Annotated in this window: 44 protein-coding genes and 2 tRNA genes (1 of these 46 cut by a window edge); 9 read left to right on the forward strand and 37 right to left on the reverse strand. The window is 70.5% G+C overall.

Annotation, left to right across the window (positions count from 1 at the left end; genetic code table 11):
- Positions 1–742: 742 nt before the first annotated feature.
- The gene (locus tag AB0F04_RS04925) at positions 743–2,776 is read left to right on the forward strand and encodes a hypothetical protein (RefSeq protein ID WP_362037819.1); all 2,034 of its coding nucleotides are present in this window, start codon (positions 743–745) and stop codon (positions 2,774–2,776) included.
- A 22-nt stretch (positions 2,777–2,798) separates the two neighbouring features.
- Here AB0F04_RS04925 and AB0F04_RS04930 read toward each other — a convergent pair whose 3' ends face one another.
- From AB0F04_RS04930 to AB0F04_RS04990, 13 genes are all read right to left on the reverse strand, one after another.
- On the reverse strand, positions 2,799–4,007 hold the full coding sequence (locus tag AB0F04_RS04930; protein ID WP_362037821.1) for a glycosyltransferase: 1,209 nt from the start codon (positions 4,005–4,007) through the stop codon (positions 2,799–2,801).
- Positions 4,008–4,208: 201 nt separating this feature from the next.
- Entirely contained in the window at positions 4,209–6,293 is a 2,085-nt protein-coding gene (locus AB0F04_RS04935; protein WP_362038669.1) for a hypothetical protein, read from the reverse strand.
- Positions 6,294–6,497: 204 nt separating this feature from the next.
- Positions 6,498–7,994 (reverse strand): bifunctional cytidylyltransferase/SDR family oxidoreductase, encoded by a 1,497-nt coding sequence (locus tag AB0F04_RS04940; RefSeq protein ID WP_362037823.1) that lies wholly within the window; start codon positions 7,992–7,994, stop codon positions 6,498–6,500.
- Between the two features lie 570 nt (positions 7,995–8,564).
- Complete coding sequence (locus AB0F04_RS04945) at positions 8,565–10,115, reverse strand: alkaline phosphatase D family protein (protein WP_362037824.1); 1,551 nt, start codon at positions 10,113–10,115, stop codon at positions 8,565–8,567.
- A 179-nt stretch (positions 10,116–10,294) separates the two neighbouring features.
- On the reverse strand, positions 10,295–11,782 hold the full coding sequence (locus AB0F04_RS04950; RefSeq protein WP_362037826.1) for a VCBS repeat-containing protein: 1,488 nt from the start codon (positions 11,780–11,782) through the stop codon (positions 10,295–10,297).
- A gap of 131 nt (positions 11,783–11,913) precedes the next feature.
- A complete protein-coding gene (obgE, locus tag AB0F04_RS04955; protein ID WP_362037828.1) occupies positions 11,914–13,350 on the reverse strand; it encodes a GTPase ObgE in 1,437 nt (478 codons plus the stop codon).
- 124 nt (positions 13,351–13,474) lie between these two features.
- The gene (gene rpmA / locus AB0F04_RS04960) at positions 13,475–13,729 is read right to left on the reverse strand and encodes a 50S ribosomal protein L27 (protein ID WP_003990207.1); all 255 of its coding nucleotides are present in this window, start codon (positions 13,727–13,729) and stop codon (positions 13,475–13,477) included.
- Between the two features lie 14 nt (positions 13,730–13,743).
- Positions 13,744–14,064, reverse strand: a complete 321-nt coding sequence (gene rplU / locus AB0F04_RS04965; protein ID WP_030836278.1) for a 50S ribosomal protein L21 — start codon at positions 14,062–14,064, stop codon at positions 13,744–13,746.
- Between the two features lie 267 nt (positions 14,065–14,331).
- Positions 14,332–18,582 carry an Rne/Rng family ribonuclease gene (locus AB0F04_RS04970; RefSeq protein WP_362037830.1) on the reverse strand — a complete coding sequence of 1,417 codons (4,251 nt, stop codon included), beginning with the start codon at positions 18,580–18,582 and terminating at the stop codon, positions 14,332–14,334.
- 261 nt (positions 18,583–18,843) lie between these two features.
- Positions 18,844–19,626, reverse strand: coding sequence for a TIGR03936 family radical SAM-associated protein (locus tag AB0F04_RS04975; RefSeq protein WP_362037832.1), 783 nt, complete (start codon positions 19,624–19,626; stop codon positions 18,844–18,846).
- 48 nt (positions 19,627–19,674) lie between these two features.
- Positions 19,675–20,871, reverse strand: coding sequence for a hypothetical protein (locus AB0F04_RS04980; RefSeq protein ID WP_362037834.1), 1,197 nt, complete (start codon positions 20,869–20,871; stop codon positions 19,675–19,677).
- A gap of 196 nt (positions 20,872–21,067) precedes the next feature.
- Positions 21,068–21,322: a helix-turn-helix transcriptional regulator gene (locus AB0F04_RS04985; protein WP_362037836.1), complete on the reverse strand. Its 255-nt coding sequence runs from the start codon at positions 21,320–21,322 to the stop codon at positions 21,068–21,070.
- Entirely contained in the window at positions 21,322–21,819 is a 498-nt protein-coding gene (locus AB0F04_RS04990; protein WP_362037839.1) for a DUF2975 domain-containing protein, read from the reverse strand. Before AB0F04_RS04990 ends, AB0F04_RS04985 begins: the two co-directional genes overlap by 1 nt.
- Positions 21,820–21,957: 138 nt before the next feature.
- Here AB0F04_RS04990 and AB0F04_RS04995 point away from each other — a divergent pair, with 138 nt between their 5' ends.
- Together AB0F04_RS04995 and AB0F04_RS05000 are read left to right on the forward strand one after the other, a co-directional pair.
- Complete coding sequence (locus AB0F04_RS04995; RefSeq protein WP_362037841.1) at positions 21,958–22,677, forward strand: GAF and ANTAR domain-containing protein; 720 nt, start codon at positions 21,958–21,960, stop codon at positions 22,675–22,677.
- Between the two features lie 778 nt (positions 22,678–23,455).
- Positions 23,456–23,668, forward strand: coding sequence for a hypothetical protein (locus AB0F04_RS05000; protein ID WP_362037844.1), 213 nt, complete (start codon positions 23,456–23,458; stop codon positions 23,666–23,668).
- A 62-nt stretch (positions 23,669–23,730) separates the two neighbouring features.
- Here AB0F04_RS05000 and AB0F04_RS05005 read toward each other — a convergent pair whose 3' ends face one another.
- The 12 genes from AB0F04_RS05005 to AB0F04_RS05060 form a co-directional block, all read right to left on the reverse strand.
- Positions 23,731–25,695: a TIGR03960 family B12-binding radical SAM protein gene (locus AB0F04_RS05005; protein ID WP_362037846.1), complete on the reverse strand. Its 1,965-nt coding sequence runs from the start codon at positions 25,693–25,695 to the stop codon at positions 23,731–23,733.
- 87 nt (positions 25,696–25,782) lie between these two features.
- Positions 25,783–27,288 carry a CYTH and CHAD domain-containing protein gene (locus AB0F04_RS05010; RefSeq protein WP_362037848.1) on the reverse strand — a complete coding sequence of 502 codons (1,506 nt, stop codon included), beginning with the start codon at positions 27,286–27,288 and terminating at the stop codon, positions 25,783–25,785.
- Positions 27,289–27,355: 67 nt separating this feature from the next.
- Positions 27,356–27,964: a hypothetical protein gene (locus tag AB0F04_RS05015; protein ID WP_362037850.1), complete on the reverse strand. Its 609-nt coding sequence runs from the start codon at positions 27,962–27,964 to the stop codon at positions 27,356–27,358.
- A 21-nt stretch (positions 27,965–27,985) separates the two neighbouring features.
- A complete protein-coding gene (rodA, locus tag AB0F04_RS05020; RefSeq protein WP_362037852.1) occupies positions 27,986–29,188 on the reverse strand; it encodes a rod shape-determining protein RodA in 1,203 nt (400 codons plus the stop codon).
- Positions 29,185–31,431 carry a penicillin-binding protein 2 gene (mrdA, locus tag AB0F04_RS05025; RefSeq protein ID WP_362037855.1) on the reverse strand — a complete coding sequence of 749 codons (2,247 nt, stop codon included), beginning with the start codon at positions 31,429–31,431 and terminating at the stop codon, positions 29,185–29,187. Before mrdA ends, rodA begins: the two co-directional genes overlap by 4 nt.
- A gap of 148 nt (positions 31,432–31,579) precedes the next feature.
- Entirely contained in the window at positions 31,580–32,254 is a 675-nt protein-coding gene (gene mreD / locus AB0F04_RS05030; RefSeq protein ID WP_362037857.1) for a rod shape-determining protein MreD, read from the reverse strand.
- 12 nt (positions 32,255–32,266) lie between these two features.
- Complete coding sequence (mreC, locus tag AB0F04_RS05035; RefSeq protein WP_362037859.1) at positions 32,267–33,214, reverse strand: rod shape-determining protein MreC; 948 nt, start codon at positions 33,212–33,214, stop codon at positions 32,267–32,269.
- A 144-nt stretch (positions 33,215–33,358) separates the two neighbouring features.
- Entirely contained in the window at positions 33,359–34,378 is a 1,020-nt protein-coding gene (locus AB0F04_RS05040) for a rod shape-determining protein (protein WP_004001297.1), read from the reverse strand.
- A 275-nt stretch (positions 34,379–34,653) separates the two neighbouring features.
- Positions 34,654–35,067 (reverse strand): nucleoside-diphosphate kinase, encoded by a 414-nt coding sequence (gene ndk / locus AB0F04_RS05045; protein WP_352095828.1) that lies wholly within the window; start codon positions 35,065–35,067, stop codon positions 34,654–34,656.
- Between the two features lie 65 nt (positions 35,068–35,132).
- Entirely contained in the window at positions 35,133–35,489 is a 357-nt protein-coding gene (locus AB0F04_RS05050) for a DUF4233 domain-containing protein (protein WP_362037862.1), read from the reverse strand.
- A gap of 5 nt (positions 35,490–35,494) precedes the next feature.
- Positions 35,495–37,018, reverse strand: coding sequence for a folylpolyglutamate synthase/dihydrofolate synthase family protein (locus AB0F04_RS05055; protein ID WP_362037864.1), 1,524 nt, complete (start codon positions 37,016–37,018; stop codon positions 35,495–35,497).
- 178 nt (positions 37,019–37,196) lie between these two features.
- Entirely contained in the window at positions 37,197–39,821 is a 2,625-nt protein-coding gene (locus AB0F04_RS05060; RefSeq protein WP_362037867.1) for a valine--tRNA ligase, read from the reverse strand.
- 138 nt (positions 39,822–39,959) lie between these two features.
- On the opposite strand from AB0F04_RS05060, the gene AB0F04_RS05065 reads away from it, so the two are divergent.
- Positions 39,960–40,925 (forward strand): hypothetical protein, encoded by a 966-nt coding sequence (locus AB0F04_RS05065; RefSeq protein ID WP_362037870.1) that lies wholly within the window; start codon positions 39,960–39,962, stop codon positions 40,923–40,925.
- A 67-nt stretch (positions 40,926–40,992) separates the two neighbouring features.
- On the opposite strand, the gene clpX is transcribed toward AB0F04_RS05065, so the two are convergent.
- From clpX to AB0F04_RS05090, 5 genes are all read right to left on the reverse strand, one after another.
- Positions 40,993–42,279 (reverse strand): ATP-dependent Clp protease ATP-binding subunit ClpX, encoded by a 1,287-nt coding sequence (gene clpX / locus AB0F04_RS05070; RefSeq protein WP_031114127.1) that lies wholly within the window; start codon positions 42,277–42,279, stop codon positions 40,993–40,995.
- A 181-nt stretch (positions 42,280–42,460) separates the two neighbouring features.
- A complete protein-coding gene (locus tag AB0F04_RS05075) occupies positions 42,461–43,168 on the reverse strand; it encodes an ATP-dependent Clp protease proteolytic subunit (protein ID WP_362037873.1) in 708 nt (235 codons plus the stop codon).
- Between the two features lie 109 nt (positions 43,169–43,277).
- A complete protein-coding gene (locus AB0F04_RS05080) occupies positions 43,278–43,883 on the reverse strand; it encodes an ATP-dependent Clp protease proteolytic subunit (RefSeq protein WP_030818448.1) in 606 nt (201 codons plus the stop codon).
- 356 nt (positions 43,884–44,239) lie between these two features.
- Complete coding sequence (gene tig, locus AB0F04_RS05085) at positions 44,240–45,592, reverse strand: trigger factor (protein ID WP_362037876.1); 1,353 nt, start codon at positions 45,590–45,592, stop codon at positions 44,240–44,242.
- Positions 45,593–45,787: 195 nt separating this feature from the next.
- Positions 45,788–45,864 (reverse strand) — tRNA-Pro (locus tag AB0F04_RS05090).
- 164 nt (positions 45,865–46,028) lie between these two features.
- Between AB0F04_RS05090 and AB0F04_RS05095 the strand changes: the two genes are divergently transcribed.
- Positions 46,029–46,102, forward strand: a tRNA-Gly gene (locus AB0F04_RS05095).
- A gap of 126 nt (positions 46,103–46,228) precedes the next feature.
- Here AB0F04_RS05095 and AB0F04_RS05100 read toward each other — a convergent pair.
- On the reverse strand, positions 46,229–46,873 hold the full coding sequence (locus AB0F04_RS05100) for a LysE family translocator (protein ID WP_362037878.1): 645 nt from the start codon (positions 46,871–46,873) through the stop codon (positions 46,229–46,231).
- Positions 46,874–47,027: 154 nt separating this feature from the next.
- Between AB0F04_RS05100 and AB0F04_RS05105 the strand changes: the two genes are divergently transcribed.
- Positions 47,028–47,483 carry an ASCH domain-containing protein gene (locus AB0F04_RS05105; protein WP_362037880.1) on the forward strand — a complete coding sequence of 152 codons (456 nt, stop codon included), beginning with the start codon at positions 47,028–47,030 and terminating at the stop codon, positions 47,481–47,483.
- 47 nt (positions 47,484–47,530) lie between these two features.
- Here AB0F04_RS05105 and AB0F04_RS05110 read toward each other — a convergent pair whose 3' ends face one another.
- Together AB0F04_RS05110 and AB0F04_RS05115 are read right to left on the reverse strand one after the other, a co-directional pair.
- Positions 47,531–50,116: a PQQ-binding-like beta-propeller repeat protein gene (locus AB0F04_RS05110; RefSeq protein WP_362037882.1), complete on the reverse strand. Its 2,586-nt coding sequence runs from the start codon at positions 50,114–50,116 to the stop codon at positions 47,531–47,533.
- Positions 50,117–50,220: 104 nt separating this feature from the next.
- Complete coding sequence (locus tag AB0F04_RS05115) at positions 50,221–50,415, reverse strand: hypothetical protein (protein WP_003990237.1); 195 nt, start codon at positions 50,413–50,415, stop codon at positions 50,221–50,223.
- A gap of 693 nt (positions 50,416–51,108) precedes the next feature.
- On the opposite strand from AB0F04_RS05115, the gene AB0F04_RS05120 reads away from it, so the two are divergent.
- Positions 51,109–52,221 (forward strand): acyltransferase family protein, encoded by a 1,113-nt coding sequence (locus tag AB0F04_RS05120; protein ID WP_362037886.1) that lies wholly within the window; start codon positions 51,109–51,111, stop codon positions 52,219–52,221.
- A gap of 33 nt (positions 52,222–52,254) precedes the next feature.
- Here AB0F04_RS05120 and AB0F04_RS05125 read toward each other — a convergent pair whose 3' ends face one another.
- Positions 52,255–52,692: an HD domain-containing protein gene (locus tag AB0F04_RS05125; RefSeq protein WP_362038671.1), complete on the reverse strand. Its 438-nt coding sequence runs from the start codon at positions 52,690–52,692 to the stop codon at positions 52,255–52,257.
- A gap of 30 nt (positions 52,693–52,722) precedes the next feature.
- On the reverse strand, positions 52,723–53,901 hold the full coding sequence (locus AB0F04_RS05130; protein WP_362037888.1) for a PP2C family protein-serine/threonine phosphatase: 1,179 nt from the start codon (positions 53,899–53,901) through the stop codon (positions 52,723–52,725).
- A gap of 162 nt (positions 53,902–54,063) precedes the next feature.
- Between AB0F04_RS05130 and AB0F04_RS05135 the strand changes: the two genes are divergently transcribed.
- Entirely contained in the window at positions 54,064–55,314 is a 1,251-nt protein-coding gene (locus AB0F04_RS05135) for a GNAT family N-acetyltransferase (RefSeq protein WP_362037890.1), read from the forward strand.
- A gap of 16 nt (positions 55,315–55,330) precedes the next feature.
- On the opposite strand, the gene AB0F04_RS05140 is transcribed toward AB0F04_RS05135, so the two are convergent.
- Together AB0F04_RS05140 and AB0F04_RS05145 are read right to left on the reverse strand one after the other, a co-directional pair.
- Positions 55,331–56,140, reverse strand: coding sequence for a DNA-formamidopyrimidine glycosylase family protein (locus AB0F04_RS05140; protein WP_362037892.1), 810 nt, complete (start codon positions 56,138–56,140; stop codon positions 55,331–55,333).
- A 255-nt stretch (positions 56,141–56,395) separates the two neighbouring features.
- Positions 56,396–56,881, reverse strand: a complete 486-nt coding sequence (locus AB0F04_RS05145; protein WP_362037894.1) for a ribose-5-phosphate isomerase — start codon at positions 56,879–56,881, stop codon at positions 56,396–56,398.
- A gap of 279 nt (positions 56,882–57,160) precedes the next feature.
- On the opposite strand from AB0F04_RS05145, the gene AB0F04_RS05150 reads away from it, so the two are divergent.
- On the forward strand, positions 57,161–57,671 hold the 5' end (the start) of the coding sequence (locus AB0F04_RS05150) for an amino acid permease (protein WP_362037897.1). The gene runs 980 nt beyond the window's last position; the window shows 511 of its 1,491 coding nt (coding positions 1–511); its start codon is at positions 57,161–57,163; its stop codon lies off the right edge, out of view.

Below are 57,671 nucleotides of genomic sequence, written 5' to 3' on the forward strand. Positions count from 1 at the left end.
TCCCCCTCGCTGCCGCCCCCGACGGAGAGCCGCTCACCCGTCCCCCTCGCTGCCACCCACGGCGGAGAGCCGATCACCCGTCCCCCTCGCTGCCGCCCCCGACGGAGAGCCGCTCACCCGTCCCCCTCGCTGCCACCCACGGCGGAGAGCCGATCACCCGTCCCCCTCGCTGCCGCCCCCGACGGAGAGCCGCTCACCCGTCCCCCTCGCTGCCACCCACGGCGGAGAGCCGATCACCCGTCCCCCTCGCTGCCGCCCACGACCGAAAGCCCAACGTCCATCCCCTTCGCTGCCACCCACAGCGGAGAGCCGCTCACCCGTCCCTCTCGCTGCCACCCACGGCCAAGAGCCGCTCACCCGTCCCCCTCGCTGCCACCCACGGCCAAGAGCCGATCATCTGTCCCCCTCGCTGCCACCCACGACCGAAAGCCCAACGCCCATCCCCTTCGCTGCCACCCCGCGGCCGCCCACGGCTGAAAATCGATCAGGCATCCCCCTCGGCCTCCACGCCAGGGCGCCCCTCACCGTCCCCCGACCCGGCTCCGTCTCTGGCCGGAAACCGACCTTCTGCCTCTTCCGGGCCCACCCCACGACAGGAATCGGATCTTCCGCTACGGTCCGACGACACGCCGCACGGCCCCCGCCCCCACGCCCCGGCGACACGCGCGTGTCGTCGGGAGGCCGCCGCGCGTTAACCCGGACGGCCGACCTGCGCCGACCCGACGCTCCTGGAGTGACCGCAGTGCCCGTACCTCTCCCCCGCCAGCAGACCCTCCTCAAGGGGCTGGTCACCATCGTCCTGGCCGCCGCGTTCGCCGCCCAGGCGGTCGCGGCGCTGCTGCCCGACGTCCCGCTGCTGCTCGCCGCGACGGTCGTCTCCCTGGCCACCGAAGGCGTCCTGTACCGGTGGCAGCGCGGGGTGCTGTCGCTGTTCGCCAAGTCGCACGCGGACATCACCGTGCGCCAGGTCGTACGGGACCTGCTGCTGGTCGTGGCCCTGCTGCGGCTGGGCGAGCAGGACCAGGAGACGGTGTACGCGCCGCTGGTGGCCGGGCTGCTCCTCTGCTACGTGCTGCACTGCGCGATCCAGGCGGTCTCCGTGCTGGTGCGCCGCACCCGCACCCTGCCGGTGGTGACCCGCAACATCGACGCCTCGGCGCTGCGGCTGTCCCCGGCCCCGTCCGTGCTGCTGCGCCGCCCCGGCCACCGGCTGCTGGTGTTCGGCCTGCCGGCGACGGCCGGGCTGCTGGCCAGTACGCCGGGCGACCGTCCGGTGTACGCGGCGGCGGGCATCGCGCTCTCCCTCGCCCTCGGCCTGACCGGCCTCGGAGCGCTGCTGCTCCGCCTGCTGCCGGGCCGTCGTCCGGCGGACGAGCAGGAGGTGCTCGAGTGGTTCGACGCATGGCTGGCCGCGTACCGGCCGACCGTCGGCCTGTACTTCTCCGGCGGCGCCGCCTCGGCCTACCAGGCGAACATGTGGCTGCAGCCGCTCGCCGGCCTCGAGGGCAGGCCGGTCATCATCCTGCGCGAGCGGTTCATGGTGCAGAAGATCGCCGCGACGGACATCCCGATCGTGTGCCTGCCGAAGGTGTCGACGCTGATGCGCCTGGAGCACTCCACGCTCCAGGTCCTCATCCACCCGTCGAACTCCGGCAAGACCTCCCAGGTGCTGCGCATCCCCACCATCAGGCACACCTTCGTCAACCACGGCGAGAGCGACAAGCTGTCCTCGTGCAACCCGTACGCGAAGGCGTACGACGAGGTGTGGGTGGCCGGGCCCGCCGCCCGCGAGCGGTACGCACTGGCCGAGGTCGGGGTCGAGGACAAGGACGTCGTGGAGACGGGCCGCCCGCAGCTGGACGGCATACTGCCCTACGCGGGGCCGCCGGCCGGTCCCTGGACGACCGTGCTGTACGCGCCGACCTGGGAGGGCTGGGACGGCAACCCCGGCAACACGTCGGTGATCGCGGCCGGGGAGAACCTGGTGCGGGCACTGCTCGCCGACCCGGGCGTGCGGCTGCTGTACAAGCCGCATCCGCTGACGGGCTCGGTGGATCCGCGCGCGGGCGCGGCCGACCTGCGGATCCGGGAGCTCATCCGGGCGGCCAACCGGGAGCGCGCGGCAACGCCCCCCTCCGGCAGCGCGGAACTGGCCCGCCGCACCGCCGAGCTGGAACGGCTCACCACGTCGGTCTTCCGGTCCGGAGCCGACACCGTGGAACGGATGCTGGTGCAGACGGCACCGGAACCGGGCCGCGCACAGGCGGTGGCGCGGGCGACGGCCGCGTGGGAGGAGGCGTACTGGGCCTCGCTGCCGGCGGGTGAGCACCAGATCGTCACGGACGCCCGGCCGACGCTGTACTCCTGCTTCAACGTGTCCGACCTGCTGATCAGCGATGTGTCGAGCGTGATCAGCGACTTCCTGGCGAGCGAGAAGCCGTACGCGGTGGCCAACACCAGCGGGCTGTCCGAGGAGGCCTTCCGTACGGCCTTCCCGACGGTGGTGGCGGCGACGGTGCTGACGCCGGACGCCGCCGGGGTGCCGGGCCTGCTGGAGACGGTCCGGCACCCGGAGCACGACGAGCTGGCCGAGGCGCGAGCCGAGTTGAAGCTGCGTCTGCTGGGCCCGGCGGAGCCGACCTCGCAGGAGCGCTTCAACGAGGCCGTCCGGGCGCTGAGCGCGGAGGCCCGGGAGCACCGGGCACGGGTGACGGAGCGGCTGGCCGCGGTGCCCGGCCAGCGCACCGGGGCCGAGGTCCCGACCGCACAGCGCTGAGCACCGGACACCCCCGCGTCGGTCACGCCGCGTGCCGTACCTCGCGGGACGTCAGCACCCGGCGGGCCTTGCGCACCGCCCGGCGCACGAACGTGTCGACGCCGCCCTCGCGGTACCCCGGGAAGGCGCGGGCCTCCCGGGGCTCGGCGAGGTAGACCGAGTCGGGGACTCCGGCATCACGGTCCCGGAAATGCGGGTAGGCCAGGTACACACGGCGGCCCTTCCTCTCGAGGAGGGCCGCCGCCTGTTTCTTGCCCTTGACGAACTTCACGACGTCCAGCAGCAGTTCGGGACGCTGCTCGGCGACCAGGTGCAGCCGCAACCGCTCGTGGACCTTGAGGCGCTGGGCCACGCCCTCGGTCCAGTAGGTGTCCATCAGCGGCTTGGCGAGCTCGAACTTGTGCCGGCGGATCTCCTCGCTGTCCGTCAGGTACTTGGGCCCGAACTGCGGCAGCAGCGTGACGAGGAAGGGCCGGACCATCAGCTGGTCGCGCCGGCCGCCCGCGGGGACGAGCTCGGCGATGAGCTCCATCAGGGCCCGCGCGGAGTCGAAGCGCAGCGTGTAACTGCCGCTCTTGGTCACGTGCTTGCCGTCGTCACGGCCCACCAGGTAGTAGCAGGTGTGGTCGGCGACCACGGAGACGCCGTCCGCCCGCAGATAAGCCTCCATGGTGAACAGCGCGTCCTCGCCGGTGAACAGCGACTCGTCGAAGCGCATGCCGTGCCGGTCGAGCAGCGCGCGGCGGAACAGCTTCTGCGCGCTGAGGGTGAACTTGATGTTGGAGGAGAAGACGTCCGTCCGCTCCACCGTCCTGCCCCACATGGACTTCGGCGCCGAGCGGTTGACGCCCTCGACCTTGCCCAGCACGACGTCCGTGCCGGCACGGTCGGCCATGGCGACCATCCGCTCCAGGGCCTCGGGGCCCAGCCGGTCGTCGGCGTCGAGGAAGAACACGTAACGCCCGCTCGCCTTCCCCAGGCCCACGTTGCGGGGGCCGCTGGGGCCGCCGGAGTTCTCCTGCCGGATCACCAGCACGTGCATGGGCGCTCGCTCGGCGAACTCCTCGAGGTACTCCCCCGTTCCGTCCGTCGAGCCATCGTCCACCGCGATGACCTCGACGCGCGTCGGATCGATGGTCTGTGCCTCGACGGACGAGAGGCACTCGATCAGATACGGCATCGCTTCGTACGCACCGATGATCACACTCACATCAGGCTGCGTCACGGTCACGTTCCCCCTAGTCAATGGGATATTCCCCCCGTATCGCCTCATTCGCTACTTGATAGACGGGTGATCGAGGCAAGCGGTTGCCTCGCACACGGGTGTTAGTGGGACACGTCACACAGTGGTCCGACAGGTCCGGGAAAGAGAAAGAGTTCGGCCCCGAGGAGCTTCTCCTCGGGGCCGAACTCTTCAGTCAGCGGCGGCAGTTCAGGCCGTGCCGACACCGTCCGCCTCACCGGGGGCGGACACCCGCTGCCCGGGCACGGCGTTGGCCAGCTCGGCCTCGCTCTCCGCGAGAGCGGCCGCGTCCCGTGACTGCTGGCCGACGTTACGCGTCTCGGCCTTGAGGGCGAGGTTCGCGACGGCGGTGTTGAACTGCTCCAGCGAGGTCGGCTCGTCCGGGCCCAGCAGGTACTGCTTGAGCTCCTTGCGGTCCTCGGCCAGCGGGTCGGCGTCCGGGGCACGGACCGCGCCGAGCAGCTCGCCCAGCTCGTCGGCGCTGTTGGAGAGGATCACCGCGGCACGCACCGCCGTGTTGTTCCGCTTGAACTCCTCGACGCCCACCCCGGCGGAGTCCGTGACCGCGTACGGCTTGCCGCTCGCGATGAAGTCGGAGACCACGCTGGAGATGTCGGAGACCATCGCGTCGGAGACGTTGAAGCAGTCGTACAGCCGCGGTTCGGCGCCCGTGATGACCCGGTGCTCCCAGGACGGGAAGGAGCGCCAGTAGGCGTCGTTCCACTGGGCGCGCAGCCGGGCGACCTCCTCGTGCCGGGCGACGTCGACCAGCCCGTCACGGGTGGCCACGGCCTCGTCGCCGCGGTCGCCGCCGGAGCCGGACAGCTGGGCGAGCCGGGCCTGGATCCGGTCCAGCTCGGCCTTGGCCTGTGCCTGGGCGGCCGTGTCGGCGATGAACCGGCTGTTGATGGCGCGCTCGGCGGCGGCCTTCTGCACCAGGGCGGTGATCCGCTTGTGCGCGGCGCCGGCCTCCTTGCTGACGTTGCCGGTGAACGGGTGCGGCTTGTACAGGACACGGACCGGCGGATCGGCCGCGACCAGCTTCTTCACGATGTTCTCGCCGGCCAGCACGACCGAGGTGTTGCCCGGGTTGCCGTCCCAGCCCTCCCAGGTGGGGGCGTACAGCACCGTGGGGATGCGGCCCTCGGGCACGCCCTGCCAGGTCTGGATCGGGGCGAGCTGCGGGCGGCCGACCTCGACGATGTCGTCGTCGCGGACCCCGACGTCGGCGATGGCGTAGCGGTCGCGGCCCGCGCGGCCGGCCGTCCACACCTCGTCGTAGACCTTGCTGTACGGGTTGACGCTGGCGAGCTTGTCGCTGTCGCCGTGGCCGATGAACACGTGCTTGATGGTGGGCACGCGCAGCATGTGGATGTTCTTGCCGACGTTGGCCGCGTAGAGCGCGACGCGCACCGTGGACAGGTCCATGTTCATCAGGTGCACCCCTCCGGGCACGCAGATGACGGGGACCGTGGTGGGCGCCAGGTTGTTCAGGATGGCCCGCTCACGCAGGATGATCAGCGGCTTGGACTCCAGCTTCTCCATGGTGTCGAGCCACATGTTCACCTGGTAGGCGGAGTCCCTGGAACCGGAGAAGTACAGCACCGTCTCCGGCTTGTACTCGGCCAGCCAGTCGTCGACGGCGGCCAGGACGATCTCGGCCTTCGGCGGAATCCTCCGGCCGCGCACGAACGGCACCAGAGCCAGGACGTACAGGGTGGCCAGGGCCACCGTGATGCCGATGCCGATGAAGCCGATCAGGGACGACTTCACCTGGGCGGCGAGCAGGATGCCGACGACGGCCGCGAGGTCGAGGTGGAGCATCTTCTCGGCGGAGCGGTGCAGCAGCTTGCGCGGCGGTGCGTCCGGGATGCGGATGCGGGAGGCCAGGTCGACGTTGCGGGTGGCGACCGGCATGCGGCGGCGGTTGCGGATCAGCTGGACCAGCGCGCCGTGCGGTGCCTGCAGGCCGTAGAAGGCGATGAAGCAGGCGATCGCCCCGTAGTAGATCAGGTTGTCCGCGAGGGACAGCCTGGCCAGGAGCAGGACGAGCAGAAGCTGCCGGATCAGGAAGCGGATCGACAGGCCGGCCCGCACCTTGCCGAGGCGGTTGATCAGGTAGCTGCCCTTGCGGTGCAGATAGTGGTCCGCCAGGTACGTCACGGCGGCCGCTGCCGCGAAGGCGGGAACGCTCGGGACGAGCGCGGCCAGCATGAGGGCGGGGAAGCCCGCCACCATGAGGACCGCCGCGGCCAGCTGGGCCGCGCTGCCCACCCGGGCGACGCGAATAGCGGTGGATATCACGGAGAAACCTGCTCTTGGGAGGGGTGTGCCGGTCTTGGTTCGAGAATGCGGCTGGTCTGTGAATATTCGCGAGACTGTATGGATTCAGGCCCCTGCGAAACCCCCTGTACACGGAAACCCGTTCACAGGAGGGCGCAGAGGCCTGAATTACGGAAGTCTATTTGGCGCCAATTATTACACGCCGTCCTGCCGGTCCAGCACCGTGGCCAGGGCCTGCTCGAAGCCGGAGGCCCGGGCCGCGCCGGCCGTCGGGTCCTGCTGGCGGACGTCGATGACGTGGCCGGTGAGCTCGGAGAGCAGCACGTCGAGGGAGGTGCGGGCGACGGCCTCGGAGGACAGCAGGGACCCGGAGGGCTCCTGACCGAAGGCCTTGGTGCGCATGGGGGTGGCGGTGCGCTCGGGGTTGATGCAGTTGACGCGGACGCCGTCGCCGGCCCACTCGTCGGACAGGGCCTGGGTGAGGTTCACCATGGCGGCCTTGGTGGAGGAGTACAGGCTGTACTCGGCGCGGCCCCGGGTGTAGCTGCTGGAGGTGTAGAGCAGCAACTGGCCCTTGGTCTCGGAGAGGTACTTGTACGACGAGCGGGCGATCTGCACCGGGGCCAGGTAGTTGACCTTCAGCGCCTCCTCGATGGTGGCGTTGTCGGTCTCGGCGAGCTTGCCTATGCGCAGCACGCCGGCGGTGTTGACCACGTAGTCGATGCGGCCGGTCTCGGCGTACGCCTTGGACAGGGCGTCGTCGACCTCCTCCGGGTTCTCCACGTGGGTGCCGGTGGTGGAGCGGCCGAGGGCGTAGACCTTGGCGCCGTAGGACTCGGCGAGTTCGGCGATGTCCTTGCCGATGCCGTAGCTGCCGCCGAAGACGACGACGGTCTTGCCGGTGAGCAGCTCGCGGTAGGCCTCCTCGGAGACCTGCTCGGGCGCGGCCGTGGAGGCGAGCTGGAAGAGCTTGTCGGCGATGAAGACGTCGACGGGCTGGGTGACCTTCATGTTGTACTCGTCACCCGCGACGACGTGGATCGGCACGTCGGGCAGGTACTTGAGCACGACGGAGCAGTCGTCGGTCGCCTGGAAGTTGGGGTCACCGGCGGCGACCTCGTAGGCCCGCTTGATCGTGGACAGCTTGAACGCCTGCGGCGTCTGGCCGCGGCGCAGCCGGGAGCGGTCCGGGATCTCGGTGATGAACTCGCCGTCCTCGCCGTGCGTGCGCGTGACGATGATGGTGTCCGCGGACGGGATGGCCACGTCGACGGCCTGGTAGCGCTCCAGCGCGACGACGCAGTCGTCGATGACGCGCTGCGAGAGCAGGGGGCGCACGGCGTCGTGGAAGAGGACGTTGGCGTCCTCGCCCTCGGCCAGGCCCTCGCCCAGCGCGGCGATGGCGCGCTCGGTGGTCTCGTTCCGTGTGGAGCCGCCCTCGATGACCTTCGAGACCTTCTTGAATCCGGCCTTCGCGACAATCTTCTCGATGTCGGGCACGTAACCCGGCGCCATCAGCACGATGACGTCGTCGATCGAGTCGGTGTTCTCGAAGGTGGTCAGCGTGTGCTCGATGACTGCCTTGCCGGCGATCTTCAGCAGCTGCTTGGGGATCGACAGACCCACGCGCTGACCGGTGCCACCGGCCAGGATCACTGCGGTGGTACGGGGCTTGGCTATGTGCTGGGACACAGGTGACCTACCTTGGGGCGACAGGGAACTCGGAAATGGTCCCACTTGTGGTTACCGCGATGCAAGGTGAGCGCCCTCCACCGCATATGTGCGCGCCACCTCTCATTCACCTGACGGCACTGGTGATTGCGGACGGTTGCGCGAGCCCCGGTGAATTGCGCTGTGAGTAACTGCACAGAAGCTCAGGGGCCGCGGAGCCGCGCGGGACAGCGGTGACCGGGGGCCTTCCCGGGTTCCTCGGACGATGTCCAGTGCACGGTACGCCCTTTGGGGGCGCCCCGCGTACCGCGCCCGCCGCCCGCGGGACCCGGCACGTGGGTCCCGGTGCGCGGATCTCCGCTTCCCGGTGCACACGGCTGCACGCGTTCTTCATGACGGCCGGCCGCGAATACGGCTCCCCCGGCGGCCCATTGCCAGGGAATTCCTGGTTGCGATCGCGCAGCATTTCGGTCTCGGCGAGCGCAATACACCGCAAATCCGGGCCGGACTTCTCACCCGGCCGGCCCGCCCCGTACGGCGAGGAGCCCGGCACTCACGGGGAGTACCGGGCTCACTCGCTCGCAGTCCGGGTCAGACGACCTCGACGCCGGGCCGGCCCGCCTCGACCCTCAGCCGGGCCAGCGTGCTGGGCGTCGCGGTGGGCCGCCGTACCGTGTCGACCACCCTGACCTGGGCGTCGATGCCGTCGCGGCGGACGTCGAAGAGGTGGTAGCCGCGGTGGGCGTCGAGCAGCTTCCAGTGCGGGTTGTCCGGGCGCCTCGGGTCCCACTCCTTGCGGAAGGCCTCCTGGTCCTGGTCACCGTTGCTGGAGATGGAGGTGCCGACGAACTCGGCGCCGACGACCTCCGAGTCCGGGTCGGCGTAGTCCTCCTTGAGGTCGCTGATCATCGTCAGGTGCCGGTCCCCGGAGAGCACCACGGGGTTGCGGACCTGCCGGAACTCCTCCAGGAACGCGTTGCGTTCGGCCTGGTAGCCGTCCCAGGCGTCGTAGAACCAGAGCTTGCCCTCGCCGGCCTTGAGGTCCGTCTCGGCCATCATGATCTGGGAGGCGATGAGGTTCCAGCGGGCGGGCGAGTCCTGCAGCCCGTTCAGCAGCCACTGCTTCTGCCGCGCGCCGAGCATGGTCAGCGAGGGGTCCTGGGCGCCTTCCTGGCTGGTGGCCTGGTCGCTGCGGTACTGACGGGTGTCCAGGACGTTGAGCCGGGCCAGCCGGCCGAACTCCAGGCGGCGGTACATCCGGATGTGCGGTCCGTCCGGGACGGCGGTGGCACGGACCGGCATGTGCTCGTAGAACGCCTGGTACGCCGCCGTCAGCCGGGCCACGAACGCGTCGTGCGGCTGCTTGTCCGGGTCCTGCGGGATCTCGCCGGCGAAGTCGTTGTCCACCTCGTGGTCGTCGAAGGTCACCACGAAGGGCGCGCTCGCGTGCATCGCCGCGAGGTCGGGGTCGGTGCGGTACTGGGCGTACCGGTTGCGGTACTGGACGAGGCTGAAGGGCTCACCGGTGCCCTCGTGCCGCCGCAGGGCCGTCGCCGAGGGCGTGGACTCGTAGATGTAGTCGCCGACGAACACCACGACGTCCGGGTCCTGGTCCAGCATGTCCGCGTAGGGCGTGAAGTAGCCGTGCTGCCAGTTCTGGCAGGAGGCGAGGGCCATCCGCAGGGAGCCGCGGGAGCTGTGGGGGTGGGGCGCGGTACGGGTGCGGCCCACGGGCGAGATCTGACCGTCGGCGCGGAAGCGGTACCAGTACGTACGGCCCGCACGCAGCCCGCGTACGTCCACGTGAACGCTGTGCCCGTACTCGGGCAGGGCCTGGGCGGTGCCGCGCCGTACGGGCTTTCTGAACCGGGGGTCCTCCGCGAGCTGCCACTCCACCGGCACCACCCGGTCGGGCATCCCGCCGCCGTTCAGCGGGTCCGGGGCGAGCCTGGTCCACAGCACGATGCCGTCCGGGAGCGGGTCGCCCGAGGAGACGCCGAGGCTGAACACACCGTCCGGCAGTGGCGTCTCCGCGGCGCGGGCGGCAGCCGGGAGCCACAGCTGGGCGGAGGCCGCCGCGCCGAGCACGGCGGCGCCCGCGGTCAGAAAGCGGCGTCGGTCGGGGGATACTGCTCCGGTCATCGGCTGACTCCCTTACCTCGCTGGCCACATGGACACGGGGAAGCTTCACGCTCGCGGGCGGTCCGCCCGCTGAACGACGGGGTTCGCGTACATGACAACTAAGCAGACAAAGAGAGACTCGCCGCCAGCATCGGAACAAGCCGTTGCCGGGGCGAGTCTGACAGGTGATCAGTGACGGGTCAGCGGGCGAAACCCCTACCGAGGGAGGAGCCGCTCGGGACCGTGCCGAGGGTGCCCGCGCCGAAGCTGACCGAGCCGGTCGCGGTGGGGGTGTTCACCGGGTTGGGGAACGCCCAGACGCCGCCGTCCCGGTTCTCGCCGGTGGCGCCGGCGAACAGTTCGGCCCGGCCGTCGCCGTTGACGTCGAGCAGGTTGGTGTCGCCGCCGAAGAAGTCGTTCCGCTCCGCCGTGCCCGGGACGTTCTCGGTGTTCTGGTTCATGCTGTAGGCGCCCTCCCCGGTGAGCCCCTTCCTGCCACCGCGCAGGACGGTGACCTGGCCGGCCGCGTACACCTCCCCGAGGTCCTCGCTCGCGCTGCCGGTGGAGATGTCCGCGTAGCCGTCGGCGTTGACGTCGCCGACGGAGATGCTCCCGCCGAAGCCGTCGGACCACTCCGAAGTTCCGGGCACACCCGGGGTTTCCTGGGTGATGATCGTCGTACGCGAGGTGTCGGGTCCGGCGGCCGAGCCGTGCACCACGCCGATCTGACCGCCCTTCAGCAGCGGGTCGTCGAGATCGACCTCGCCGAAGCCGTCGTTCGGGCGGCCGATGACGAGGTCGGCGTACCCGTCCTTGTCCACGTCCCCGACGCCGAGGCTCTCGCCGCCGCGCATGCGGGTGCCGTCGGGGTTGTTCACCGGCGCGGGCGCGCTCAGGCCGTCGTGGGTGCCCCGCAGGAAGACCGCGCGCCGGTGCCTGTAGTCGGGGTCGTGCATGTCGTCGTCGCTGACGTCGTGGATGAGCGCGACCAGGTCCGTGATGCCGTCGTGGTCGACATCCCCGGCCGCCACGTCGTCCGTGACGTACGCGGGCTCGATGGCCAGGGTCCGGCTCTTCGCGGCGCCCGTGGTGCGGTCGAACGGGCCGGACAACAGGCGGTTGCCGGTGGCGAGGTCCAGATGGCCGTCGCCGTCGAAGTCACCGAGCGCCGGGGTCTCGGGGTCGACCCGGTCCTCCTCGGTTCCGGTGGCGACGGCGGTACCGCCGGACAGGCCCCGCTTCCCGCCCCACAGCACGGCGAGCGTACCGGCGCGGGTGACCTCCCCGACGCTCTCGCCCGGGGCGCCCACGACCAGGTCGGCGCAGCCGTCACCGTCGAGGTCACCGGCGGCGAGACCGTCGCCGTAGTCGTCGTTGGTCTCCGCGGTACCGGGTATGCCCGGGGTGTTCTGGCTGATGACCTGCTTGCGGGTGAGATCGAGGCCCTTGGCCGAGCCGTACACGACGGCCACGTATCCGGCCTGGGCCTGCCCGTCGACCTTGCCGCGCGAGGCGGCGACGGCCAGGTCCTGGAAGCCGTCACCGTTGAAGTCGTCCTGGAGCTTCTTGGCGACGGACGGGGCGGCCGGGGCGGCGTGCGCGGCCACCGGGGTGGTCACGGCCGCGACGACGGCGACGGCCGCGGCGACCGCTCGGCCGGCCCTGCGCTTGCTCATGGACTGGGGCACGTCAACTCCGTTGATCTGCTGGGCAGTTGGTGTGCGGTGAGGAACAAGATCCTCACCGCACCGCCCTGTACGACTCACCGGAGAACGACTTGGTTGCACCCAAGTCCGTTGCACGTTCGCTTTTTGTTAACTCAGAACGGCTCGAAGTCGTCGAACTCCTGCTGCGCTTCGTCCCGCTCGGCCTGTCGGTCCTTGCGGCGCTGCGCGGCCGGACGCTCGCCCTCGAACCGGTGGTCCTCACCCCGTCGGCCGAGCATCTCCGCCCCGGCCGTCATGGACGGCTCCCAGTCGAAGACGACCGCGTTGTCCTCGGGGCCGATGGCGACGCCGTCACCGCCCCGGGCGCCGGCCTTGACCAGTTCCTGTTCGACACCGAGCCGGTTGAGCCGGTCCGCGAGGTAGCCGACGGCCTCGTCGTTGTTGAAGTCGGTCTGGCGCACCCAGCGTTCGGGCTTCTCGCCGCGCACCCGGAACAGGCCGTCGGCCTCGCGCGTCACGGTGAAGCCGGTGTCGTCGACGGCCTTGGGCCGGATCACGATCCGGGTGGCCTCTTCCTTCGGCTTCGCCGCCCGGGACTTCGCCACGAGCTCCGCGAGCGCGTACGACAGCTCCTTCAGGCCCATGTGCGCCACGGCCGACACCTCGAACACCCGGTAGCCGCGCGCCTCGAGGTCGGGCCGCACCATCTCGGCCAGGTCCTTGCCGTCCGGTACGTCGATCTTGTTCAGTACGACGATCCGCGGCCGGTTGTCCAGCCCGCCGTACTGCCGCAGCTCCTCCTCGATGATGTCGAGGTCGGAGACGGGGTCGCGCTCGGACTCCAGCGTCGCGGTGTCCAGGACGTGCACGAGCACACTGCACCGCTCCACGTGCCGCAGGAACTCCAGGCCCAGGCCCTTGCCCTGGCTGGCCCCGGGGATCAGCCCGGGCACGTCGGCGATCGTGTAGACCGTCGAACCGGCCGTGACGACACCGAGGTTGGGCACGAGGGTGGTGAAGGGGTAGTCGGCGATCTTCGGCTTGGCGGCGCTCAGCACCGAGATCAGCGACGACTTGCCCGCGCTCGGGTAGCCGACGAGGGCCACGTCGGCGACGGTCTTCAGCTCCAGGACGACGTCCCGCAGGTCCCCCGGCTCGCCGAGCAGCGCGAACCCGGGCGCCTTGCGCCGCGCGGAGGCCAGCGCCGCGTTGCCGAGCCCGCCCCGGCCGCCCTGCGCGGCGACGTACGACGTGCCGTGCCCGACCAGGTCGGCGAGGACGTTGCCCGCCTTGTCGAGTACCACCGTGCCGTCCGGCACCGGCAGGACGAGGTCCTGGCCGTCCTTGCCGAAGCGGTTGCCGCCCTCGCCGGGCTTGCCGTTGGTGGCCTTGCGGTGCGGGGAGTGGTGGTAGTCGAGCAGCGTGGTGATCGACTGGTCGACGGTGAGGATCACGTCCCCGCCGCGCCCGCCGTTGCCGCCGTCCGGCCCGCCCAGCGGCTTGAACTTCTCACGGTGGACGGAGGCACAGCCGTGGCCTCCGCTACCCGCGGCGACGTGCAGCTCGACGCGGTCCACGAAGGTGGTCATGGTGTGTGCCTCCAGGTGCGTACGTATGTGTACGGGGTTCTACGGGGTTGTTCTCTGCGTAACACGCGAAAGGCGGACCCGCTTCCCGTGAGGGAAGTGAGGTCCGCCTCGCGAAAGTGTCCGATCAGGCGACCGGAACGATGTTCACGACCTTGCGGCCACGGTGGGTGCCGAACTGCACCGAACCGGCCTCGAGGGCGAACAGCGTGTCGTCGCCGCCACGGCCCACGCCGGCGCCCGGGTGGAAGTGGGTGCCACGCTGACGGACCAGGATCTCACCCGCGTTGACGACCTGACCGCCGAAGCGCTTCACGCCGAGCCGCTGGGCATTGGAGTCGCGACCGTTCCGGGTGGACGATGCGCCCTTCTTGTGTGCCATTTCTCCTCAGTCCCTTACTTCGCAGCCGTGGGGATCTCAGTGACCTTGATCGCCGTGTACTGCTGGCGGTGGCCCTGGCGACGGCGGTAACCGGTCTTGTTCTTGTAGCGCAGAATGTCGATCTTCTGGCCCTTGTGGTGGTCCACGACCTCGGCCTGGACCTTGATGCCGGCCAGCACCCACGGGTCGCTGGTCACGGCGTCGCCGTCGACAACGAGCAGGGTCGAGAGCTCGACCGAGTCGCCAACCTTGGCAGTGGAAATCTTGTCAACCTCAACGATGTCGCCGACAGCAACCTTGTGCTGGCGACCACCGCTGCGCACGATGGCGTACACGCGGAACTCACTCTCTCGCTCGGGAAACGGCACCCCCGCAGGCCAGCCGCCCGACTCAGCGAGCAGCCTCTCCTGGCGCCCGGCGCCCGGAGGATGAAGGTTTACGGGGATGTGACGTGTCAGTCGACACGCCGACGGTCAAGGTTACGGGGCCGCGGCCGAAGGGGTCAAACCGAGCCGGACCCGCCACCTGTGCGACCGGTCACGCCGGTCGCGTCCCCGGGGCGTACGCGGGGTTCGCGTACGCCCCGGGGACGTCGGGGCCGGTCAGCCCTCGTCGGTGGAGGCCGAGACGGAGGCCCCGGAGGACTGCTCCGCCGCGACCGTCTTCTTCGACGTGGTCTTCTTGGCGGCGGTCTTGGTGGTCTTCGCCGCCTTCTTGGCCGTCGTCTTCTTGGCGGCGGTCTTCTTCGCCGCCGTCTTCTTGGTGGTGGCCGCCTTCTTCGCGGTGGCCTTCTTGGCCGTCTTGCGGGCCGTCTTCTTGGCGGGGGCCGACTCGGCGGCCTCCTCCGTGACGGCACCGTCGAACGCGGGCGCCGCGGCGGCCGGCTCGGATGCGCCCTCCTCGGACGCGGCCGACGGGACGACCACGACGGCCGTCTCCTCGGACGCCGTGGACGCCGTGGGCTTGCGCACGGCACGACGCCGCGGACGGGCCGGGGCGGCGCTCTCGGCGGGCACCTCGGCGACCGGCTCGGCGACCGGCTCGGCGGCCTCGGACGGTGCGGCCTGCTCGGGCGCCTCGGCTGCCTCGGCCACCGGGGCGGTCTCAGCGACGGTCACCACGGTCGCCTCGGCCCCCGCCGGGGAACCGGCCGGAGCGGACACCTTGCGGGTGGCCCGCCGCCGGGTACGGCCCTTGGGCGCGGCTTCCTCGACCGGAGCGGCCTCAGCCTCCTGGGAGACCTGAGGGGCCGACGGGGCCTGCGCGGCCTCGACCACCGGGTCCTCCACGGCCATCGGCTCGGCCTGCGCCTCGGCGGCCGGTTCCGGCTGCACCGGACGGGCGACCTCCTGCTCGGCGGTCACGTCCTGCGCCGTCGGCACCTCGGCCTCGGCCTGCTCGGCCCTGCCCCGGCCGCGCCGGCTCTTCTCCCTGCCCTGTTCGGCCTTCGGCTCGGCGGCCTCACCGCGCGGGGAACCCGCCGGAGCCGACGCCCGGCGGCTCGCCCGGCGCCGCGACCGTCCACGGCCGGCCGCGGCCTCCGCCTCGGCGGCGCTGCTGTACAGCTCCTCGTCGGGCTCGAAGGCCGGCTCGGGCAGCGCGAGCGGCTCGGCGGCCTCGGCGACGACCTCCGCCTCGGTCTCCGCCTCCTGCTCGGCGGTCTCGGCGGTGTCGACGGCCGCCTCGTGCACGTGCGGCTGCTCGGCGGCACCGGCACGGGCGCGCTTCTTGCGCTTGCCGCCGCCCCCGGGGGCCGTCGGCTGCTCCATGTGGACGATGACACCGCGCCCGTTGCAGTGGACGCAGGTCTCGGAGAAGGACTCCAGCAGTCCCTGCCCGACCCGCTTGCGGGTCATCTGCACGAGGCCCAGCGAGGTCACCTCCGCGACCTGGTGCTTCGTACGGTCACGGCCCAGGCATTCGAGCAGGCGCCGCAGCACCAGGTCCCGGTTGGACTCCAGCACCATGTCGATGAAGTCGATGACGATGATGCCGCCGAGGTCGCGCAGCCGCAGCTGGCGCACGATCTCCTCGGCCGCCTCCAGGTTGTTCCTGGTGACGGTCTCCTCGAGATTGCCGCCCTGGCCGGTGAACTTGCCGGTGTTGACGTCGACGACGACCATCGCCTCGGTCCGGTCGATGACCAGCGAACCGCCGCTGGGCAGCCAGACCTTGCGGTCCAGGGCCTTGGCGAGCTGCTCGTCGATCCGGTACGTGGCGAAGACGTCGACCTCGGAGGTCCACTTCGACAGCCGCTCGGCGAGGTCCGGCGCGACGTGCGAGACGTAGCCGTGGATGGTCGACCACGCCTCGTCACCGCTGACGACGACCTTGGAGAAGTCCTCGTTGAAGATGTCGCGCACGACCCGGACGGTCATGTCCGGCTCGCCGTACAGCAGCGTCGGCGCGTTGCCGTTCTTGGCCTTCTTCTGGATGTCCTCCCACTGCTGCTGCAGCCGCTCGACGTCCCGGCGCAGCTCGTCCTCGCTCGCGCCCTCGGCGGCGGTGCGCACGATGACGCCCGCGTCCTCGGGGACGATCTTCTTGAGGATGGTCTTCAGCCGCGACCGCTCGGTGTCGGGCAGCTTGCGGCTGATGCCGGTCATGGAGCCCTCGGGCACGTACACGAGGTAGCGGCCGGGGAGGGAGACCTGGCTGGTGAGGCGGGCGCCCTTGTGGCCGATCGGGTCCTTCGTCACCTGGACGAGCACGGACTGGCCGGACTTCAGGGCGGACTCGATGCGGCGCGGCCCGTTGGCCATGCCCAGCGCCTCGAAGTTGACCTCACCGGCGTACAGGACGGCGTTGCGGCCCTTGCCGATGTCGATGAAGGCGGCCTCCATCGACGGCAGCACGTTCTGCACCTTGCCGAGGTAGACGTTGCCGACGTACGAGGTCGACTGCTCCTTGTTGACGTAGTGCTCGACGAGCACGTTGTCCTCGAGGACGCCGATCTGCGTGCGGTCGCCGTGCTGGCGGACGACCATCACGCGCTCGACGGCCTCGCGGCGGGCCAGGAACTCGGCCTCGGTGATGATCGGGACCCGGCGGCGGCCCTGCTCACGGCCTTCGCGGCGGCGCTGCTTCTTGGCCTCCAGACGGGTCGAGCCCTTGATGGACTGCACCTCGTCGGACGGCTCCGCCTTGGGGCGGGGCTCGCGGACCTTGACGACCGTGCGCTCCGGGTCGTCGTCGGAGGGCTCGGAGTCGGTGCCGGAGTCACCGGCACGGCGGCGGCGGCGACGGCGCCGGCGGCTGCTGCTGGAGCCGCCCCCGCCGGACTCGTCGCGGTCGGCGGCGTCGTCGGAGTCCTCGTCGTCCTCCTCGGCGCCGTCCTCTGCTTCCTGCGCGGCGGCCGGCTCGGACTCGGCGTCCGGGCCCTCGCCGCCCTCGCCGTCGAAGTCGGCGGACTCGCCGCGCCGGCGGCGGCGACCGCCCCGGCGACGGCGGCGGCGCGAGCCGGTGCCCTCGGACTCGTCCTGCTCGTCGCCGTCGACCTGGTCCTCGGCGGAGTCGTCGGCCTCCTCCGCCTCCTCGGCGGTGGTGTCGGCGGCGGTCTCCGGGGCCTGGGCCTCGGGCTCGTCGGCGGCACCGCGGCGACGGCGGCGGCGACGCGAGCCGCCGCTCTGCTCCTCGCGCTGGGCCTCGGCCGGCGCGGACTCCTCGGCCTCCTGGGGCTGGTGGGGCTCCTCCGCGGCCGCCTCGGCGGCGGCAGCGGCAGCGGCCCGCTCCGGCGTCTGGAACTGGGGCTCGGTGAAGACGGGCGCCTGGAACAGCGCGACGGCGGGCCGCTTCGGACGCGAGGACGACTCGCTCTCGCCGTCGGCCGCATCCGCGGACACCCGAGCGGCGGCCTTCGAGGCCCTCCCGCCCTTGGCGGGCTGCGCGGGCTCGGCGAAACCGCCGGCGGCCCGGCGCACGACCCGGCGGCGGCGACGCGGACCGGTCTCCTCGACCGGCTCGGCCGGCTCGGCGGCCGTTTCGGCAGGGGTCTCGGCGGAGACCTCGGCAGCGCGGGCGGGCTCGGCGGCAGCGGGCTCGCCCGCGGCGGCCTCGGCAGCGCGGACGGGCTCCGCGTCGGGGCTCTCGGTCACGGACGGCTTCGCCTCCTCGGCGCTCGCCTTCGCCGCGTCGGCGGCGGAAGGCGCCCCGGCGGGCGCGGACGCCCGCCGCGAGGCACGCCGGCGTGTCCGACGCGGAGCAGCCTCTTCAGTGGTCTCGGCACCTTCGGCGGCGCCGTCGGTCACGACGGCCGGCTGCGGGGCCTCGACTGCGGCCGGTTCCGGGGCCACCACGGTGGTCTCTGCCTTCTCGGCGGTCTCGGCCGTCTCTGCCGTCTCCGCGGGGGCGGCGGTGGGCGAGGTCACGGTGCGGGTGGCGCGGCGCCGGGTGCGCTTGGGGGCGGCGTCCTCGGACACCTCGGCGGGCGCGACAGGGGTGGCGGCCTCGGCCGGCTCGGCGGCGGGGGCGGCGGTCACCGGGACCACGGTCTCGGCGGCCTCCGCGGCTTCCGGAGCGCCGGCGGGCGCCGAGGCACGGCGCACGGCGCGCCGCCGCTTGGGCGGGGCGGGCGCGGCGGCCTCGTCACTCTCGACGGCCTCGGGGGCCTGGGCCGCCTCGGCAGCGGCCTCTTCGACCTCGTCGGTCCCTACGGCCTCAGCGGCGAGGTCTTCGGCCTCGGCGGCCGGTATGGCCGGAGCGACGGTCTCCGCCGGCGCGTCCGAGGAGGCACCGGTGGGCGGGCCCGCCGGGCGGGACGCGGCACGGCGCCGCCGGCGGGGCGGCAGGGTGTCGCTGGGGGTGTTCTGGTCGGAGCCCGTGGAGGACTCTGCGGGTTCGGTCGGTTCGAGCATGCGGGCTTGTCTCCCGTCAGGCTCCCGGGCGCCGCGCCTGGTCCGGCGAAAGCCGGTGACGTCCGCGGCGCGCGCTGTGCGCGTTCGCCGCCGTCCGGGGCGCGGGCGCCGCACGGGAGCTCTCTGTGTCCTGTCTCGCCGGTTCCGTACGCCGAATGCGTACGGCCTGGCGAAAGTCTTCTGGTCGGTGCGCTGCCCGACCCAGGTGGCTCCCGAGTCCGAGGGCGGCGCTACGACGTCCGTCCCTACGCGGGACCTTCCTTACGCCGACGCCGTCGCGGTGGCAGTCGGTTCGGCCGTTGGGTGGGCCTCGACTGCCTCGCGGTCGGGCGCGAGCGGGTCGGTCACCGTGCCGGTCTCTTCATCGAACAGCCCCTGCGCCAGCCTGGTCACCGCTGCGGGGACCGGCGGCGCCAGGTCGGCCACGGCGCGGAGACCGGACAGGACGTCGTCGGGTCGTACGGCAGGCGTCACGTGCCGAACAACCAGCCGCAGTATCGCACAGGGCTGGTCGGTCGGCCTATCAGCCTGCGAACTGTGCGTTTCCGTGAGGTCGCGGACCTCGAGGCTCGCCACGGCGGCGCGGGCGTCGAACGTGCGGACGCCGTTCTTGGCGAGGCGCTGGACCTCGACCTTCTCGGCCGCGTTGAAGGCGTCCGCCGCCCGGCGGGCCTCCTCCGGCGGCACCCCGTCCAGCCTGAGCTCCCACACGGAAGCCGTCAGCCGGTCGGCGAGTCCCGAGGTGCGGGCCTCGACCGCGTCGGTGATGTCGAGCCCGGTGGGCAGCGACTCGTCGAGAAGGGCCCTGAGCTGCTCCGGGTCGCGGGGCGCGGTGAGCGCGATCTCCAGGTATTCCGCCTCACTGCCCGTGCCGGTGGGTGCGGCATTGGCGTACGACACCTTCGGGTGCGGTGTGAAGCCCGCCGAGTAGGCCATCGGCACCTCGGCACGGCGCAACGCACGCTCGAAGGCGCGCTGGAAGTCACGGTGGCTGGTGAACCGGAGGCGGCCGCGCTTGGTGTAACGCAGTCGGATGCGCTGCACCGCGGGTGCGGGCGGCGGGCCTTCGGGCTGTCGCTTGCCCAGTGTCGTTCAGTCCTTCGTGAGAGCGGTCGTGCTGCTACCAAGAGTACGTGCCTCGCGTCCCGAAGGTTCCCCGCGGTCGGCGAGCCGGGGCCGGTGCGGCTCGCCGAACAGCATCCGCCGGAAGTCGGCACGGGCCTGGCGTACGGATTCCCGGGCGGCGGCCACTGCATGCCGGGTGGCCCGCCGCACAGCGCGGGCGGCGTCGGCGGCGGGACGCAGGACGGTGTCCCGGACGACGTGCCCGACGGGTGTGAGCACGCTGCGGTACACCCACCGCACCGGCTCGACGAAGATCCACCGGAAGAGTCTCCCGAGGAACCGCCCGACGGTGAGCGAGATGTGCCCGGCGATGCGCCAGGCGTGACCGAGGGCGTCCCGCACCTCCCGCCCGATGACGGCGAGGACGCGTCCGACCGGTGTGAGGGCCCACCGCCACAGGGCGAGCGCGGGCAGGACGAGCAGGATGCGGGCGATCCAGTAGAGGGCCATGCCGACGCCGGTGACGGCCGCGTTCACCAGCCACACCAGCCCCTTGCCGCACCAGGCGACCGCGCGGCCGACGGGCGCGAGCACCCAGGTGTACAACCAGACGGCCGGTACGACGACGAGGTACTTGGCGAGCCAGGACACGACCGTCCAGACGCCGATGCCGAGCGCGGCGAGCACGGCGCCGAACCCCTTCAGGACCCACAGCAGCGCGTGTCCGACGGGCGTGAGGAGGTACGCGTAGGTCCAGCCGAGCGCGGCCCCGAAGCCCCGGGCGACCCAGGCGATCGCGTGCCCCACCGGGGTCAGCACGGAGCGGTAGAACCACACCAGAGGCACGACGACGAGGACGTTGCCGAGCCAGCCGAGGGCCTGGCCCACCGGGACGACCACGTAGCGCCACAGTGCGACGAACGGCCAGACGAACACCGCACGCCCGAGCCACAACAGCGCTCGCCCCAGCGGCCGGAGCAGCGCGTCGTTCAGGAACCGCCCGGTGACGACGAGCGCGTCCCACACCATTCGCACGGGGACGACCAGGACGAGCACGATGATCCGTACCGGGATCCGGATGGCGACGGCGAGGCAGCCCTCGGGGGCTTGCGGCTCGCGCTGGGCGGGTGGCTGCGGCTCGCGCCGTACGGCCGGCCGGGCCGGCCGCTTGTGCAGATCGACCCGCGCCTCGGAACCCTCGCGGGGACGCTTCTCCAGATCCATACCGTCGTAGACGCTCTCAGTGGCCCGTCCGGATCCAGCACCGCACAGTCCCGCCCCGTTCTCCCGCGATTCCTCCACTCGGCGGCAAGATCATACGAAACAGGCCCGGGTGGCCCGCGCCTGGAGCAGCGGGGCGCACCGCGGATCACCGGAGGCTCGCCGCGGCACTCCGGGCGTGGGCACGCGCCGCTTTCCGTCAGGCCATGGCCTGGCCCGCCTCCTCCGCCTCTTCCGCCTCTTCCGCCTCTTCCGCCTCCCAGCGCAGCAGATCCCCCGGCTGGCACTCCAGCGCCTCACACAGTGCGGCGAGGGTGGAGAAGCGGACCGCCTTGGCACGGCCGTTCTTGAGGACCGCCAGGTTGGCGGGGGTGATGCCCACGCGTTCCGCCAGTTCCCCCACCGACATCTTGCGTTTGGCCAGCATCACGTCGATGTCGACGGCGATCGGCATCAGATGACCTCTTCCAGCTCTGCCTGCATCTGGGCCGCCTCCCTATCGCGTGCGACGGCCTGTGCGAGCAGCATCCGCAGCACGAGCACGACCAGCGCGACGCCGAGCACCGCCACCACGACCCCGCACAGCAGAAGGACCACCCCCGGAGCGACGGCCTCTCCGGGCGCGAGCACGACCGCGAGCGCGAAGACCAGCAGGGCGGCCGCCACGAACGCGCCGATCACGACGTGCACATAGCGGAAGGCGGCCGTGGAGAACACCGTCCCGCGGCGCACCATCGTCACCAGCCGCCACACGCAGACCACGACGACCTGGGCCGTCACGATACCCAGAACCGTGATCACGAGGATCGGGGTGCGCAGGTAGGCGTATTCGGCCCTGAGGCCGTTCATGTCCGCGGCCAGCAGCGGCACCATCACCACTTGTACGAACAGCGACCCTGCGAGCAGCACCACGAGCACCCCACGCAACGCCGCCACGGCCAGCTTCCCCATTGCCACCCCTTCGATCGTCCTGCGATGGAAATCTATCGAGATTCGATAGGAGGCACAAGGGGCGGCCCTTGCGTGCCTCGGCCACGTCGGGCGCCCTGCCCGGGTGTGCGACACGTGTCACCGTGGCAGGAGGTATGCATGCCCGGCACCGGACCGAGGAGGACGACAGTGGACTGGCGCGTGTTCGCACGGGAGATGGCCTCCATGGCGCGCGACCTGCTTGCCCAGGAGACGGTCGGCGCCACGCTCGAGCGCATCACCAGGGCCGCCACCGAGCGCGTGTCGGGATGCGATGCGGCCGGCATCCTCCTTCTGCACGGCAAGAGCGTGGAGACACTGGCGCCCACCGACGACCTGGTCGTCGAGAGCGACCGGCTCCAGGAGCGCCTCGCGGAGGGCCCCTGCTTCGACGCGGCCCGGACCAGCACCGGGGAGCGCGTCTTCCGCATCGCCGACTTCACCGCCGAGCAGGACCGCTGGCCCGCCTACGCCGACCGGGCCCGCGAACTGGGTGTGGGCAGCATGATGGGCTTCCTGCTGTACACCGAGGACGAGGACCTGGGCGCGCTCAACCTCTACTCGCACCGGCCCGGGGCCTTCACGGACGACAGCGAGACCGCCGGCTGGCTGCTGGCCTCGCACGCGGCGGTGGCCTTCTCCAGCGCCCGCAGCCACGCCCAGATGGAGCAGGCACTGGCCACACGCCACACCATCGGTGAGGCCATGGGCATCCTCATGGGCAGCCACCGCCTCACCGAGGAGCAGGCGTTCGACGTACTGCGCCGCTACTCGCAGGAGAAGAACGTCAAGCTCCGCGAGGTCGCCCGGCGGGTCTGCGCGGAGGGTCGCCTGACCTGACGGCTCCCCCAGCACACATTCTGAACTGGGGGAACCTGGCCGGGTCGATCCCCCGGGGGAGCGTCACCAACTCGACCTCCTCTGCGGGTCCCCCTCAAAACGGCCCTCTCACCTCCCATGCCGCCCCGCCTGAAGTGCGACGTGATCTTCGCAGCCGTCCCGCCCCCTCTTTCGGCTGAGCCAGGGGGCGGAACCGACAATTCCTGAGGCCGCCGAAGAAAGTCACCGACGCGGTGGAATGACTTCGCTCGCGCGTCGCCCGAGAAAGCCGCGAAATTACATCGCGCCGCGGGGAAAGCGTCATTTTCCAGGCCTGGCTCACCTGCCCGTGAACCGAGGAGTACGGCGTGCGTTGCGCCGGGCGCGCGTGCTGCCGAACCGTCGGACATCGAGCTGCGACCGCCGACGGGCCAAGCCGCGCTCGACACCTGGTGGGCAGCCGCCCGTTGCGGGAGGGCCGGATGCGGCATCCGCGACACGTCAGCGCACCGGATCACGTTATCCGCAACAATGAAGCGATCGTCCATGCACAATGGAGCGCAGAGAACCATCTCGAAGCCTTTTGGGCAGATCGAGAACTGTTACGCCCAGTCCGTCACCGACTGGAGCGCCCATCCTCCTCGGCCCGGAGCACAGCGGTGGGACAGGGAATTCAGTAAAGACGCCCTCGCTGCGGAACCAATCGGACTCCGACACGGTTTTCTGCCCCACGGGCGAAACTTCTCCGCCCGCCGATGTCGGATGGAGAGCGTTCGCAAGCACTCAACCGGGAGGCCTCATGACCCAGGCCCCGCCTCCTCCTGCCGGAGGCCTGTCGCAGGGAGCCCTGCTCATCGTCATCGCCATGCTGATCGGCCTCTTCACAGGCCTCGCGGCGGGCGTGCTGGCCGTTCTGCTCCACGCGACGGTCCTCGACGCGGCGAAATGGGCAGGCGGCACGTTCATCGCCGTCACGATGCTGCTGTTCAAGATCCGCGAACTTCTGCGCTGACACACCCTCCGCCTGCTGTCGGTCGCTCACGAAGGACCGACAGCAGGACCGGACGGCTCTCCTCAGTGCGTGTGCCCGCCGGGAGCCGGTGCCGCGTTCTTGACCGTCAGGGGCAGCAGCTTCTTGCCCGTCGGGCCGATCTGGATGCTGGTGTCCATCTGCGGACACACCCCGCAGTCGAAGCACGGAGTCCAGCGGCAGTCGTCGACCTCGGTCTCGTCGAGGGCGTCCTGCCAGTCCTCCCAGAGCCAGTCCTTGTCCAGGCCGGAGTCGAGGTGGTCCCAGGGGAGGACCTCCTCGTAGGTGCGCTCGCGGGTGGTGTACCAGTCGACGTCGACGCCGAAGGGAACCAGTGCCTTGTCGGCGCAGCTCATCCAGCGGTCGTAGGAGAAGTGCTCGCGCCAGCCGTCGAAACGGCCGCCGTCGTCGTAGACCGCGCGGATGACCGCGCCGATGCGGCGGTCGCCCCGGGACAGCAGGCCCTCGACGATGCCGGGCTTGCCGTCGTGGTAGCGGAAGCCGATCGAGCGGCCGTACTTCTTGTCGCCGCGGATCTTGTCCCGCAGCTTCTGCAGCCGGGCGTCCGTCTCCTCCGCGGAGAGCTGCGGAGCCCACTGGAACGGCGTGTGCGGCTTGGGGACGAAGCCGCCGATCGAGACCGTGCAGCGGATGTCGTTGGAGCGGGAGACCTCGCGGCCCTTGGCGATGACCTTCGTCGCCATGTCGGCGATCTGCAGGACGTCGTCGTCGGTCTCCGTCGGCAGGCCGCACATGAAGTACAGCTTCACCTGGCGCCAGCCGTTGCCGTACGCCGTCGCGACCGTGCGGATCAGGTCCTCTTCCGAGACCATCTTGTTGATGACCTTGCGGATGCGTTCCGAGCCGCCCTCGGGGGCGAAGGTCAGGCCCGAGCGGCGGCCGTTCCTGGTCAGCTCGTTCGCCAGGTCGATGTTGAAGGCGTCCACGCGGGTGGAGGGGAGCGACAGGCCGATCTTGTCGTCCTCGTAGCGGTCGGCGAGGCCCTTGGCGATGTCGCCGATCTCCGTGTGGTCGGCGGAGGACAGCGACAGCAGGCCGACCTCCTCGAAGCCGGTCGCCTTCAGGCCCTGCTCGACCATGTCGCCGATGCCCGTGATGGAGCGCTCGCGCACCGGGCGCGTGATCATGCCGGCCTGGCAGAAGCGGCAGCCGCGGGTGCAGCCGCGGAAGATCTCCACCGACATGCGCTCGTGGACCGTCTCGGCCAGCGGGACGAGCGGCTGCTTGGGGTAGGGCCACTCGTCGAGGTCCATGACGGTGTGCTTGGAGACCCGCCACGGGACGCCGCTGCGCTTCGGTACGACACGGGCAATCCGGCCGTCCGGCAGGTACTCGACGTCGTAGAAGCCGGGCACGTACACCCCGCCGGTCTTCGCCAGGCGGAAGAGGAGTTCCTCGCGGCCACCGGGGCGGCCCTCGGCCTTCCAGGCCCGGACGATCGCGGTGATCTCCAGGACCGCCTGCTCACCGTCGCCGATCACGGCGCAGTCGATGAAGTCGGCGATCGGCTCGGGGTTGAACGCCGCGTGGCCGCCGGCCAGGACGATCGGGTCGTCCAGGCCGCGGTCCCTGGACTCCAGGGGAATGCCGGCCAGGTCGAGGGCGGCCAGCATGTTCGTGTAGCCCAGCTCCGTGGAGAAGGACAGGCCGAACACGTCGAAGGCCTTCACCGGCCGGTGGCTGTCGACCGTGAACTGCGGGACGTGGTGCTCCCGCATGAGCTCCTCCAGGTCCGGCCACACGCTGTAGGTGCGCTCGGCGAGGACGCCCTGCTGCTCATTGAGCACCTCGTAGAGGATCATGACGCCCTGGTTGGGCAGACCGACCTCGTAGGCGTCCGGGTACATGAGCGCCCAGCGGACGTCACAGGAGTCCCAGTCCTTGACAGTGGAGTTGAGCTCTCCGCCGACGTACTGGATCGGCTTCTGCACATGCGGGAGCAGAGCTTCGAGCTGCGGGAAGACCGACGCAGCGACTTCGGCAGGCATGTCGCGCACCTTCGTGAGCTGGACTGAACTGACAGGGGTGACCATCCAGACTAACGCGGTCGCGGGGTACCTCCGTACGCCGGAGGATCACAGGTCCGCCGCACGGTCCTTGATCCCGGCCCAGAACCCGGGCAGTTCCGCCTCCGCGCGCAGCGCTCGTTGCTCCTCGCGCTGGTGGAGGAGGCCGTAGGTGAAGGCGCTCTCGCCCGCGGCGTGGGCGACCGCCGACAGCTCGCGCAGGGCCTGCCGGGCCATCACGCTGTCCTGGTGCTCGCCGAGCAGGTTCTGCAGCGCCTTCATGGACTTGACCACGGCCTTGGCCGGCTTGCCGAGGACGGGTTCGGCCGCCTCGGCCGCGTAGCGGGTGCGCTTGGCCTTCTTGCGGGCCTCGTGCAGCACGACGTCCCGTTCGGTGCCGGGCTCCAGGTCCGCCGCCCGGTCGATCAGCTTCACCACCTTGCGGAAGTCCTTCCGCACGGCCTTGGCGATCGGTTTGCGGGGTTTCTTGCCGGCCGCCCTCAGCAGCGGCGGGTCGGCGATCAGTGCGTCCAGGGTGTCGAGCAGGTTCAGGTAGCGGTGGGAGTCGAGGACGCCGAGGAGGCGGCCGCGGGCGCTGCCGTGCTCGGCACTCGACCAGGTGTGCAGGCGCTTCGCGACCGGGCCGCGGACCAGGGCCTCGGGCATCTCGTCGAGGGCCGACGTCAGCCGCTCGGTCAGCACCTCGCGGTCCCGGTCCAGGCCCAGCTCGCCGGCGAGCCACTTGAGCTCGTCCGCGACGGGCGAGGTGACGGTCCGGTCGAGGATCCCGCCGAACGACTTGAAGGTGCTGCGCAGTCGGCGGGTGGCCACCCGCATGCTGTGCACGGAGTCCTCGGCGTCCCGCCGGACGGCGGGATCGAGCTCGACGATCGCGTCCCGCTGGGTGCGCACGTAGGCGAGCACATGGTCCCCGGCGGTCACCGGTTTCCGGGCGGACGACGGCCTGCGCCGCTTCCCCGGTGCCGTCTCCTCCAGGGCGCGGGCCAGCTTCGACGACGACGCCGACGGCCGTACGCCCGCCTTGCGCAGCCGCTTCTCCACCTTGTCGAGCAGGGCCGGGTCTCCCCCGTCGGCGAGCTCCACCTCGATCTCGGTCCACTGCGTTTCGCCGCCGTGCCCCGTGAGCCGCTCGGCGTGGACGGTGTCCACGCTCACCTCGGCGAGCAGCCGGCCGTCGGCGTCGAGCAGGTGCCGTACGTCGCGCTCGGAGCGCAGCCGGACCACGGGAAGCAGTTCGCCGGCGCGCACCCGGGAGCGGATCAGCGCGGCGAGGTCGTCGGGGAGGGTGTCGGTGAGCGGGGCGCGGATCTCGTCGCGGACGTCCGGAGCGATCGGGAACTTGAGGTGCCAGCCGGCGTCGGAGCCGCCGGTGCGGCGGCGCAGGGTGACGGACGACGCGGCGAGGCGTTCGTCCGCGGTGTCGTGGTAGGTGGCGTCGAGGTGGGCGACGCCCTGGTCGGTCACGGCCGCGACCCCGGAGATGCCGGTCAGATCGGGAAGCCCGCTCTCGTCGGATTCGTACTTGCGCTCGATCTCGCGTTTCGTCTCCGCCATGCGACAAATCTAGTGGCTGACCGGCCGGGGCAGCAGTGGTGAACGCACTCCGGGCGGGCCGTCCCCTTCAGGTCGTCAGCAGGGCCCGCATCTCCTCGCCGTCCGGGAACGGCGCGTCCTTCGCGGTCCGGGAGACGAGGTACACGTGGGCGTCCTCGAACTGGTGGTACGACAACGGCTCCGGGCCCTGTCCGACGATCAGCACGTTGTGCTCCAGGCGCCAGCTGACGTACCGGGTGTCGTACCGGGGCTGCCGGATGTCGTGGTTCGGCAGCCCCAGCCGGTCGGTGAAGCGCTGCACGACGGCGGCGACGTGGGCGTCGAACGCCGCTCGCCAGGCGCCCTCCTCGCTGGTCCAGCCGGGCAGGGCGCCCCAGCAGTCCTCGTCGAGCAGGCCGCCGTCGACCGAGTACAGGTAGGCGAAGGGAAGGTGGAGCGAGCCGTCGCCGTCACAGGTGACGAAGTGTCCCTGCGGGGTGACGTGGGTGGCGTCGGGGACATCGGGTGTGTCCTCGTACGCCGGGCCCTGCACCGCCTGCGACCAGTCGGACCAGCCGGCCTCCCGCATCCGCGCCTCGATGAGGTCGGCGTCGGTCAGGTCCAGCTCCGCCAGCGCGAGGATCACACCCACCAGTTCCCCGGTCACCGGGCACCGGGCCACGTGCTCCCCGGACATTCCGCTCCCCCTCCCGGGAGGCTAGGCCGACATCGGCCGCTGCACCCGGATCGACTGCAGCAGCCCCACCGCTATCCACACGGCGAACATCGACGATCCGCCGTACGACACGAACGGCAGCGGCAGGCCCGTGACGGGCATGATGCCGAGCGTCATGCCGATGTTCTCGAACGTCTGGAAGGCGAACCAGGCGACGATGCCCGCGGCCACGATCGTGCCGTACAGGTCCGTAGTTTCCCGGGCGATGCGGCAGGCCCGCCACAGGACGATGCCCAGCAGCACGATGATCAGGCCGCCGCCGAGGAAGCCCAGTTCCTCCCCCGCCACCGTGAAGACGAAGTCCGTCTGCTGTTCGGGCACGAACTGGCCGGTGGTCTGCGAGCCGTGGAAGAGGCCGGAGCCGGTCAGTCCGCCCGAACCGATGGCGATACGGGCCTGGTTGGTGTTGTAGCCGACACCGGCCGGATCGAGTTCGGGGTTGGCGAAGGCGGCGAAGCGGGCGATCTGGTAGTCGTCGAGGATCCCGATCTGCCAGACGGTGACCGCGCCGAGCGTGCCCGCGCCGAGCAGGCCGAAGACCCACCGGTTGGACGCCCCGGAGGCCAGCAGCACGCCGAGCACGATGATGACCATCACCATGACCGACCCGAGGTCGGGCATCAGCATCACGATCAGCATCGGCACGGCGGCCAGGCCGAGGGCCTGCACGACCGTGCGGTGGTCGGGGTACTGCTTGTCGCCGGCGTCGACCCGGGCCGCCAGCAGCATCGCCATGCCCAGGATGATCGTGACCTTCACGAACTCCGAGGGCTGCAGCGAGAAGCCGCCGGGCAGCTTGATCCAGGAGTGGGCGCCGTTGATCGTGGAGCCGAGCGGGGTCAGCACCAGCAGGATCAGCAGCACGGAGAAGCCGTACAGGACGGGCACGGCCGTGCGCAGGCCGCGGTGGCCGAGCCAGATCGTGGCGGCCATCAGGGCGAGGCCGATACCGGTGTTGAGCAGGTGCCGGACGAGGAAGAAGTACGGGTCGCCCTGGTTGAGCTCGGTGCGGTTGCGGGTCGCCGAGTAGACGAGGAGCGTGCCGAGCAGCGACAGGGCCATCGCCGACAGCAGGATCGGCCAGTCGAGGCGCCGCGCCACCGAGTCGCGGGCCAGCAGCCGCGTCCAGCCGGAGCGCTCGGGCCCGTAACCGGAGACCTGGAAGCTGTTCACACCGCCGGTCATGCCGGCCACCTCCGGTTTCCCCGGCGGCTACGTCGCCTTCGGGTGTTGCGGTTCTCGGGGGACGGCGGGGCCGACGTGACCGGCTGGAGCGGGTCCGCCGGGGCGTTCGGGTCCTTCTTCTTCCCCTGGGGGTCCTTGGCCGGGTCCTTGGAGATCTTCGGGGAGGCGATGGTGCCGTCCGTCTTGACCTTCGGCAGGGCCTTCTGCGGCGTGGGCAGCAGCGCCTTCTTCGCGTCGATGTCGCCGTCCTCGGAGACGCCGTAGAGCGCGTTGTAGATGTTGCGGACGGCGGGGCCCGAGGCGCCGGAGCCCGTACCACCCTGGGAGATCGTCATGACGATCGAGTAGTCCTTGGTGTACGTGGCGAACCAGGAGGTCGTCTGCTTGCCGTAGACCTCCGCCGTACCCGTCTTGGCGTGCATCGGGATCTTGTCCTGCGGCCAGCCGCCGAACCTCCAGGCGGCCGTACCGCGGGTGGCGACTCCCGCGAGGGCTTCGTCTATCTCGTCGCGCGTCTTCTGCGTCATCGGCAGCCTGCCGTGCGACTTGGGCTTGATCGGCGTGATGGTCTTGCCGTCGGCACTGATGACGGCCTTGCCGACGGAGGGGTTGTAGAGGGTGCCGCCGTTGGAGATGGCCGAGTAGATGGTGGCCATCTGGATGGGCGTGACGAGCGTGTCGCCCTGGCCGATGGAGTAGTTGACGGAGTCACCGGCGCGCATGCGGTTGCCTTCGAGGCAGTTCTCGTAGGCGATCTTCTCGGCGTAGCTGCCGTTGCGCTTGCCCGTGCGGCACCAGGCGTCCTTGTTGGCCTTCCAGTAGCTGAGCTTCCACTGGCGGTCGGGGACGCGGCCGGTGACCTCGTTGGGCAGGTCGATGCCGGTCTCCTTGCCGAGGCCGAACTGGTGGGCCGTCTTGTAGAACCAGTCGTTGGCGTTCTTCTTCGGCTTGGTGCCGCCGTCGCGCTTCCACTCCTGGTGGGAGAGCCGGTAGAAGACCGTGTCGCAGGAGACCTCCAGGGCGCGGCCGAGGCTGATCGGGCCGTACCCCTTGGACTCGAAGTTCTTGAAGACCTGGCCGCCGATCGAGTAGGAGCTGGAGCATTCGTACGGGCCGTTGAAGGAGTAGCCCGCGTTGACCGCCGCGGCCGTGGGGACGACCTTGAAGATCGAGCCGGGCGCCGACTGGCCCTGGATGGCGCGGTTCAGCAGCGGGTAGTTGGAGCTCTTGCCGGTGAGCCGCGCGTAGTCCTTGGCGGAGATGCCGCCCACCCAGGCGTTCGGGTCGTAGGTGGGGTTGGAGGCCATGGCGACGACGCGGCCGGTCTTGGCCTCCATCACGACCACGGCGCCGGAGTCGGCCTTGTAGTTCGTGCCCGTGTTGCGGTCGTGCTGCTTGCGGGCTTCCTTCATGGCCTCGTTCAGCTGGTACTCGGCGATCCGCTGGACCCGGGAGTCGATGCTGGTGACGAGGTTGTCGCCGGGGTGGGCCGGGTCGGCCTCGGCCTGGCCGATGACCCGTCCGAGGTTGTCGACCTCGTAGCGGGTGACGCCGGCCTTGCCGCGCAGTGCCTTGTCGTACTGACGCTCCAGGCCCGAGCGGCCGACCTGGTCGGAGCGCAGGTAGGGCGAGTTGGTGTTCTGCGCCTTCTTGATCTCCTCGTCGGTGACCGGCGAGAGGTAGCCGAGGACCTGGGCCGTGTTGGCCTTGCCGGGGCTCGGGTAGCGGCGCACGGCCATCGGCTCGGCGGTGATGCCGGGGAAGTCCTCGGCGCGCTCGCGGATCTGCAGGGCCTGTTTGGGGGTGGCCTCGTCGGTGATGGGGATGGGCTGGTAGGGCGAGCCGTTCCAGCAGGGCTGCGGGGTCTTGGCGTCGCACAGCCGGACCTTCATCCGGACGTCCTCGGGCGTCATGCCCAGGACGCCGGCGAGCTTGGTGAGGACTTCCTTGCCGTCGTCCTTCATCTTCAGCAGGTCGGTGCGGGAGGCGGAGACCACCAGCCGCGTCTCGTTGTCCGCGATCGCCACGCCCCGCGCGTCCAGGATCGAGCCGCGGACGGCCGGCTGGACGACCTGCTGGACGTGGTTGCCCGACGCCTCCTTGGCGTAGGCGGCGCCCTCACGGATCTGGAGGTACCACAGGCGTCCGCCGAGGGTGAGCAGGAGGGAGAGGACGAGGACCTGGATGACGACGAGCCGGATCTGGACCCGCGAGTTCCTGCCGGTCTCGGGAATGTTGGTCACTGCGGCTGCCTCCCCCTCTCGGTGCGCGTACGGATGTGCGGAGCCGACGGTCTGCCGGGGCACGTGTGTGCGGTGTCGAGTGATGAACGCCCGGCCCGCGAGCCGGCGTTCCTACGGGACCGGCCCGTTCGGGTGAACTTCGCCGCGTTCACAGCCGCTTGACCCCCTTGATGCGCCCCGCGCGCGCCATCCGTGCCCGGGCGGCCTTCACGCGCAGCCCGTTGCGCTGGCTGCCGATCTTCAGGCCGGTGCCGCCGGAGAGCCAGCCGGAGGAGATGTCCGTGGCCTTGGCGGCGGCCGAGGTGGACTCGGCGAGCGGATCGTTGTCCGCGCGCCGGGCCAGGGCCATGATTCCCGGCACGACGAACGGGGCGAGCAGCAGGTCGTACAGGGCGGCGGTGAACAGCAGGCTGCCGAGGCCCACGTGACGGGCCGCGGTGTCGCCGACGAGGGCACCGACGCCGGCGTAGAGCAGGGTGGAGCCGACCGCCGCGGCCACCACCACGAGCATGGGGCCGGTGGCGGACTTCAGCCGGCCCGTCTCGGGCTTCACCAGGCCCGCGAGGTAGCCGATGACGCACAGCACGAGGGCGTAGCGCCCGGCGGCGTGGTCGGCGGGCGGGGCCAGGTCGGCGAGCAGACCCGCGCCGAAGCCGATGAGGGCGCCCCCCACATGGCCGTACACCAGCGCGAGGCCGAGCACGGTGAGCAGCAGCAGGTCGGGCACGGCGCCCGGCAGGTGGAGGCGGGCGAGGACGCTCACCTGGACGACCAGGGCGACGACGACCAGGGCGGAGGAGAGCAGGATCCGGTTGACGCGCATGGGTGACAGCTCCTACTGCTCTTGCTGGTTCTGGCCGTCGACGGGTGCCTCGGGGGACGGCGTCACGGTCACCGTCACCGTCGGCCTGGGGGTCGGCTTGGGCTTGGGCGGGAGCACCGTGTCACGCGGGTCCTTCTTCGGGGCCTCGACGACGACACCGACGATGTCGAGCTTGGTGAAGCCGACGTACGGCGTGACGTAGAGCGTGCGGGTCAGACCGCCGCCGGAGGGGTCCACACGGGACACCACGCCGACGGGCACACCGGGCACGAACGGCCGGTCGGCCTGCGAGCCGAAGGTGACCAGGCGGTCGCCCTTCTTCACCTCGGCCTTGCCGTTGAGGAGTTCGACGCGCAGCGGGCGGTCGCCCTGCCCGGAGGCGAAGCCGAGTTCGTCGCCGGACTCCATGCGGGTGCCGACGGTGAAGTCGGGGTCACTGGCCAGCAGGACCGTCGCGGTGTTGGGGCCGACGGTGGTGACCCGGCCGACGAGCCCCTCCCCGTTGAGGACGGTCATGTCGCGCTTGATGCCGTCGTTGGTGCCCACGTCGATGGTGATCGTCCAGGAGAAGCCCTGCGCGGCCCCGATGGCGATGACCTCGGCACCCTTGATGCCGTACTGGCCCTTGCCGGCGATCTTCAGCATCTTGTCGAGCTGCTTGAGGCGGCTGCGGCTGCGGTCGTCGCTGCCGAGCCGGGCCTTCAGGGCCGCGTTCTCCTCTTCCAGCACGGCGAGCCGGTCGTGCCGGTCACCGGACTCGCGGATGGCGGAGACCGCGTTGCCGACCGGATCGACCGCGGCCGAGACGCCGCTCTCGATCGGGCCGAAGACCGTCGCCGCACCCTGCCGGGCACCGTCGACGGGCGAGTCCTCCCCACCGCGGATGTCCACCGTGATCAACGCGAACGCGACGGCGATCAGCAGCACCAGGAGCAGCCGGCTCTCTCGTGTGTCCCTCACGTGCGGCGGCCGTGCCCTTCCTCATAGGAATTCGGGAAGCCCCAGGGAAACGCGAGGGGCTGCTTTGTGGGAGCTTATGCATCAATATCAACGATCCGCCGTACGAGAGGAGATCGTCCCGTACGGCGGAATCGAAGAGTTATGTCATCTGCGCGGCTGGGCGTCCAGCACCTGCTGGAGCGCCTCGAACTCCTCGACGCACTTCCCGGATCCGAGCGCCACGCTGTCGAGCGGGTCCTCGGCGATGTGGATCGGCATACCGGTCTCCCGGCGCAGCCGCTCGTCGAGGCCACGCAGCAGCGCTCCGCCACCGGTCAGCACGATTCCCCGGTCCATGATGTCGCCGGACAGCTCCGGCGGACACTTGTCGAGGGTCGTCTTGACGGCGTCGACGATCGCGTTGACCGGCTCCTCGATCGCCTTGCGGACCTCGGCCGCGGAGATGACCACGGTCTTCGGAAGCCCCGAGACGAGGTCCCGGCCGCGGATTTCGGTGTGCTCGTCGGAATCCAGGTCGTACGCCGAACCGATCGTGATCTTGATCTGCTCGGCCGTGCGCTCACCCAGCAGGAGGGAGTACTCCTTCTTGATGTGCTGGATGATCGCGTTGTCCAGTTCGTCGCCCGCGACACGGATGGACTGGGCGGTCACGATGCCGCCGAGGGAGATGACCGCGACCTCCGTGGTGCCGCCGCCGATGTCGACCACCATGTTGCCCGTGGCCTCGTGGACCGGCAGGCCGGAACCGATGGCCGCGGCCATGGGCTCCTCGATGATGTGCACCTGACGGGCGCCGGCCTGGGACGACGCCTCGATGACGGCGCGGCGCTCGACGCCCGTGATGCCCGAGGGCACACAGACGACGACCCGCGGACGAGCGAGATACCGCCGCTTGTGGATCTTCAGGATGAAGTAGCGGAGCATCCGCTCGGTGATCTCGAAGTCGGCGATCACGCCGTCCTTCAGCGGGCGGACGGCAACGATGTTGCCGGGCGTGCGCCCGATCATCTTCTTCGCTTCGGCACCGACCGCGAGGATGCCACCGGTGTTGGTGTTGATCGCGACGACGGACGGCTCGTTGAGTACGATCCCGCGACCCCTGACGTACACCAGCGTGTTGGCGGTCCCGAGGTCGACAGCCATGTCACGGCCGATGAACGACATTGAGTTCCCCATCAGGATTCGTCTGGCCTTCCCAGGAGCTTTTGAGGGCTTTTCAGGTAGGCAAAGGTGGGTGCTGTGACGTGAAGGCTTCCATCGTAGACGCGCCTTCGCGAACACTGCGGGAGGGTCTCCGCCATTGTCAGCAGACGCCGACCGCATTCGCTTCTGGAGACGGGCGTTCGGGGCCCATCGTTCCCTCGATCGCCACGCATATGCCGCAAAGCCCGGGGGCCCCGCCCCCAGACTCTGCCGCATGTGCTGGTGAGGTGCGGACGCTACGACCGGCCGGGGAAGAAAATCTTCACCTCGCGCTCCGCGGACTCCTCGGAGTCGGAGGCGTGGATCAGGTTCTCCCGGACGATGACACCGTAGTCGCCACGGATGGAGCCGGGGGCGGCGGCGATCGGGTCGGTCGGGCCGGCGAGCGCGCGCAGCCCCTCGATGACCCGCTCGCCCTCGACGATCAGCGCCACGACCGGACCGGACGCCATGAACTCCACCAACGGCTCGTAGAAGGGCTTGCCCTTGTGCTCGCCGTAGTGCTGCTCCAGCGTGTCCTGATCCAGGGTGCGCAGCTCCAGCGCGGTGATCTGCCAGCCCGCCTTGCGCTCGATGCGGCTGATGATCTCGCCGGTCAGGCCACGACGGACGGCGTCGGGCTTGAGGAGGACGAGGGTGCGCTGGCTCACGACGGGCTCCTTGGTGGTGAAGGTCTTGCGGTGGGACGAGGTTACCCGGCGTGTCGGGGCGCCTGTTACGCAGCGTCAGGCGTGGACGGGTTCGCCTGGGCCGCGAATCTGGCCTTCGCCTCGTCGACCTTGCGCCCGTAGTGGACGGACGCCCACCACAGGGCCGCGAAGATCGCGCCCAGGAAGTACATGATCGGCACCACGAACCCCGACGCGATGAGCGCGATCTGCAGCGCCCAGCCGAGGGCGACCCCGCCCGGGCGCGTCACCAGACCGCACAGCACCAGGCACAGGAACATCGCGACGCCGCTGACCGTCCACACGGTCGCCACGGACAGGTCGGGGTCCTTCATGGCGACCAGACCGGCGAACCCGATGACGAAGAACTCGCCGATCAGCGTCGAAGAGCAGAGCGTGCGCACGGGACTCAGCCCCTCCCCAGGAGCAGTCGGGCCTCGCCGACGGTGATGACGGAACCGGTGACGAGCACACCGCCGCCGGAGAACTCGCCCTCCTCCTCGGCCAGCGTGATGGCGGCCTCCAGGGCATCCGGCAGCCGCGGCTCGACCTGGACGCGCTCCTCGCCGAACACCTCCACGGCGACACCGGCGAGCTCGTCGGCGTCCATCGCACGGTGGCTGGAGTTCTGCGTGACCACGACCTCGGCGAACACCGGCTCGAAGGCCTCCAGCAGCTCCCGCACGTTCTTGTCGCCGCTCGCGCCGACCACGCCGATGAGGCGGCTGAACTGGAACGCCTCCCCGATCGCCTCGGCCGCCGCCCGGGCGCCCGCGGGGTTGTGGGCGGCGTCCAGCACGACCGTCGGCGAACGGCGCACGACCTCCAGCCTGCCCGGCGACGCCACGGCGGCGAAGGCCTTGCGGACGGTGTCCAGGTCCAGCGCGTCGGCCCGCTGCGCGCCGACGCCGAAGAACGCCTCGACGGCGGCGAGCGCGACGGCCGCGTTGTGCGCCTGGTGCGCGCCGTGCAGCGGCAGGTACACCTCGGGGTACTCGCCGCCGAGGCCGCGCAGCGTCACCAGCTGCCCGCCGACGGCCACCTGCCGCTCGACGACGCCGAACTCCAGGCCCTCCCGGGCCACGGTCGCGTCCACCTCGACGGCCTTCTTCAGCAGCACCTGCGCCGCGTCGACCGGCTGCTGCGCCATGATGACCGTCGCACCCTGCTTGATGATGCCGGCCTTCTCCGTGGCGATCTCGGCGTGCGTGGTGCCGAGCCGGTCGGTGTGGTCGAGGTCTATGGGCGTGACGACGGCGACGTCGCCGTCGATCACGTTCGTGGCGTCCCAGGAGCCGCCCATGCCGACCTCGACGACGGCCACGTCCGCGGGGGCGTCCGCGAACGCCGCGTACGCCATGCCGGTGAGCACCTCGAAGAACGACAGCCGGTACTCCTGCGCGGCGTCGACCATCTCCACGTACGGCTTGATGTCCTGGTACGTCTCGATGAACCGCTCGGCGGAGATCGGGGCGCCGTCGAGGCTGATGCGCTCGGTGATCGACTGCACGTGCGGCGAGGTGTAGCGGCCGGTGCGCAGCTCGAAGGCGCCGAGCAGGGCCTCGATCATGCGGGCCGTGGAGGTCTTGCCGTTCGTCCCCGTGATGTGGATCGACGGGTACGACCGCTGCGGCTCCCCCAGGACGTCCATCAGCGCGGCGATACGGCTGACGGAGGGCTCCAGCTTGGTCTCGCCCCACCGGGTGGCCAGCTCGGTCTCGACCTCGCGCAGGGCCTTGTCGACCTCGGGGTCGGCGGGGCGCGTCGGGATGTCGGCGTCGGGCGGGCCGCCCTGGGTGCGCAGGGTGCGGCTGCCGGCTTCGATGACGGCGAGGTCGGGGTCGCGGGTGGTTTCCTCCGCGATGATCTCGTCGAAGCTGTCGAGGGGGTCGGGCTGGTCGTCGGCGTTGTGGTCTGGAGGGAGCTCGCTCACGGTGCCCAGTCTACGGAGGGGCGGTGACATGGGGCGGGGGTGGTTTGTGTCGTGCCTTGTCTGCGGGTTTGTGGGGGCTTGTCGCGCAGTTCCCCGCGCCCCTGAGGTACGTGCCCCCGAGGTACGCGTGAGGCCCCCGGCCTGACGGCTCCGGGGGCCTCACACTCCGTACGTGCCCTTACGCCTGCGGCAGGCGCTCCAGCTGGGACTGGATGCGGGTGATGTCCTCCTCCGCCTTGGTCAGGCGGGTGCGGATCTTGTCGACGACGTGGTCGGGGGCCTTCGCCAGGAACGCCTCGTTGCCGAGCTTGGCGTTGGCCTGGGCCTTCTCCTTCTCGGCCGCGGCGAGGTCCTTGGCCAGGCGCTTGCGCTCCGCCGCGACGTCGATCGTGCCGGAGAGGTCGAGCGCGACCTCCGCACCGGCGACCGGGAGGGTCGCCGTGGCGGTGAAGGCGTCGCCCTCCGGCTGGAGGCGGAGGAGCTGGCGGATGGCGGCCTCATGGGGGGCGAACCGCGTGCCGTCCAGGGTCAGGCGCGCCGGGACCCGCTGGCCGGGCTGGAGGCCCTGGTCGGCGCGGAAACGGCGGACCTCGGTGATGACCGACTGGAGGGACTCGATCTCGCGCTCCGCGTCGGCGTCCCGGAAGCCACTGTCCTTGGGCCAGTCGGCGATGACGACCGATTCACCGCCGGTGAGCGTGGTCCAGAGGGTCTCGGTGACGAACGGGACCACCGGGTGCAGCAGCTTCAGCGTGACGTCGAGGACCTCACCGAGGACCCGCTTGCTGACCTCGGCCGCCTCGCCGCCCGCCTGGAACGTCGTCTTGGACAGCTCGACGTACCAGTCGAAGACCTCGTCCCACGCGAAGTGGAACAGCGCGTCGGAGAGCTTCGCGAACTGGTAGTCCTCGTAGAACGCGTCGACCTCGGCGACCACCGAGTTGAGGCGGGAGAGGATCCAGCGGTCGGTCGACGACAGCTTCGACGCGTCGGGCAGCGGGCCCTCGATCGTCGCGCCGTTCATCATCGCGAAGCGCGTCGCGTTCCAGATCTTGTTGGCGAAGTTCCGGGAGCCCTGGACCCAGTCCTCGCCGATCGGGACGTCGACGCCCGGGTTGGCGCCACGGGCGAGGGTGAACCTCAGCGCGTCGGAGCCGTACTTGTCCATCCAGTCCAGCGGGTTGACCGCGTTGCCGAAGGACTTCGACATCTTCTTGCCGAACTGGTCGCGGACCATGCCGTGCAGGGCGATGGTGTGGAACGGCGGGGTGCCGTCCATCGCGTACAGGCCGAACATCATCATCCGGGCGACCCAGAAGAAGAGGATGTCGTAGCCGGTGACCAGGACGGAGTTCGGGTAGAACTTCGCGAGCGACTCGGTCTGTTCGGGCCAGCCGAGCGTGGAGAACGGCCACAGGCCGGAGGAGAACCAGGTGTCGAGGACGTCGGTGTCCTGACGCCAGCCCTCACCGCTCGGCGGCTCCTCGTCCGGGCCGACGCAGACGACTTCGCCGTTCGGGCCGTACCAGACGGGGATGCGGTGGCCCCACCACAACTGCCGCGAGATGCACCAGTCGTGCAGGTTGTCGACCCAGTCGAAGTAGCGCTTCTCCATCTCCTGCGGGTGGATCTTGACCTTGCCGTCGCGGACGGCGTCACCGGCCGCCTTGGCGAGCGGACCGACCTTGACCCACCACTGCATGGACAGGCGCGGCTCGATGGTGGTCTTGCAGCGCGAGCAGTGGCCGACCGAGTGGACGTACGGCCGCTTCTCGGCGACGATCCGGCCCTCGGCGCGCAGCGCTGCGACGATCGCCGAGCGGGCCTCCAGCCGGTCCAGGCCCTGGAAGGGGCCGTGGGCGGTGATCACGGCGTGCTCGTCCATGATCGTCAGGGCCGGGAGGCCGTGGCGCTGGCCGATCTCGAAGTCGTTCGGGTCGTGCGCCGGGGTGACCTTGACGGCACCCGTGCCGAACTCGGGGTCGACGTGCTCGTCCGCGACGACCGGGATGGAACGGTCGGTCAGCGGCAGCTTGACCGTCTTGCCGACCAGGTGCTTGTAGCGCTCGTCCTCGGGGTGGACGGCGACGGCCGTGTCACCGAGCATCGTCTCGGCGCGGGTGGTGGCGACGACGATGGTGTCGTCCCCGTCGCCGTACTTCATGGAGACGAGCTCGCCGTCGTCGTCCTGGTACTCGACCTCGATGTCCGAGATGGCCGTCAGACAGCGGGGGCACCAGTTGATGATGCGCTCGGCGCGGTAGATCAGCTCGTCGTCGTAGAGCCGCTTGAAGATGGTCTGGACGGCCTGGGAGAGACCCTCGTCCATGGTGAAGCGCTCGCGCGACCAGGCGACGCCGTCGCCCAACCGCCGCATCTGGCCGCTGATCTGGCCGCCGGACTCGCCCTTCCACTGCCAGACCCGCTCGACGAAGGCCTCACGGCCCAGGTCGTGGCGGGACTTGCCCTCCTTGGCGAGCTCCCGCTCGACGACGTTCTGCGTGGCGATGCCGGCGTGGTCCATACCGGGCTGCCACAGCGTCTCGTAGCCCTGCATGCGCTTGCGGCGGGTGAGGGCGTCGATGAGGGTGTGCTCGAAGGCGTGCCCCAGGTGGAGCGAGCCCGTGACGTTCGGCGGCGGGATGACGATGGTGTACGGCGGCTTGTCGCTCTTCTCGTCCGCCTCGAAGTAACCCCGCTCTACCCAGCGCTCGTACAGCGGCCCCTCTACGTCGGCCGGCGCGTACTGGGTCGGCAGGTCGGTGCTGGGCGCTGGTGGCTGCTGCTGAGCGTTCTCGGTCACGGGGGTCAGTTTAGAGGTGTCACCGGCCCGTACCGAAACGCGTTTGCTTCGTAACGATGGGGCCCCCGATGCCATGCACACGGCGGGTCTGCGCCACGATGTCCGGAACACATAAGCATCTGGAGGGGAACCCAGAACATGAGTCACAACCAGCCGGGCCCGTACGGCGGGCAGCCCCAGCAGCCCGGTCCGTACGGCCAGCCCGGCCCGTACGGCCAGCCGCCGCAGGCGCCCCAGCCCGGCTACGGCTACCCCCAGCAGGCCCCTCCGCCCCAGCCCGGCTACGGCTACCCGCAGCAGCCCCCGCAGGGCGTCCCGCCCCAGCAGGCGCCGTACGGCCAGCAGCCCCCGTACGGCCAGCAGCCGCAGCCGCCCTACGGCCAGGCCCCGTACGGGGTCCCCCAGCCTCCCGCCCCGGGCGGTGGCAAGAAGAAGACCGGCCTCATCATCGGCGCGGTCGCCGTTGTGGCGGCGATCGGCGTGGGTGCGTACTTCGTGATCGGCGGAGGCGGCGGCGCGGGCGCCCTGGAGGACGACGGGCCGCACAAGCTGGCGACTCCGGCGACCGTGCTCAGCGAGTACAAGCGCACCACGAAGGACGGAGCGACCGCCGGTACCGAGACGACGGCCGAGCTGGAGAAGAGCGGCGTCAAGAACGCCAAGTCCGCGGCCGGCCTCTACCGTACGGTGGACCTGAGCGACTACGACCCGAACGATCCGGCGTCCGCGGCGAAGATGGCAACGGCCAAGACCCTCTCGCTGGCCGGCGCCTACGGTGAGATCTCCGACCCGGAGGCGACGCTGGACCTGTTCTTCGCCAACTTCAAGAAGTCGGCCGACAAGGAGTCCGCCACCGGATCCGGCAAGCCCGAGCTGATCGGCGAGCCCGAGGCCGCGGACCTGGACGGCGCGGTCATGAAGTGCCAGTCGCTCAAGGGGCAGGACCAGCTGACCAAGAAAGAGAAAACCAACTGGTTCTGCGCGTGGGCCGACTACAGCACCATCGCCGTCGTGTCGCCGGGTGACGCGGCACAGGGCGTCACCAAGGACGTGGCGGTCGACCTCACTACCAAGGCCCGCAAGGAAGTACGCGTCAAGGTCTGACGAGACCCCAGGCGCAAAGGGAAGGGCCCCGGTCGATGATGACCGGGGCCCTTCCCTCACGTCTGTGTCACGCCGTCTTCTGCTCCCCCGGCCCCCGCCCCCGCGCATCCCGCGGGATCAGCGTCGGGTTGACGTTCGACTGGACGACGTCCGCCGTGATGACGACCCGGGCGACGTCCTTGCGGGACGGGACCTCGTACATCACGCCCTGGAGGACTTCCTCCATGATGGCGCGCAGGCCGCGTGCGCCGGTCTGGCGGAGGATGGCCTGGTCGGCGATGGCTTCGAGAGCCTCGCGCTCGAAGTCCAGCTCCACGCCGTCGAGTTCGAAGAGGCGCTGGTACTGCTTCACCAGCGCGTTGCGCGGCTCGACGAGGATCTGGAGCAGGGCCTCGCGGTCGAGGTTGTGGACCGAGGTGATGACCGGGAGACGGCCGATGAACTCGGGGATCATGCCGAACTTGACCAGGTCCTCCGGCATGACCTCCTGGAACTGGTCCTTGGACTCCATCTCGCGCTTGGAGCGGATCTGCGCGCCGAAGCCGATGCCCTTGGCGCCCGCCCGGGCCTCGATGATCTTCTCCAGGCCTGCGAAGGCACCGCCCACGATGAACAGCACGTTCGTCGTGTCGATCTGGATGAACTCCTGGTGGGGGTGCTTCCGGCCGCCCTGCGGCGGGACCGAGGCCGTGGTGCCCTCCAGGATCTTCAGCAGGGCCTGCTGGACGCCCTCGCCCGACACGTCGCGGGTGATGGAGGGGTTTTCACTCTTCCGCGCGACCTTGTCGATCTCGTCGATGTAGATGATCCCGGTCTCGGCCTTCTTGACGTCGTAGTCGGCCGCCTGGATCAGCTTGAGCAGGATGTTCTCGACGTCCTCGCCGACGTACCCCGCCTCCGTGAGGGCCGTGGCGTCGGCGATCGCGAAGGGGACGTTCAGCATGCGCGCGAGGGTCTGCGCGAGGAGGGTCTTGCCGGAGCCCGTGGGGCCCAGGAGCAGGATGTTGGACTTCGCCAACTCGATGGCGTCGTCACGGCCGTTCGCCCCGCCGTTCTCGCCGGCCTGGACGCGCTTGTAGTGGTTGTACACCGCTACGGACAGGGCCTTCTTGGCGGCCTCCTGGCCGACCACGTAGCCCTCGAGGAACTCGTAGATCTCGCGGGGCTTCGGGAGTTCCTCCCAGCGGACCTCACTGGTCTCCGCCAGCTCTTCCTCGATGATCTCGTTGCAGAGATCGATGCACTCGTCGCAGATGTACACACCGGGCCCTGCGATGAGCTTCTTGACCTGCTTCTGGCTCTTGCCGCAGAACGAGCACTTGAGCAGATCGCCGCCGTCACCGATGCGTGCCACGGTGTGCTTCCCCTTCGCCTGGGAGACTCCTGGACGTCGACGTCCAGCGGACTCCTGGTGCTGCCTTATGTCCGACGGTACCTTGCCGGGCCCCCCGTTCGGGCCCCCCTTGGCGCGGTTCGCTTTGACGTGAACCGAGCCAAACCGTGCCAAGGGGCGGCAGACGTTACAGCCTCTCGCGTCAGCGCAGGCTCGAGTTGTCCATCTTCCGGGTGGTGATGATCTGGTCGACCAGGCCGTAGCTCAGCGCGTCCTCGGCCGTGAGGATCTTGTCGCGCTCGATGTCCTCGCGGATCTTCTCGACCGGCGTGGTGGAGTGCTTGGCCAGCATCTCCTCCAGCTGCGAGCGCATCCGGAGGATCTCGTTCGCGGCGATCTCCAGGTCGGAGACCTGACCGCGGCCGGTCTCGCTGTACGGCTGGTGGATCAGCACGCGCGCGTTCGGCAGGGCCATGCGCTTGCCCGGCGTACCGGCGGCCAGCAGGACGGCGGCGGCGGAGGCGGCCTGGCCCATGCAGACCGTCTGGATGTCCGGCTTTACGTACTGCATCGTGTCGTAGATCGCCGTGAGCGCCGTGAAGGAGCCGCCGGGGCTGTTGATGTAGACCGAGATGTCACGGTCGGGGTCCATCGACTCCAGGCACAGCAGCTGCGCCATGACGTCGTTGGCGGAGGCATCGTCGATCTGGACGCCGAGGAAGATCACTCGCTCCTCGAAGAGCTTCGCGTACGGGTCGTACTCGCGAATGCCCTGGGAGGTGCGCTCGACGAAGCGCGGGATGATGTAGCGGGACTCGGCCTGCGGGCCGGTGTAGCGGCCCTGCGAGGCGCTCATGTCCTGCATGGCGTGCATACGGTCGTAGATCCCGCTGCCGGGGAACTGGTTCACGGTGTCTCCTGGAAAGGGCTGAGGCGGTCGGCTGGGGCTGTACGGGGTCGCTGGGGCCCGGGAGGGCTCCGTGGGCCTCACGGGGCGCCGCAGGCCCCGTGGGGACCGCTCAGGCCCCGGTGCCGCCGCCGCCCGGCATACCGGCGGCCGTGGGAATCACGTCGTCGATGAGGCCGTACTCCTTGGCCTCGAAGGCGTCGAACCAGCGGTCGCGGTCCGAGTCGCGGGTGATCTGCTCGACCGACTGCCCCGTGTGCTGGGACGTGAGCTCGGCCATGCGCTTCTTGGTGTGCAGCAGCCGCTCGGCGTGGATCTTGATGTCCGAGGCCGAGCCGGCAAGGCCGGCGGAGGGCTGGTGGATCAGGATCTCGGCATTCGGCAGCGCGAAGCGCTTGCCGGGGGTGCCGGCGCTGAGCAGGAACTGACCCATCGAGGCCGCGAGGCCCATGGCGATCGTCACCACGTCGTTCTTGATGAACTGCATGGTGTCGTAGATCGCCATGCCGGCCGTGATGGAACCGCCGGGGCTGTTGATGTACAGGTAGATGTCCTTGTCCGGGTCGGCGGCAAGGAGCAGCAGCTGCGCGGTGATCTTGTTCGCGATGTCGTCGTCGACCGGCTGGCCGAGGAAGATGATCCGCTCGTTGAGCAGCCGGTTGTAGACCTGGTCGCCGAGGCCGCCACCGATGGAAGGCTCGCCGGCGGCTGAGGGCATCAGATTCGTCACGTATCCACCTGCTCGTCTTACGACGGCGCCGGGCCGTCTCACGTTTCCCTAGGGGCTAGGAGCCGTTCGGGGACTCCACTGCCCTCGTATTCATGGACCCTAACGCGCGGGTCCCTTCGGGGAATCCCGGAGATGGGAGTGTTCGCCGGGGGCGTAGCGCGGTGGGCTCCGCCGGGGGCCGTGCGGACTCGTCGTGGGTGGTGCGGAGATCGCCGGGCCGTGGGCGGGTGGGGGCTTGTCGCGCAGTTCCCCGCGCCCCTGGGGTGCGCTTGCCCCCCCTGGGCGGCGAGAAGGCCCTGGGGCGTGCCCCAGGGCCTTCTTCACGGACTCACCGCGACCGGGGCTCAGCCCTCGGTCTTCTCCTCGGCGGACTCGGTCTCGTCCTCTTCGTCGTCGAGGTCGATGATCTCGCCGTTGGTGTCCTTGACCGTGGCCTTCTCGACCACGACGGCCAGGGCCTTGCCGCGGGCGACCTCGCCGACCAGGAGCGGAACCTGGCCGCCCTCGACGACCGCCTGGGCGAACTGGTCGGGGGACATGCCGGAGGAGGCGGCGCGGCGCATGAGGTGCTCGGTGAGCTCCTCCTGGTTCACGTTCAGCTTCTCCTGCTTGACCAGCTCGTCGAGCACGAACTGGGTCTTGATGCCCTTGACCGCGGCCTCGCGGGTCTCGGTCTCGAACTCCTCCTCGCTCTTGCCCTGGATCTCCAGGTACTTCGCGAGGTCGAGGCCCATCTGGCCGAGCTGGTGGTGCTCGAGGTTGTGCTTGCGGGTGTTGACCTCGTCCTCGAGCAGCTTCTCGGGGACGGGGACCTCGACCAGCTCGAGCAGCTTCTCGAGGACGCGCTCCTGGGCCTGCGTGGCCTGGTCGTACTGCTTCATGTTCTCGAGGCGCTTGCGGCTGTCCGCGCGCAGCTCCTCGATGGTGTCGAACTCGGAGGCGAGCTGCGCGAACTCGTCGTCCAGCTCGGGCAGCTCACGCTTGGCGACCTGGGTGACCTTGACGGTGACCTCGGCCTCCTTGCCGGCGGCGGAGCCGCCCTTGAGCTCGGAGGTGAAGGTGGCCTCGCCACCGGCCTCCAGGCCCTTCACGGCGTCGTCGATGCCGTCCAGCAGCTCGCCGGAGCCGATGGTGTAGGACACGCCGTCGGCGACGCCGTCCTCCAGCACCTCGCCGTCGACCTTGGCCTGCAGGTCGATCGTCACGACGTCGCCGTCCTCGGCGGCACGCTCGACCGGGGCGGTGGAGGCGAAGCGCTCACGCAGCTCCTCGACGGCCTTGTCGACGTCCTCGTCGGTGACCTCGACCGCGTCGACCTCGACCTCGATGCCGGAGAAGTCCGGGATCTCGATGGAGGGACGGATGTCGACCTCGGCGGTGAAGTTCAGCGTCTCGCCGTCCTTCAGCTCCGTGATGTCGACCTCGGGCTGGCCCAGCACGCTGAGCTCGGCCTCGTTGACCGCGTCGGTGTAGAACTTCGGAAGCGCGTCGTTGACCGCCTCCTCCAGAACCGCACCGCGGCCGAACCGCTGGTCGATGACCCGGGCCGGGACCTTGCCCTTGCGGAAGCCCTTCACCGTGACCTGCTGGTTGATCTTCTTGTACGCCGCGTCGAGGCTGTCCTTGAGCTCCTCGAAGGGCACCTCGACAGTGAGCCGAACCCGAGTCGGGTTCAGGGTCTCCACGGCGCTCTTCACGGTTCGGTCTCCTTGATGGCTGACTTCTTGGTTTCTGCCGGGACCAGAACGGCCCGGCGGATTTCGCCGCCCGGAGGACTTCAGACGCTGAGACACACGGGCGTGCAGCTTGCATAGTAACGGCAGCGACTACACCGCCCAAAAGGCGATCACATGAGTGATCCCATGGGCGATCACGCGAGGTGATCGGGTGGCTGGTCGGGGTGGCGGGATTTGAACCCACGGCCTTCCGCTCCCAAAGCGGACGCGCTACCAAGCTGCGCCACACCCCGTCTGGTGCGACACGTAGGGTACATGCCGCACGGTGGTGCGGCCGCCGGATTTCCCCGGGGTGTGTGCCGCGCCGTCTCCGACGGGAATGCGGTGTGCGACAGAGGGGGGCGACCCGCTACGATGCCTCCAGTGCCGCGGTCACCCGACCTGCGGCGCGTGCTGTGCGGGCGTAGCTCAATGGTAGAGCCCTAGTCTTCCAAACTAGCTACGCGGGTTCGATTCCCGTCGCCCGCTCCATGTGGCTCAGGGCCGGGTCGGAGGATCATTCCTCCGCCTGGCCCTGAGTGTTTCCCAGGGCTGTGTTCAGTCCGGCGTGTCCCCCGCGTGCCCTCTGATGCTCATAGGTGGCACTGAGCACCTGGCTCAGGTGCTGACGGGTGCGCGGTACAGGGCGGTACGCAGCGCGAAGGCGCCGAGCAGGCCGCCTGCCGTGAACCGCTGGGCGGCCATGGCGCGCGGCCGGGTGGCCAGAAACCCCGACACCCGCGCCGCGCCCAGCACGATCAGGGCGTTGACGGAGAGCCCCACGACGATCTGCACACCACCGAGCTGGAGCAGTTGCCCCCAGGCCGGGCCTGCCTGCGGGTCCATGAACTGGGGCAGCAGGGCGGCGTACATCAGAGCGATCTTGGGGTTGAGCAGGTTGGTCAGCAACCCCATCGAGAACAGGCGGGCGTCCGAGACCGGAGGGAGATCCCGGGCCGGGGCGAACGGCGAGCTGCCACCGGGCTTGACCATGCCCCAGGCGAGGTAGGCCAGGTAGGCGGCCCCGACAAGCTTGACCACCGTGAACGCGACCGGCACGGCGGCGAACAACGCGGACAGGCCCGCGGCCGCGGCCAACAGGTAGCACACGAAGCCCATGGCGGTTCCACTGAGACTGACCAGGCCCGCTCTGCGGCCTTGGGTGATCGCGCGGGAGGCGAGGTGGATCATGTTCGGCCCTGGGGTCAGGGCCATGCCCAGTTCGACCAGAGCCACTCCTGCGACTGCGGTCAGAGTGACCACGGTCAACCTCCTGCTGGTTCGTAGGGCACGTGTTACCGAGTGGGTCGCCGCATCGCACTGCACGGCGACGACGCATCGGCAGCGCACGTCTCGCCCGCTGCAGAATACGATCTTGCCGCTGAGTGTTTCCGGGATGGGCCGTTACGGTCATCGCATGCAGCCCGAATTCTTCTCGTCCGCCGCCGTCGCGTCGATGCCCAGGGCCGAGTTCGCCTTCCCCGGCCCACTGCGCGACAGGCTCGTCGCGGCGATCCTCGACGGTTCGAAGACCTCCACGACAGGACTGCTCATCGACTACGAGCACGGGGGTGACCCGCTGCCGACCGTCGGGGGCCGTTCCGTGGTCGTCGACTCCGCCGGTCGTCCGGTCGCGGTGATCGAGGTGGTGGGTGTGCGCGTCGTCCCGCTGGCCCGGGTCGATCTCGCCCACGTGCTGGCCGAGGGGGAGGGGCATGCCGACGTGACCGAGTGGCGAGAAGGGCACGAGCGGTTCTGGCACGGCGAGGAGATGCGTGCGGCTCTGCAGGACCCCGGCTTCACGGTGGACGACACGACGCCGGTGGTTCTGGAACGCTTCCGCCTCATCGCCGATCTCCGTCGCGCCGGCTGAGGGGCCGCCGGCCACGTGGGCCGGACGGCCGCGACCGGCGTCCGGTGTCAGAGGTCCCGGACGTTCACGGTGTAGACGGAGCGGACGCCGTAGGGGACGTACAGGGCGTCGCCGACGAGCAGGGGCAGGGCACCGGAGGTGACGAGCATGCTGTTGGCCCGGCCTCCGTCGTCGCGGCCGTCCCGGGTGTCCTCGACCTTGCCGCTGCGCGCGTTCAGCGCGGCCAGCCGGCCGCTGGGGGACGCGAAGTACACGTGGGTGGCCGAGGCCGTCGGCGGCCCCTGCCGCTCCACGGTGGAGTTGGATTCCCACAGGGTGCGCCCGGTGAGCGGCGCGACGGCGCGGACGCCTCCGCTGCTGCTCGTGAAGTAGACGGTGCCGCGGGCCAGGTAGGCCGTCGACCCCTCGGGCCGGCGCTTCTCCAGGCGGCGCTCGGTGAGCTCGTGCGAGGCGACGTCGATCAGGGCGAGGCCGCGGGACGTGGAGTAGCCGTCCGCGAGCACCAGGCGGCCCTCGTGCCGGCCGAGCAGGTGCAGGGCGCCCTCGGCCTCGACGGTCCAGCGGGTCTTTCCGCTGGCCGGATCGATCTGCGAGACGGTGGTCTCGGCGGATTTCTCGTCGTCCGCCCTCGTCGTGCAGAGCAGGTAGGCGCGGTCGGCCGCCGCTTCCAGGACGCAGTCGCCGCGGGTCTGCGGCTGCGGCTGCCGCCAGCGGACCTTGCCCGTCCGGGCGTCGAGCAGGGCGTACTGGTCGCCCTGCGATCCGTAGAAGGTGATGACACCCTCGGGCACCGCCGTGGCGGCGCCCTGGGGCTCATCGGGGACACGCGCCATCTCGCCGCTCCCGGCCGGGGTCCGCCAGAGCTCCTTGCCGGTGCCGGCGGCCAGGGCGTGGACCGTGTAGCCGGCCCCCACGCCGTTCGTGCCTTGCGCGTCCTCGGAACCGTAGGCGTAGACGCGGCCGTCGCCGGTGCCGATGAGTGCGCCCTCGTCGCCGGAGGTGCCGTCGGGTGTGGCGTCGACGGGCCGGCTCCAGGTGTTGCGGCCGTCGGCGAGACCGAAGCGGGTCGCCATGAGGTCGGAGCCGGCGCAGACGAGGGAGGCGTCGACGACGGAGCAGCCCTTGAAGGAGGTGTCGGTTCCGCTCAGGCCGTCCTCGCCGCCTGCGGGGGCCTGTGCCGTGGCGGCCCACGGCTTCCATCCCCCGGGGAGATCGGCCGCGCCCTTGGGAGGGTCGGCCACCCTGGCCGCGGACGAGGGCGGGCGGTCGCGGTCGCGGTCGCGGATCAGAGTGAGGGTGGTGGTGACGATCGCGGCGAGCGCGAGGGCCGCGGCGGCCGAGATCAGCAGCAGCCCGTGCCGGCGGCGGCCGCGGGTGCGCCAGGGCTCGGGCCGCGATGTCCCGGCCGGGTCGTGCGGCGGCCGTGGCTGTGCCGTCGGTGTGCTGTCGGGCCGGGGGCGGCCCGGGCCGCCGCGCCGCGCCTCGTCCCGCCCGGCGGGATGCCTTCCGCCGTGCGCTTCGCCGTCCGCCCCTCCGTCCGGTACGACGACCCCTACGTCGTCCACCGCTTCGGCCGCTGCCACGACGCCCAGGCCGTCCATACCGTCGGCCGCTCCCGCAACCCCCGGGCGGTCCATCCCGTCGGCCGCTGCCTCGTCCGGCCCGTCGTCCGCTTCGGCGGGCAGGGCGTGGGGCGTGGTGCTCCGGTCGGTGCGGGCCGCTTCCGGCCAGGCCGTGCCGGCGGGCTCGGTCGGCCGTGCGCCCGGCCACGGACGCTCGGGGCGGGGTGCGCCGGCCCCGGGCGCGGTGAGCCTGACGGGGGTGCCGCCTTCCCGGAGCAGCGTGAACAGTTCGTGTGCGGCGGGGCGGGACTTCTGGTGCTTCTCCAGGCAGACGCGGATGAAGGGGAGCAGTTCGTCGGGGACGCCGGTCAGGTCGGGTTCGCCCTCGACGACGCGCAGGGCCGTCTCGTACGGGCTCGGGCTGTCGAAGGGACCGCGGCAGGTGGCGGCGTAGGTGAGGACCGAGCCGAGGGAGAACATGTCGGCGGCGGGGCCGACGTCGTGCGGGGCGGCGAACTGCTCCGGGGACATGAAGGGCGGGGTGCCCATGACGCGGCCGGTCTGGGTGAGGGCGTCCGAGGCGGCGAACTCGGCGGCGCGTGAGATGCCGAAGTCGATGACGCGCGGGCCGTCCTCGGCGAGCATGACATTGGCCGGCTTCAGGTCGCGGTGGACGACTCCGGCGCGATGGATGTCGCGCAGCGCCTCGGCGAGGCCGGCGGCGAGACCGCGCAGGCGGGGCAGCGGGAGCGGGCCGTGCTCGCGGACGTGGGTGCCGAGGTCCGCGCCCGGTATGTAGAGCGTGGCCATCCAGGGGTGCGGGGCGTCGGCGTCCGCGTCCACGACGGGGGCCGTGAAGGCTCCGCTGACCCGGCGGGCGGCGGCCACCTCGCGGCGGAAACGGGCGCGGAACTCGTCGTCGTCGGCGTACTGGCTGTGCACGACCTTGATCGCGAGGCGGCGGCCGGAAGCCGAGCGGGCCAGGTAGACCACGCCCATGCCGCCGGAGCCGAGGCGGTCCTCGATCCGGTAGCCGCCCACCTCCGCCGGGTCGGAATCGCGCAGCGCCATCCCCGTACGTTCCCCCCGTCACGCACCGTCCAGTGGTCGGGGCGAGCGTAACCGCCCGTGCCGCAGGCGCGCGGCGCGGGCCCGGGGAGGGTGCGTCGTCCCGGTCAGAAGCTGATGGAGTTGATCGTCTCCGCTATCGAGTTGAGGAACCGCTGGATGTCGTCGGCCATGCCGGTCGAGGCGAGGAAGAAGCCGAAGAGAACCGCCACGATCGCGGGACCGGCCTTGATGGAGCCGCCTCTGAGCAACACCACAAGGATGATCGCCAACAGCAGCACCACAGACAGTGAAATGGCCACAACTGATCACACCCTCGGTCGGTCCGCACTCCCGGCCCGGGGACGCGACCGCGCACCCCGCCAGAACCATCGTGCCACCAACGCGGCCGGGCTATGCGGGCGCTGACACATCGACCACATGCGTGTCGCCCGCTCCGGTGTGAGCCACCCGCGGACCGGGGACCCGACTCCCGGCAGTCGCACGGCAATTCGACGGGCCACCCGCCCAGGAATTCGGCCGGTTCGTTTCCGTCTCCACACAACGCGTTCGCAGCTAATTCGAATTGTTGCCACAGGACCATCAACACCCGCACGGAGCGCGGCCCGAAGAGGACGGAAGGGGACATTCCGCGGGAGTCGCCTGCTGGTCTTATGCGGCGCTTAGTCCGGATGTATCACGATAAGCGGGGCCCGGTCGGTGCACACAATCCGGTACCGGACGATGTGTTGGCCATCACGCCGACAGGGACGTCAACTACCCGTAATCCGGGGTACTCGCAGCGAATAGCCAGGAATGACGTCCGGCGTTTTACGAATACCTGCGGGGAACGCTAGGGTGCCTCAGATGTTCCACGCTGCCTCGTCCCCCGCACGCGCAGCGAGGTCCCGGATCGTCTCCCCGAGCTCCTGGTGGGAGGGTCTGTGACGAACTCGCTGCGACCGAACGGCGACCGCAGGGCGCCACTTCCCCCGGCACAGTCGCCGGCCGACGGAGTGCCGAGCCCCCGCTCGCCGCAGAGCACGCAGAAGAAGCAGAACGGCAAGCAACGCGACGCGTTCTTCGACAACGCCAAGTACCTCGCGATCGTACTGGTCGCCATGGGTCACGCCTGGGAGCCGCTCAAGGGCGACAGCCGGGTGCTCGAGGCCGCCTACCAGGTCGTCTACGCGTTCCACATGCCGGCGTTCATCCTCATCTCCGGCTACTTCTCGCGCAGTTTCGACATGCGGCCCGACCGGCTGAAGCGCCTGATCACCGGCGTGGCCGTGCCGTACATCATCTTCGAGACGGCCTATCCGCTCTTCAAGCGGGTCATCGACAACGACCCGCACCAGGAGATCAGCCTCCTCGACCCCTGGTACCTGACCTGGTTCCTGGTCGCGCTGTTCATCTGGCGCCTGACCACCCCCATCTGGAACCTGGTGCGCTGGCCGCTGCCGCTCGCGCTGGGTCTCGCCATGCTGGCGACCGTCACCCCGGAGATCGGCGACGACCTCGACCTGCAGCGCGTCCTGCAGTTCCTGCCGTTCTTCGTGCTCGGTCTGGTCATGAAGCCCGAGCACTTCCACATGGTGCGCCGCCGTTCGGTGCGTATCGCGTCGGTGCCCGTGTTCGCCGCCGCGCTGGCCTTCAGCTGGTGGGCGGTGCCGCGCATGAACACCGCGTGGTTCTACCACCGTGACGCCGCGCAGGAGCTGGGCGCCCCGTGGTGGACCGGTCCGGTCATGGTGCTCGCCATGTTCGGCTGCTCGCTGGTGCTGACCGCCTGCTTCTTCGCCTGGGTGCCGCGCCGCCACATGTGGTTCACCGCCCTCGGCGCCGGCACGCTCTACGGCTACCTGCTGCACGGCTTCCTGGTGAAGGCGGGCGACTACCAGGGCTGGTTCGAGGCGTCCTGGCTGCACCAGCCTTCCGGTGAGATCCTCGTGACCGCCCTCGCGGCCGCCGTCGTGACGGTGCTGTGCACCAAGCCGGTGCAGCGCGTCTTCCGGTTCGCGATGGAGCCGAAGATGGACTGGGCCTTCAAGCGGGACCCGGCCGAGCAGGCCCGCGAACGCCACAGCGCCGAACGGCGCGAGCGCGAGCGCGAGAAGGTCAACGCCTGACCCCTGCCGCAGCGTTCGCCCGGCACCCGGCGTTCATCCGGCCAGACCGAGAAGTGCGCGCATCCGTGCGTACTTCTCGGTCAGTCGTTCGCGGGTCGCCGCGTCGAGGACCGCGAGCCGTGCCGGGTCCGCGTTGTGCGCCAGGTCCGCCTCCTTCACCAGCAGCGCGCCGGGCGTGGCGAGGATGCGCGCGGCGTACGCCTCCGGCGGCTCCCCCGCCCTCTTGGTGACCGCGAGGACGATGCCCTTCGTACGGCTGCTCAGGGCGGCCTCGTGCAGCCATCGTGCGGACAGGGCGTCGTCCTCGACGGCGTCGTGCAGCCAGGCCGCCGCGATCTGTTCCTCGTCGCCGCCCCTGGCCCGTACGCCCTCCGCCACGGCCTGGAGGTGTTCCGCGTAGGGCCGTCCCGCTTTGTCGGTCTGGCCGGTGTGCGCGGCACGGGCGGTGGCCTCGACCTGGGCCAGGGTCATACGGGTCGTCTCGCTCACCGCTCCAGTGTCTCAGCGGTGGGCGGCGGCCGTCGGCCCCTCGCGGCAGATCAGCAGCAGGGCCCGGTCGTCGTTGACGTCCTTGGCCACGGCCTCGATGAGATGCCAGGCGGCGCCCTGGAAGCCTCCGGCCACGTAGCGGTCGGCCTCGCCGGTGAGGCGGTCGATGCCCTCGACGATGTCGCGGTCGGCGGTCTCCACGAGACCGTCCGTGAACAGCATCAGGACGTCCCCGGCCCGCAGGGAGCCCTTCACCGGGTCGAACTGGGCTCCGTCGTACACCCCGAGGAGCGGGCCCTCGGCGGCCTTCTCCTCCCAGCGGCCGGTGCCGGCGCTGAGCTGAAGGCCCGGCGGGTGACCCGCGGAATAGAGCTCGTAGTCGCCGGAGTCCAGGTCGAGGACGAGGTGGATGGAGGTGGCGAAGCCCTCGTCCCAGTCCTGGCGCAGCAGGTAGCCGTTCGCGGCGGGGAGGAAGGCGTGCGGCGGGAGGGAGCCGAGCAGGCCGCCGAACGCGCCGGACAGCAGCAGGGCGCGGGAGCCCGCGTCCATGCCCTTGCCGGAGACGTCGGTGAGGACGACCTCCAGCGTACGGCCGCCGTTGGTGCGCGCCGCCACCACGAAGTCGCCCGAGAAGGACTGGCCGCCCGCCGGGCGCAGGGCCATCTCCCGGTGCCAGCCGTCCGGCAGGTCGGGCAACTTGCTCTGCACCCGGATGCGTTCACGCAGGTCGAAGAGCATGGTGCCGCCGCGCCGCCAGGGCACACCGACCCGGCTGCGGAACTGGGCCAGCAGCAGCCCGAAGAAGCCGCAGGCCGCGACCACGAGCACGACGCCCGGGGTGACCCTCGACGGGCCCTCCGTGTACGGGCCGAGCTGCACCGACTCCACGATCAGCGCCGTGGCCGCCGCCGCGTACAGGCCGAGGAGGCTGGCGGGCCGCAGCAGCAGACCGCCCACGACGACGGGCAGCACCAGCGCGGCAGGTGAGAACCACACCGAGTTGCCCAGCGTGGCCGCCGCGATCAGCGGGACGGTCAGGAGCAGACCGGCCAGGGCGATCCAGTCGGAGCCGTTGCCGCGGAAGTAGTCGACGGCGGCCCGGCGCACGCCGACACGGACCCGGTGCCACTGCTTCTTCAACCGGGCCGTGAACGTCTCGGCTTCCGCGCGCCGCTCTCGTCCTGATGCCATTAGTTCGGGACCCTATCCATCGGACCAGCCCCTTGGCACGGGAGGTCCTACTTGTCCCCCGTCCGAGGGCCGAGATCACAGTGAACTTCACCGTGCCCGGCCCTGCCGCCGCCCGGCGGAAATTGCCTCGCCCGCCCCGCATCGTCCTGGTAGGCATGGCTCATGGCAACTGACGGGAACGCCCCTTCGCCCGGTCTGCGGGTCCTGCGGCAGGACGATTGGGACAAGTGGTACGACACCCTGCTCCGGGCCTTCGGAGGGGTGCCGGAGTCCGCCGAGGAAAGGGAGTTGTGGCGCTCGCTGACCGAGTACGACCGTTCCCTCGGCATCTGGGACGGGGACGAGTGCGTGGGGACGGCCGGGGCCTTCAGCTTCCGGCTGACCGTGCCCGGCGGCGCGTCGCTGCCGGTCGCGGGCGTCACGATGGTCGGCGTGGCCGCCACGCACCGCCGGCGCGGCCTGCTGACGTCGATGATGCGGCGGCAACTGGACGATGTGCGTGCGTGGGGAGAGCCGCTGGCCGTGCTCACCGCGTCCGAGCCGGCGATCTACGGACGGTTCGGATACGGCAACGCGACCCTGTCGCTGGCCGCCGAGATCGACACCACCCGGGTCGGGCTGTCGGTGCCGGACGGTACGGACGACGTACGCGTGCGGTACGCGGTACCGGCCGATGTACTGGACGTGTGCGAGGCGTTGTACGCCCGGCTGGTTCCGGAGCGGCCCGGGATGCTGGCCCGGCGGCCCGGCTGGGAGCGGCTGGGGGTGCTGGATCCGGAGAGTGCGCGGGAGGGGGCGTCGCCTCTGCAGTGTGTGCTCGCCGAGCGGGACGGGGAGACGATCGGGTACGCGCGGTACCGGGTCAAGCCCGAATGGGAGCTGTCCGGGTCCAACGGCAAGGTGGTCGTCGAGGACTTGGCGGCGCTGGACCCGGCGGCCGAAGCGGCGCTGTGGCGTTTCCTGTTCGGGATCGACCTGACCTCGAAGGTGACCGTGCGGTCGCGTCCGGTGGACGACGCGTGGCAGTACCTGGTGTCCGACCAGCGGCGCTGTCATCCGTGGTTCCGGGACTCGCTGTACGTGCGGCCGGTGGAGGTGGGCGCCGCGCTGGAGGCGCGGACGTATCAGGCCCCGGTGGATGTGGTGTTCGAGGTGGAGGACGCGTTCTGCCCGTGGAACGCCGGGCGTTGGCGGCTGACCGGGGACCCGAAGGGGGCGTCCTGCGAGCGTACGACGGATGCGGCGGATCTCGCCCTGTCCGTGAGGGAGTTGGGAGCGGCGTACCTCGGGGGCGTGTCGCTGGCCGCGTTGGCGGCGGCGGGCCGGGTGCGGGAGATCCGGCGCGGGGCGCTGGCGGAGGCGTCGCTCGGGTTCGGGTCGGCGGTGGCGCCGTGGCTGCCCCACGGATTCTGACGGACGCCCGCCTGTTTCAGGGGCGTTGGCAGGCCGGGCACCAGAAGAGGTTGCGGGCGGCGAGACCGGCGGTGCGGATCTCGCCGCCGCAGACATGGCAGGGCAGACCGGCCCTGCGGTAGACGTACACCTCGCCGCCGTGGTCGTCCACGCGCGGCGGGCGGCCCATCGCCTCCGGGGTGTGCTCCGGGCGGACGGTGTCGATGCGGTTGTTGCGGACGCCCTCGTGCATGAGGACGACGAGGTCGGTCCAGATCGCGTCCCACTCGGCGGGGGTGATGTCCTTGCCGGCGCGGTACGGGTCGATGCCGTGCCGGAAGAGGACCTCCGCGCGGTAGACGTTCCCGACGCCGGCGATGACCTTCTGATCCATGAGGAGGGCGGCGATCGTCGTACGGCTGCGGGCGATGCGGCGGTGGGCGAGGTCCGGGTCGGCGTCGTCGCGGAGCGGATCGGGGCCGAGGCGGTCGTGTATCGCCTGCTTCTCCGGGGGCGTGATGAGGGCGCAGGTCGTGGGGCCCCGGAGGTCGACATAGGTGGTGTCGTTCGCCAGGCGGAGGCGGACGGTGCCGGTGGGGGGCGGCTCGGGAGCCGGGCCGAAGGTGACCTTGCCGAACAGGCCGAGGTGGATGTGGATCCAGTCGGTGTCGCGGAAGCCGAGGAAGAGGTGCTTGCCGTGGGCTTCCGTGCCGGTGAGTTCGGTGCCGGTGAGGAGGGTGGCGGCGGGGGCGAAGGTGCCCTGCGGGCTGGTGGTGCGGGGGTGTGTGCCGAGGAAGGCGGCGGCGTAGTCCTGGGCGAGGCGGTGGATGGTGTGGCCTTCCGGCACGGGTGCTCCTTGTGAACGTCGCCTGTGCCCGGCCGGGCCCGCGGTGGTCGGAAGGCCGAGGTCGCGGGGCTCCGCCCCAGGCCCCAGGTTTTGCCCACCCGCCCGCCCGACACGGTTTCTCACGAGGCCGAGGCCACGGGGCTCCGCCCCGGACCCCGGCGGGGACTGCGTCCCCTGCGCCCCTCGGGGCTTCCTCCCGCGCGCTCACGCGGCCCCGCCCCGGCCGCTCCGGGGCGGGGCACAGGGCCCGGTGGGTTACTGCTGGGGGTGGTGCGGCGGAATCGGGGGGAGGTCGCCGGTCGTTTCGTAGGCCGACAGCATGTCGATCCGGCGGATGTGACGTTCGTCACCGGAGAACGGGGTGCCCAGGAAGGTCTCCACGAACTTCGTCGCCTCGTCCTGCGAGTGCATGCGCGCGCCCACCGCGACGACGTTCGCGTTGTTGTGCTGGCGGCCAAGGGACGCCGTCTCCTCGCTCCAGGCGAGGGCCGCGCGGACACCCTTGACCTTGTTCGCGGCGATCTGCTCGCCGTTGCCCGAGCCGCCGATGACGACGCCGAGGGCCTCGGGGTCCGCGGCCGTGCGCTCCGCTGCGCGGAGGCAGAAGGGCGGGTAGTCGTCCTGGGCGTCGTAGATGTGCGGGCCGCAGTCGACGGGGTCGTGACCCGCCGCCTTCAGCCAGTCGACGAGGTGGTTCTTGAGTTCGTAGCCCGCATGGTCCGAGCCGAGGTACACGCGCATGGGACGAGTGTGACACGGGTGTTTCGGGGAAGGCGCGCGGGGTGGCGCTCACAAAAAACTGAGGCGAATGTGAGCCTCATTACGGAACCTCAGGAAAACCTCAAGTAACAATCTGGATTCAAAGGTTCTCCTATTCGTTCGCCTCCGATTCACTGGACCGGCTCGTACACCGCTCGTACGAGCCACCCGTACACCGCGCTGCCGCGAAACACCCCTTTCGTGCGGCTGGTGCGGCGTCGTACGGAAGTACAGCTCCCCGGCGCAAAGGAAATCCGTTCCATGACCTCGCAGCCGACTCTGAACAAGACCGGAAACGACCCCGGAGGGCCCGGAGAACCCGGAGCCGAGGGCTCCGGGCTGCAGGCCGGGCTCAAGAACCGGCATCTGTCGATGATCGCCATCGGCGGTGTCATCGGCGCCGGCCTCTTCGTGGGGTCCAGCTCCGGTATCGCCACCGCCGGGCCCGGCATCCTGCTGTCGTACGCCCTCGTCGGCACGCTCGTGGTGCTGGTGATGCGGATGCTCGGTGAGATGTCGGCCGCCAACCCCACCTCGGGTTCCTTCTCCGCGCACGCCGACCGGGCCCTCGGGTCCTGGGCCGGTTTCTCCATCGGCTGGCTGTACTGGTTCTTCTGGGTCGTCGTGCTGGCGGTCGAGGCGACCGCCGGTGCGGTGATCCTGGAGGGCTGGATACCGGCCGTGCCCCAGTGGGGCTGGGCCCTGATCGTGATGCTGGTGCTGACCGCCACCAACCTGGTGTCCGTCGGCTCCTACGGCGAGTTCGAGTTCT

The sequence above is a fragment of the Streptomyces sp. NPDC029041 genome, assembly GCF_040637515.1.
Taxonomy (GTDB): domain Bacteria; phylum Actinomycetota; class Actinomycetes; order Streptomycetales; family Streptomycetaceae; genus Streptomyces.

Coding starts and splice junctions, on each gene's coding strand:
- AB0F04_RS05040 (WP_004001297.1), bottom strand. CDS start 34,378: ATGTCGTTCATCGGCCGTGACATGGCTGTCGACCTCGGGACCGCCAAC.
- AB0F04_RS05130 (WP_362037888.1), bottom strand. CDS start 53,901: ATGGCATCAGGACGAGAGCGGCGCGCGGAAGCCGAGACGTTCACGGCC.
- AB0F04_RS04995 (WP_362037841.1), top strand. CDS start 21,958: ATGCCCGGCACCGGACCGAGGAGGACGACAGTGGACTGGCGCGTGTTC.
- AB0F04_RS05010 (WP_362037848.1), bottom strand. CDS start 27,288: ATGGCGGAGACGAAACGCGAGATCGAGCGCAAGTACGAATCCGACGAG.
- AB0F04_RS05105 (WP_362037880.1), top strand. CDS start 47,028: ATGCAGCCCGAATTCTTCTCGTCCGCCGCCGTCGCGTCGATGCCCAGG.
- obgE (WP_362037828.1), bottom strand. CDS start 13,350: ATGACCACCTTCGTGGACCGCGTCGAGCTGCACGTCGCCGCGGGTAGC.
- mreD (WP_362037857.1), bottom strand. CDS start 32,254: ATGCGCGTCAACCGGATCCTGCTCTCCTCCGCCCTGGTCGTCGTCGCC.
- AB0F04_RS05000 (WP_362037844.1), top strand. CDS start 23,456: ATGACCCAGGCCCCGCCTCCTCCTGCCGGAGGCCTGTCGCAGGGAGCC.
- AB0F04_RS04985 (WP_362037836.1), bottom strand. CDS start 21,322: ATGCCGATCGCCGTCGACATCGACGTGATGCTGGCCAAACGCAAGATG.
- AB0F04_RS05135 (WP_362037890.1), top strand. CDS start 54,064: ATGGCAACTGACGGGAACGCCCCTTCGCCCGGTCTGCGGGTCCTGCGG.
- AB0F04_RS05145 (WP_362037894.1), bottom strand. CDS start 56,881: ATGCGCGTGTACCTCGGCTCGGACCATGCGGGCTACGAACTCAAGAAC.
- AB0F04_RS05110 (WP_362037882.1), bottom strand. CDS start 50,116: ATGGCGCTGCGCGATTCCGACCCGGCGGAGGTGGGCGGCTACCGGATC.
- AB0F04_RS04945 (WP_362037824.1), bottom strand. CDS start 10,115: ATGACCGGAGCAGTATCCCCCGACCGACGCCGCTTTCTGACCGCGGGC.
- AB0F04_RS05080 (WP_030818448.1), bottom strand. CDS start 43,883: ATGCCCTCAGCCGCCGGCGAGCCTTCCATCGGTGGCGGCCTCGGCGAC.
- AB0F04_RS04980 (WP_362037834.1), bottom strand. CDS start 20,871: ATGGATCTGGAGAAGCGTCCCCGCGAGGGTTCCGAGGCGCGGGTCGAT.
- AB0F04_RS05005 (WP_362037846.1), bottom strand. CDS start 25,695: ATGCCTGCCGAAGTCGCTGCGTCGGTCTTCCCGCAGCTCGAAGCTCTG.
- rpmA (WP_003990207.1), bottom strand. CDS start 13,729: ATGGCACACAAGAAGGGCGCATCGTCCACCCGGAACGGTCGCGACTCC.
- AB0F04_RS04970 (WP_362037830.1), bottom strand. CDS start 18,582: ATGCTCGAACCGACCGAACCCGCAGAGTCCTCCACGGGCTCCGACCAG.
- AB0F04_RS04990 (WP_362037839.1), bottom strand. CDS start 21,819: ATGGGGAAGCTGGCCGTGGCGGCGTTGCGTGGGGTGCTCGTGGTGCTG.
- AB0F04_RS05065 (WP_362037870.1), top strand. CDS start 39,960: ATGAGTCACAACCAGCCGGGCCCGTACGGCGGGCAGCCCCAGCAGCCC.
- AB0F04_RS05125 (WP_362038671.1), bottom strand. CDS start 52,692: ATGACCCTGGCCCAGGTCGAGGCCACCGCCCGTGCCGCGCACACCGGC.
- AB0F04_RS05015 (WP_362037850.1), bottom strand. CDS start 27,964: ATGTCCGGGGAGCACGTGGCCCGGTGCCCGGTGACCGGGGAACTGGTG.
- rodA (WP_362037852.1), bottom strand. CDS start 29,188: ATGACCGGCGGTGTGAACAGCTTCCAGGTCTCCGGTTACGGGCCCGAG.